The sequence below is a fragment of the Streptomyces sp. NPDC006733 genome (genome assembly GCF_040636125.1).
Lineage (GTDB): Bacteria > Actinomycetota > Actinomycetes > Streptomycetales > Streptomycetaceae > Actinacidiphila.
Window position 1 is genome coordinate 1 of record NZ_JBEYJD010000055.1, and the last position, 53,337, is coordinate 53,337.

The following is a 53,337-nucleotide window of genomic DNA, read 5'->3' on the forward strand; positions in this document are numbered from 1 at the left end:
TTCCAGCGCCGCTCCGAGGCCCGCATCCGCGAGCTGCGCAAGGAGGCCGGGACGGTCTTCCTGGTCAGCCACAACAACAAGTCGATCCGCGACACCTGCGACCGGGTGCTGTGGCTGGAGAAGGGCGAGCTCCTCATGGACGGCCCGACGGAGGAAGTGGTCAGCGCGTACGAGAAGGCCCACGCGTAGCCACAGGGAGAACGAACGAACCGGCCCGCCGTCGCGACGGCGGGCCGGCTCTCGCGTCTCCGCGTCCGTGCCGATCGGCACAGCTCAGGACGGCTCAGTACTGGTAGAAGCCGGCGTTGGTCTTCCGGCCCAGGCGGCCCGCGTCGACCATGCGCTGCAGCAGCGGGGGAGCGGCGTACAGCGGCTCCTTGAACTCGTGGTACATCGAGTCCGCGATGGCCGCGATGGTGTCGAGGCCGATCAGGTCGGAGAGCTTGAGCGGACCCATCGGGTGCGCGCAGCCCATCTCCATGCCGTTGTCGATGTCCTCACGGCTGGCGATGCCGGACTCGAACATCCGGATCGCCGACAGGAGGTACGGGACCAGCAGCGCGTTCACCACGAAGCCGGAGCGGTCCTGGGCCCGGATCGCGTGCTTGCCGAGGATGTCCGTGACGAGGCTCTCGGTGCGCTTGAGGGTCTCGTCGGCGGTGGTGAGGGCCGGGATCAGCTCGACGAGCTTCTGCACCGGGGCCGGGTTGAAGAAGTGGATCCCGATCACGTACTCGGGACGCGAGGTGGCCACCGCGAGCTTCACCAGCGGGATGGACGAGGTGTTGGAGGCGAGGATCGCGTCCGGCCGGGTCACCACCTGGTCGAGGACCTGGAAGATCTCGGTCTTGACCTGCTCGTTCTCCACCACGGCCTCGATCACGAGGTCGCGGTCGGCGAACTCGCCGAGGTCGGTGGTGAAGCTCAGGCGGGCGAGTGTCGCGTCGCGCTCCTCCTCGGTGATCTTGCCGCGCTCGGCGGCCTTCCCGAGGGAGTTCGTCAGCCGGGTGCGGCCGAGCTCCAGAGCCTCGCCGGTGGTCTCCGCGACGCGGACGTCCAGTCCGGCGCGGGCGCAGACCTCCGCGATACCGGAGCCCATCTGCCCGGCCCCCACCACTCCGACGCGCTGGATGTCGCTCACTCGTAAGCCTTTCGCTGTGATAACAGGAATCGAGCGGGCGCACCGCGCGGTAGCGGGCACACCCGCTCCGACGGTACTCCGCCGGTGTGGAGGATTGCTCCGGCCCCCCGGCCCCATCATCATCAGCGGGACAGCACCCGACGATCAGGGGGCACGGATGGGGCACATCACGCGCAGGACCTTCGCCGTCGGCGCCATCGGCGCCGCGGGAGCGGTGGCGGCGGCCGCCGCCGGGACGCCCGCCGCCGCGGCCGGCACGGCGCCGGACGCGGCACGGCACCGGCCGGCGCGGCAGTTCCGCGGCATGTGGATCGCGACCGTCGCCAACATCGACTGGCCCTCCGCACCCGGCCTGCCGGCCACCGAGCAGCGGCGGGAGCTGCTCGCCCTGCTGGACACCGCCGTCGAACGCCGGCTCAACGCGGTGATCCTCCAGGTCCGGCCGACCGCGGACGCCATGTGGCCGTCGCCGTACGAGCCGTGGTCGCAGTACCTGACCGGGACCCAGGGCCAGGACCCCGGCTGGGACCCGCTCGGCACGGCCGTGCGCGAGGCGCACCGGCGCGGACTGGAGCTGCACGCCTGGTTCAACCCGTACCGCGTCGCCAACCACACCGACCCGACCCGCCTCGTCCCGACGCACCCGGCGCGGGTGCACCCCGACTGGGTCGTCCCGTACGGCGGGAAGCTGTACTACAACCCGGGGCTGCCCGAGGTGCGGCGGTTCGTCCAGGACGCGATGCTCGACGCCGTGCGGCGCTACCCGATCGACGCGGTGCACTGGGACGACTACTTCTACCCGTACCCGGTGGCGGGCCAGGTCTTCGACGACGACGCCGCGTACGCCGCCCACGGTGCCGGGTTCCCGGACCGGGCGGCCTGGCGGCGCGACAACACCGACCGGCTGGTGCGCGAGACGGCCCTGCGCATCAAGCGGATCCGGCCCCGCACCCGCTTCGGCATCAGCCCCTTCGGGGTGTGGCGCAACCGGGCGACCGACCCGCTCGGCTCCGACACTGCGGCGGGCGTGCAGACCTACGACGACCTGAACGCCGACACCCGCGGCTGGGTGAAGAAGGGGTGGATCGACTACATCGTCCCGCAGGTGTACTGGAACATCGGGTTCCCACCCGCCGACTACGCCAAGCTCGTCCCCTGGTGGGCGGACGTGGTCGCCGGCACGGGCGTCGACCTGTACATCGGGGAGGCGCTGTACAAGGTGGGCGTCGCGGGCCAGCCCGCCGCCTGGCAGGACCCCGCCGAACTCTCCCGCCACCTCACCTTCGACCGCGACCACCCGCAGGTGCGCGGCAACGTCTTCTTCTCGGCGGCCCAGGTCGTGAGCGACCCCCTCGGCGCGATGACCCGCGTCGTCGCCGACCACTACGGGAGCCGCGTGCCGCCGCGCTGAGCCGGCGGGACCGTGCGGGGGCCGGGATCGTGGCAGCCGCCGCGGTCCCGCCGCGGTCCCGGCCGTCCGCGGTCCCGGCCGCTGCGCGGGCCCGGGTAGCCTGAGGGCACAATGAACCGTTTGACGACGTCATCGGGTGCGTACGACCTCACCCGCTTCCCCGAGGACCCCCGCGACCAGCTCCGTGCCTGGGACGCCGCCGACGAGTACCTGCTGCGGTACCTGGACGGCATCGACGCGGAGCCCGTGGACCTCTCCGGCACCGTCGTCGTGCTGGGCGACCGGTGGGGCGCGCTGGTCACCGCGCTCGCCGCGCACCGGCCCACGCAGATCACCGATTCCTTCCTCGCCCAGCAGGCGACCCGGGCGAACCTGGCGCGCGGCGGGGCCGGGGAGGGCGCGGTGCGGCTGCTCTCGGCGCTGGACCCGGTCCCGGACCGCATCGACGTCCTGCTGGTCCGGGTGCCCAAGAGCCTGGCGCTGCTGGAGGACCAGCTGCACCGGCTCGCCCCGCGGCTGCACGCCGGCACCGTCGTCGTCGGCACCGGGATGGTCACCGAGATCCACACCTCGACGCTCACCCTCTTCGAGCGGCTCGTCGGCCCGACCCGGACGTCACTGGCGGTGAGGAAGGCCCGGCTCATCCTCAGCACGCCGGCCCCCGGCGCCGCCCGCGGCGCCAGCCCGTGGCCGCTGACGTATGAGCTGCCCGCCGACGTGGGCGCCGCCTCCGGGCTGGCCGTCACCAACCACGCGGGCATCTTCTGCGCCGACCGGCTCGACATCGGCACCCGCTTCTTCCTGCGCCACCTCCCGCAGCGCCGGGGCCCCGAGCGCGTCGTGGACCTGGGCTGCGGCAACGGGGTGGTCGGAACGGCCGCCGCGCTGGCCAACCCCGGCGCCGACGTGCTGTTCGTCGACGAGTCGTACTCCGCGGTCGCCTCGGCCGAGGCCACCTTCCGGGCCAACGCGGGGCCGGACGCGCGGGCGGAGTTCCTGGTCGGTGACGGCCTGTCGTCCGTGCCCGCCGGCTCGGTGGACCTGGTGCTGAACAACCCGCCGTTCCACAGCCACCAGGCGACGACCGACACGACGGCCCGGCAGATGTTCACCGGCTCGCGCGACGCGCTGCGCGCCGGGGGCGAGCTGTGGGTCATCGGCAACCGGCACCTCGGCTACCACGTGAAGCTGCGCCGGGTCTTCGGCAACTGCGAGGTCGTCGCGAGCGATCCGAAGTTCGTCGTCCTGCGAGCGGTCAAGCGCTGACCGCTCGCGGCGGGCTCACCCGGCCGCCGCCTCCTGGAGGGCGTCGAGCAGGCCGAGCAGCGCGGGCGGGCCCGACGGGGCCGCCGACGTGTCGCGTACGGCGGCGTGGACCGACCGGACCGGCTCCGGACCGCGCACCCTGCGCACGACGACGCCGGGATGGCGGTGCCCCAGTCCGAGCGTCGGCATCAGCCCGACCCCGAGACCGGCGGCGATGAACCCCTGCGCGGTGGTGTGGTCCTTGCTCTCGACCACGAAGTCCGGGCTGAAGCCGGCCGCCGCGCAGGCGTCGACCACGGACGCGAGGCAGGGGCCCGCCGGCCACTCGTTGCCGACCCACGGCTCGTCGGCCAGCTCGCCGAGGTCCAACGTCTTCTTCGCCGCGAGCCGGTGGCCCCTGGGCAGGACGGCGCGGTAGGGGTCGTCGAGCAGGTGCACGAGGCGGACGCCCGGGCTGGGCTCGCCGCGCGGATGGACCACGATCGCCACGTCGGCCCTGCCCTGCCGCACCTCGGCCAGGGGGCCGCTCTCGGGAGAGGCCGGCGCCTCCTCGCCGTCGTCGAGCCGCAGGTCGATCCGCACGCCCGGGTGCTCCGCGCGCAGCCGCGCCACGGCGGGCGCCACCAGCGTCGCGCCCGCCGTGGCGAAGTAGCGGATCGACAGCTGCCCGGTGCGCCCGGCGCGGAGGTCGGCCAGCGCCGTCTCCGCCTCGGCGACGTTCCTGCTGATCAGGGCCGCGTGCTCGGTGAGCAGCAGCCCGGCCGCCGTCGGCCGCACACCGCGGCCGAAGCGTTCGAGCAGCGCGGTCCCGGCCTGCTTCTCCAGCGCCGCCACCTGCTGGCTGACGGCGGAGGGGGTGTACCCCAGGTTCACCGCCGCCGCGGTGACCGAACCACTGGTGACGACCGCCCGCAGCACCTGCATACGTCTCACATCGAGCATGTAGGAGAGCTTAATGGTGCGTGCAACTCTTTTCTCTTGTCCTGTCGGGTTGATCGACGGCACGGTGATTCCAGAAGACCGGAAGACCGGAAGACCGATGAGGGAGACAGCGAGTGAGCGGCAGCGGCGGCAACGGCAGTGGCGGATCCGGCCCGGTGGCGTTGGCGCGCATGGGCGCCCTCGCCCTGCTCTGGGGATCGACGTTCCTGTGGATCAAAATGGCACTGGAGGGCCTGACGCCCGCTCAGGTCACCTTCATCCGCTGCGCGCTGGGCTCCGCGGTTCTCCTCGTCCTGGCCCTCGCGGGGCGCCGCGGACTGCCGCGCGACCGTGCCACCTGGGGTCACATCGTGGTGGCCGCCTTCTTCTGCAACGCCCTGCCCTTCGCCCTATTCAGCGTCGGCGAGCAGACGGTCGACTCGGGTGTGGCCGGGGTCCTCAACGCGACCACCCCGCTGTGGTCCCTGCTGATCGGCCTCGCCATCGGCGCGGAGCGCCGGCCGCACCCCGCCCGGCTGGGCGGGCTGCTGCTCGGCTTCGCCGGCGTGCTGCTGATCTTCGCCCCGTGGGGCCGGGCCGGACTGGTCAGCTGGGGCGCCGCCGCGATGCTCGGCGCGGCGGCGAGCTACGCCGTCGCGTTCGCCTACATGGGACGCCATCTCGTCGGCAAGGGCACCGCCACCATCGTGCTCTCCGCGTCCCAGCTCCTCGCCGCGACCGGGCTCAGCGCGCTGGCGCTGCCGCTGGGCGGACTGGAGCCGGTGCACCCCGGACCGGCGGCCCTGTCGGCCGCCGTCGTCCTGGGGGTCTTCGCCACCGGCGTCACCTTCCACCTCACCTACCGGCTCATCGCGGACGAGGGCGCCACCAACGCCGCCACGGTCGGCTACCTGCTGCCGGTGGTCTCGGTGGCGCTGGGCGCGATCGTGCTGCACGAGAACGTCGGGCTCAGGACCGTCGCGGGCATGGCCGTGGTGCTGGTCGGCGTCGGCCTGACCCGCCGCCCCGCGCGGGCGGCCGGCCGTACGAGCCCGACCGCGGCGCCCGTGCCGGCGCCCGCCTGCCGTCCGTAGCGGGCCCCCGGCGGGTCAGCCGCCGTCCGCCAGCGACCGCAGCGCCTTCTCCAGCCGGGCCTGGCGGCTCTCCGGCGTCAGCGCCTGGAGCAGCGGGAGGATCGCCAGGTAGCGGCCGGTCCTGTCGAGGGCCTCGAACGCCTTCGCCGCCGCGGGGTCCGCGGCGAGCGCGGCCGCCAGGTCGGGCGGCACGGTCGCCGTCCGCTGCGAGTCGTAGGCCGCGTCCCACCGCCCGTCCTCGCGCGCCCTGCGCACCTCGGCCAGCCCGGGCTCGCGCATCCGCCCGGCGGCCGTCAGCGCCGCGACCTTCTCCACGTTCACCCGCGACCACAGGCTCCGGGGCCGGCGCGGCACGTACTTCTGCAGGTAGTGCAGCTCGTCGAGCGAACGCCGCTGCCCGGAGATCCATCCGTAGCAGAGCCCGATGTCGACCAACTCGTCCGACGTGACCGACGGGATCCCGGAGCCCTTCTTAGCCATCCGGACCCAGACACCCTCGCGGCGGTCGAAGTGCCCGCCCAGCCACTCCTCGAACGCCGGGCCGTCCGCGAACCCGATGATCTCCACCCCGCCGAGCTCGTCCATGCGCCCAGGCTAGCGCCGGGCCGGTCCGTCGTACGGGTGTACGCACCATCCGGCGGCGCCCTGCGGGCCGGGAATCCGGAACTCTTTGCATAAAGCTTCGGTGGAACGTATAGTCATGCCTTCGACGAGGAGGTTCGATGGCTTTGCGGGCAGCGGTGGCAGGGGCGAGTGGTTACGCGGGGGGTGAGATCCTGCGGCTGCTCCTGGGGCACCCGGAGATCGAGATCGGCGCACTCACCGGGAACTCCAACGCGGGGCAGCGGCTGGGCGCGCTGCAGCCGCATCTGCCGGCGCTGGCCGAGCGCGTGCTGGCGGCGACGACGGCCGAGGTGCTGGCCGGGCACGACGTGGTCTTCCTCGCGCTGCCGCACGGGCAGTCCGCGGCGGTCGCCGAGCAGCTCGGCGACGGCGTGCTCGTCGTCGACTGCGGCGCCGACTTCCGGCTGCGCGACGCCGCCGACTGGGAGAGGTTCTACGGCTCCCCGCACGCCGGGACCTGGCCGTACGGGCTGCCCGAGCTGCCCGGGGCGCGGGACGCGCTGCGGGGCTCGAAGCGGGTCGCGGTGCCCGGCTGCTTCCCGACCGGGGTCTCGCTGGCGCTCTTCCCGGCGTTCGCGGCCGGGCTCGCGGAGCCCGAGGCCGTGATCGTCGCCGCCTCCGGCACGTCGGGCGCGGGCAAGGCGGCCAAGCCGCACCTGCTCGGCAGCGAGGTCATGGGGTCCGTGACCCCGTACGGCGTCGGGGGCGGGCACCGCCACACCCCCGAGATGATCCAGAACCTGTCGGCGGTGGCCGGCGAGCCGGTCGCCGTCTCGTTCACCCCGACCCTCGTCCCGATGCCGCGCGGCATCCTCGCCACCTGCAGCGTGCGGGCCCGCGCCGGGGTCACCGCCGACGCCGTCCGCGCCGTGTACGAGAAGGCGTTCGCGGACGAGCCGTTCGTCTTCCTGCTGCCCGAGGGGCGGTGGCCGTCGACCGGCGCGGTGCTCGGCTCCAACGCCGTGCAGCTGCAGGTCGCCTACGACGAGGCGGCCGGCCGCATCGTCGCCGTCAGCGCGATCGACAACCTGACGAAGGGCACCGCCGGCGGCGCGGTGCAGAGCATGAACGTCGCCCTCGGACTTCCCGAGGAGACCGGACTTTCCACGACAGGAGTGGCACCGTGAGCGTCACGGCAGCACAGGGATTCACGGCCGCGGGCATCGCCGCCGGGATCAAGGACAGCGGCAACCCCGACCTGGCCCTCGTGGTCAACAACGGGCCGCGCCTGGCCGCCGCGGGCGTCTTCACCTCCAACCGCGTGAAGGCCGCGCCCGTCGTCTGGTCGGAGCAGGTCGTCAAGGGCGGGGTGGTGTCCGCCGTCGTCCTCAACTCCGGTGGTGCCAACGCCTGCACCGGGCCGCTGGGCTTCCAGGACACCCACGCGACCGCCGAGCGCGTCGCGGAGGTCCTCGGGCAGAACGCCGCGGAGGTCGCCGTCGCGTCCACCGGCCTGATCGGGCTGCGGCTGCCGATGGACAAGCTGCTGCCCGGCATCACCAAGGCCGCGACCGAGCTCTCCGCGCACGGCGGCGAGAAGGCCGCCATCGCGATCAAGACCACCGACTCGGTGCACAAGACGGCCGTCGTCGAACAGGACGGCTGGACCGTCGGCGGGATGGCCAAGGGCGCGGGCATGCTCGCGCCGGGCCTGGCCACCATGCTCGTCGTGCTCACCACCGACGCCGACCTGGACGCGCCGACGCTCGACCGCGCGCTGCGCGCCGCCACCCGCACCACCTTCGACCGGGCCGACTCCGACGGCTGCATGTCCACCAACGACACCGTGCTGCTGCTCGCCTCCGGCGCCTCCGGCACCGCCCCCGCGTACGACGACTTCGCCGCCGCCGTCGAGCGGGTCTGCGCCGACCTGGCCCGGCAGCTGATCGGCGACGCCGAGGGCGCGTCCAAGGACATCAAGGTCGAGGTGGTCAACGCCGCGACCGAGGACGACGCCGTCGAGGTGGGCCGCTCCATCGCCCGCAACAACCTCCTCAAGTGCGCCATCCACGGCGAGGACCCCAACTGGGGCCGGGTGCTCTCCGCGATCGGCACCACCGCCGCCGCCTTCGAGCCGGACCGGCTCAACGTGGCCATCAACGGCGTCTGGGTCTGCAAGGACGGCTCGGTCGGCGAGGACCGCGACCTGGTCGACATGCGCTTCCGCGAGGTCGTCATCACCGCCGACCTGAACGCGGGCAGCGCCGCCGCCACCATCTGGACCAACGACTTGACTGCGGACTACGTCCACGAGAACAGCGCGTACAGCTCATGACCAACCCCACCGCGCGGAACCACACCGCGCTCCCCAAGGCCCGCATCCTCATCGAGGCGCTGCCGTGGCTGACCCGCTTCAGCGGCAAGACCGTCGTCATCAAGTTCGGCGGCAACGCCATGGTCGACGAGGAGCTGAAGGCGGCCTTCGCCCAGGACGTCGTCTTCCTGCGGCACGCCGGCCTCAAGCCCGTCGTCGTGCACGGCGGCGGCCCGCAGATCAGCGCGCAGCTCGACCGGCTCGGCATCGCCTCGTCCTTCACCGCCGGACTGCGGGTGACCACCCCCGAGACGATGGACGTCGTCCGGATGGTGCTCGCCGGGCAGGTCCAGCGGCAGCTGGTCGGGCTGCTCAACGAGCACGGGCCGTTCGCGGTCGGGATGACCGGCGAGGACGCGCACACCATGACCGCCGTCAAGCGGCACGCCGTCGTCGACGGCGAGAAGGTGGACATCGGCTTCGTCGGCGAGATCACCGATGTCGACCCGGGCGCCATCCAGGCGCTGCTGGACGACGGCCGGATCCCGGTCGTGTCGTCCATCGCCCGCGGCGACGACGGGCATGTCTACAACATCAACGCGGACACCGCCGCCGCCGCGCTCGCCTCCGCGCTGGGCGCCGAGGTGCTCGTGGTCCTCACCGACGTCGAGGGGCTGTACGCCGACTGGCCGTCGAGCGAGGACGTGATCAGCCGGCTCACCGCGAGCGAGCTGGAGAAGCTGCTGCCCGACCTGTCCAGCGGGATGGTGCCCAAGATGGAGGGGTGCCTGCACGCCGTGCGGGGCGGCGTCGGCAGCGCGCGGATCATCGACGGCCGGGTGCCGCACTCGATGCTCCTCGAGGTGTTCACGGACGACGGCATCGGCACGATGATCGTGCCGGACGGGCAGGGGGACGGGTCATGAGCAACGAGGAACTGACGCGGCGCTGGCAGGGCTCGCTGATGGACAACTACGGGACGCCGCGCGTCCCGCTGGTCCGCGGCGAGGGCGCGAAGTTCTGGGACGCCGACGGCAAGGTCTACCTCGACTTCGTCGGCGGCATCGCGGTCAACTCGCTGGGCACCGCCCATCCGGCCGTGGTGCGGGCGGTCTCCGAGCAGATCGGCACGCTCGGCCACGTCTCGAACCTGTTCATCGCCGAGCCCCCGGTGGCCGTCGCGGAGCGGCTGCTGCAGCTGTTCGGCCGGCCCGGCCGGGTCTTCTTCGCCAACTCCGGCGCGGAGGCGGTGGAGGCCGCCTTCAAGATCGGCCGGCTGACCGGCCGCCGGCACATGGTGGCCACCTCCGGCGCCTTCCACGGCCGGACGATGGGCGCCCTCGCGCTCACCGGCCAGCCGAAGAAGCAGGAAGCCTTCCTCCCGCTGCCCGGTGACGTCACCCACGTGCCGTTCGGCGACGTGGACGCGCTGCGCGCCGCCGTCACCACCGACACCGCGCTGGTGATCATCGAGCCGATCCAGGGCGAGAACGGCGTCGTCGTTCCGCCCGCCGGCTACCTGAAGGCGGCCCGGGAGATCACCGCCGCCACCGGCACCCTGCTGGTCCTGGACGAGGTGCAGACCGGCATCGGGCGGACCGGCCAGTGGTTCGAGCACCAGGCGCACGGTGTCGAGCCCGATGTCGTCACCCTCGCCAAGGGGCTGGGCGCCGGTCTGCCGATCGGCGCGACGATCGCCTTCGGCGCCGCGGCCGACCTGCTGACGCCGGGGCAGCACGGCACCACCTTCGGCGGCAACCCGGTGGCCTGCGCCGCCGCGCTGGCCGTCCTGGACACCATCGCGGCCGACGGGCTCCTGGACAACGTCAAGCGGCAGGGCGACCGGCTGCGGCACGGGATCGAGGCGCTCGGGCACCCGCTGGTCGATCATGTGCGCGGTGCGGGGCTCCTGCTGGGTATCGTTCTCACGGAGCCGCTCGCGCCGCAGGTGCAACAGGCGGCTCAGGACGCCGGACTCCTGGTGAACGCGGCCGTGCCCGACACGGTGCGGCTCGCTCCTCCGCTGATCCTCGGCGACGACGAGGTGGAGGTGTTCCTCCAGGCTCTGCCCGCCGTCCTCGACGCGGTACACAAGGACCAACGAGCCGGAGAAACGCGACGATGACCGAGGCGCAGCAGGGCGGCCAGGCCGTACCGCAGACCCGCACCGCACGCCACCGGCGGATCGTGGACATCCTCAACCGGCAGCCGGTGCGGTCGCAGAGCCAGCTGGCGAAGATGCTCTCCGACGACGGGCTGAGCGTCACGCAGGCGACGCTCTCGCGCGACCTGGACGAGCTGGGCGCGGTCAAGATCCGCAACGCCGGCGGCGAGCTGATCTACGCGGTGCCCTCCGAGGGCGGCTTCCGCACCCCGCAGGCGCCGCTGGGGGAGTCGGTCAAGGAGGAGCGGATGGCCCGGCTCGCGGGCGAGCTGCTCATCTCGGCGGAGGCGTCCGCCAACCTGGTCGTCCTGCGCACCCCGCCGGGCGCCGCCCAGTTCCTCGCCTCCGCGATCGACCAGGCCGAGGTGCACGACATCCTGGGCACCATCGCGGGCGACGACACCCTGATGCTGATCAGCCGGGACGCGGCCGGCGGCCAGGCGCTCGCCGACCACCTGCTCCGGCTCGCGGCCGGCGACCACCGCCAGCACTGAGCCGACGCGTGGAAAGGGCCCCCGTTCGCGGGGGCCCTTTCGGCGTTCCGGGGGCCGGGAGAACCACCGGATCCGATTTTGACGAATCATGCAGTGCAATGCATACTTATGCCAGTCAGTGCGCCCGTCACCAGGCGACGGCGCACGCGACACACCTTCGAGGAGCAGCGGTGAGCAGCAACGGCGATGTCAGGCTCTGGGGCGGCCGGTTCGCGGACGGTCCGGCGGAGGCGCTGGCCAAGCTCTCCGCGTCGGTCCACTTCGACTGGCGGCTGGCCCCCTACGACATCGCCGGCTCCCGCGCCCACGCCCGCGCGCTGCACCGCGCCGGTCTGCTGACCGACGACGAGCTGGGACGGATGCTGGCCGGGCTCGACCAGCTGGCCGCCGACGTCGAGTCGGGCGCCATCACCGGCACCATCGCCGACGAGGACGTGCACACCGCGCTCGAGCGCGGCCTGCTGGAGCGGGTCGGCGCCGACCTGGGCGGCAAGCTGCGGGCCGGCCGGTCCCGCAACGACCAGATCGCCACGCTCTTCCGCATGTACCTCCGCGACCACGCCCGGATCGTCGGCGGGCTGCTCGCCGAGCTGCAGGACGCGCTGGTCGGCCTCGCCGAGGCGCACGCGGACGTCGCCATGCCGGGGCGCACGCACCTGCAGCACGCCCAGCCGGTGCTCTTCGCCCACCACGTCCTGGCGCACGTGCAGGCGCTGGGCCGGGACGCCGAGCGGCTGCGGCAGTGGGACGAGCGGACGGCCGTCTCCCCGTACGGCTCCGGCGCGCTCGCGGGCTCGTCGCTCGGGCTGGACCCGGTGGCGGTCGCCGCCGAACTCGGCTTCGAGCGCGGCTCGGTGGCCAACTCCATCGACGGCACGGCCTCGCGCGACTTCGTCGCGGAGTTCGCGTTCATCACCGCGATGATCGGCATCGACCTGTCGCGGATCGCCGAGGAGGTCATCATCTGGAACACGAAGGAGTTCTCCTTCGTCACCCTCCACGACGCCTTCTCCACCGGCTCCTCGATCATGCCGCAGAAGAAGAACCCGGACATCGCCGAGCTGGCGCGCGGCAAGTCCGGCCGGCTCATCGGCAACCTGACCGGCCTGCTGGCGACGCTCAAGGCGCTGCCGCTGGCGTACAACCGCGACCTGCAGGAGGACAAGGAGCCGGTCTTCGACTCCTGCGACACCCTCGAGGTCCTGCTGCCCGCCTTCACCGGCATGATGGCCACCCTCACGGTCAACACCGCGCGGATGGAGGAACTGGCGCCGGCCGGTTTCTCCCTCGCCACCGACATCGCCGAGTGGCTGGTCAAGCAGAACGTCCCGTTCCGGGTCGCGCACGAGGTCGCGGGGGAGTGCGTCAAGGTCTGCGAGGCCGAGGGCATCGAGCTGGACGGGCTGACGGACGAGCAGTTCGCCAAGATCTCCCCCCACCTGACCCCGCAGGTCCGCACCGTCCTGAACGTCAAGGGCGCGCTGGCCTCCCGTGACGGGCGGGGCGGCACGGCCCCGGTCCGGGTGGCCGAGCAGCTCGCCGAGGTCAAGCAGGACGTGGCCGCGCAGCTCGCCTGGGCGCTGGCCGAACGCTGACCCCGGGCGGAGGCCGGGCCGCGACGGCCCGGCCATCGCCGCGTGGACGTTTCGTATGAGACATCATTGTCTCAATCGCGCTATCTTTGTCTCATGAGCTTCGATCGTGACCAGGTGCTGCGCGACGCCGCGGCCCTGCTGAGCCGCCGGGCCACCGCGTCCATGGACGAGATCGCCAAGGCGGCCGGCATCAGCCGCGCCACCCTCCACCGGCACTTCCCCGGCCGCGACGCCCTCGTCCGGGCCCTGGGCCTGCTCGGGATCGCGCAGATGGACGAGCGCCTCGACGCCGCCCGCATAGAGGAGGGCGACCCGGTCGAAGCGGTCCGCAGGCTGATCGACGAGGCCATCCCCGTCGCCGGATTCCTGGCCTTCCTCTACGGCGAGAACCAGCTCTACGACCTGCCGGAGGTCAACGAGGGCTGGGAGCAGGTGGGCGAACGGGTGAGCGCGCTGTTCCGGCGCGGCCAGGAGCAGGGGCTGTTCCGGTACGACCTGACCCCGGACTGGCTGGGCGAGGCGCTGTACGCCCTGATCGCGGCCTCGGCCTGGTGCGTCCAGGATGGACGTATGGCACGGAACGATTCGGCCCGCATGGTCCGCGAGCTGCTGCTCGGCGGCATGCTGCGGAGCGCCTCATGAGCCGCGACGCCCTGCACGAGCCCGCCGCCTCCGCGCCCCCGGCGCCCCCGCACCCCTCCCGCTGGCTCGCGCTCGCCATCCTGACGCTGGCGCTGCTGCTCGTCGCGGTCGACGCGACCGTGCTCGGGCTGGCGATGCCGTTCCTGACCGAGGACCTGCAGCCGTCCTCGACGCAGCTGCTGTGGATCGGCGACATCTACTCCTTCGTCATCGCCGGCCTGCTGGTCTCGATGGGCAGCCTCGGCGACCGCGTCGGCCGCAAGAAGCTGCTGCTCATCGGCTCCGCCGCGTTCGGCGGGCTGTCGGTGCTGGCCGCGTACGCGCACACCCCGGGCACCCTCATCCTCGCCCGCGCCCTGATGGGCGTGGCCGGCGCCACCCTCATGCCGTCCACCCTCGCGCTGATCCGCAACCTGTTCACCGACCCGCGCGAGCGCAGCTTCGCGATCGGCGTGTGGGGCGCGGCCTCGACGGCCGGCGCCGCCGTGGGCCCGGTCGTCGGCGGCATCCTGCTGGAGCACTTCTGGTGGGGCTCGGTCTTCCTGATCAACCTGCCGGTCATGGCGGTGCTGCTGGTCGTCGGCTACAAGCTGCTGCCGGAGTCCCGCAACCCCGACCCGGGCCCCTGGGACCTGTTCAGCGTCGCGCTGTCGCTCGTCGGCATGTTCGGCGTCGTATACGCCATCAAGGAGATGGCGGCGCACGGTCCCGGGCTCCCCGCCATCGCCGCCGGCGTGGTGGGGCTGGCCTGCCTCTACGCCTTCGTCCGGCGCCAGTACACGCTGCCCGCGCCGCTGCTGGACATGCGGCTCTTCCGCAACCGGGGCTTCTCCGCCTCGGTGCTGGCCGACCTGCTCACCGTGCTGGGCCTGTCCGGGCTGATCTTCTTCCTGTCGCAGTTCCTGCAGATGGTGCAGGGGCGCTCGCCGCTGGAGGCGGGCCTGTCGGAACTGCCGGCCATGGTCGGAGCCGTCGGGGCCGGGCTGTGCGCTGGCGTGGCCGCCCGCCGGTTCTCCGTGCGGACGGTCGTCGCGGGCGGCCTGGGCGCCAGCGGACTCGCGCTGGCCGCCCTGTTCGGCCTCACCCCGGACACCGGCTATCCGCTGCTCTTCGCCGTGCTGCTGATCGTCGGTGTGGGCGCCGGCTTCTCGTTCACCGTCACCGCCGACGTGATCCTCTCGTCCGTCCCCGAGGAGGAGGCCGGCGCCTCGGCCGCGGTCTCCGAGACGGCCTACGAACTCGGCGCCGCCCTCGGCATCGCGCTGCTCGGCTCGATCGTCACCGGCGTCTACTCCAACCTGACGCTGCCCGCGGGACTGTCGGCGGACAGTACGACGCAGGCCAAGGACTCCCTGGCGGGGGCCGTCGAAGTGGCGGACACCCTGCCCGGCGGGAGCGGGGACGCGCTGCTCCTGGCGGCGCAGGAGTCGTTCACCGACGGGTTGCGCATCGCGGCCATGGTCGGCGCGGTGGTGCTGCTCGGGGCGGCCGTGTGGGCCTGGCGGATGCTGCGCCACACCAAGCTGGAGACGGCCCGCTCCCCGCACTGAGAGCGGGCCGGGTGGCCCATGGGGTCGGTCAGGCGGCCTTCGCCTTGGTCGCGTACATGTCGACGTACTCCTGGCCCGACAGCCGCATGACGTCGCTCATCACCTCGTCGGTGATGGCCCGCAGCACGTAGCGGTCGCGGTCCATGCCCTCGTAGCGGGAGAAGTCGAGCGGCGCGCCGAAGCGGACGGTCACCCGGTGGATGCGGGGCAGCTTCTTGCCGGCCGGCTGGACGCGCTCGGTGCCGATCAGCGCGCAGGGCACGACGACGGCGCCGGTCATCAGGGCGAGCCGCGCGACACCCGTGCGACCTCGGTACAGCCGCCCGTCGGGGGAGCGGGTGCCCTCCGGGTGGATGCCGAAGATCTGGCCCTCCTCCAGCACCCGGCGCCCGGTCATCAGCGCGGCGGCGCCGCCGCGGGCGCCGTCCCGGTCCACCGGGATCATGCCGACGGTGGTGAAGAACGCGGCCTTCGCGCGGCCCTTGATGCCGCTCCCGGTCACGTACTCGTCCTTGCCGAGGAAGTAGACCGGGCGCGGAGCCACCAGGGTCATGAACGGCGAGTCCGAGAAGGCGAGGTGGTTGCCCGCCAGGATCACCGGTCCGGTGGCGGGGATGTTCTCGATTCCCTCGACACGCGGGCGGTACAGCACGCGGAGGAGCGGTACGAGCAGCGTATTGATCAGGAAACGGAACAACGGGCCCTCCGGGCAGGGGATCGACGGATCGCAGACCAGGGGCGCGCGCCTACTGGCGCACACCCCTCTGCATGAGGACGATACTTCCGTCCGCCGGGTGAGCGCACGCCGGGTTCACACACCCGCTACGCAGTGTTGACGTACGTTCCGCGCGTGTTTCGCCCCCCGTGGGTCGTACGAAAGGTGTACGCGCCACGATGCGCGGGTCGACCGGCAGGTGCCGCACGGGCGTTCGGCCGAAGTCACCGGAGACAGGGGAGAGCTCATGACGCACGACCAGCAGGGTTCGGGACCGGCCCGCCGGGCCGTCCTCGGCGCGGCGGCGCTGGGCGCCGGCGGTGCGGTGCTCGCCCTGCCGGGCGCCGCGCAGGCGGCGGAGGCGTCCGCCCGCGGCGGACACGGCTCGCACCGGCTGCCGGTGCCGACCGTCGTCGGGCACCGCGGCGCCAGCGGCTACCGCCCCGAGCACACCCTCGGCTCCTACCAGTACGCCCTGGACATCGGCGCGGACGTCATCGAGCAGGACGTCGTGCCCACCAAGGACGGCCACCTGGTCTGCCGGCACGAGCCCGAGATCGGCGGCACCACCGACGTCGCGAAGCACCCCGAGTTCGCCGGCCGCAGGACCACCAAGACCCTCGACGGCACCGCCGTCACCGGCTGGTTCACCGAGGACTTCACCCTCGCCGAGCTGAAGACGCTGCGCGCCGTGGAGCGGCTGCCGGCCAACCGGCAGCGCAACACCCTCTACGACGGCCGCTGGGAGATCCCCACCTTCGAGGAGGTGCTCCGCTGGGCCGAGGAGCAGGGCCGCAAGCGGGGCCGCCCGGTGTGGCTGCACACCGAGACCAAGCACCCCACCTACTTCCGCAAGCAGGGCCTCGCCCTGGAGGAGCGGCTGGCCCGGCTGCTGCGCCGCCACGGCCGCGACCGCCGGGACTCCGCGCAGTTCCTGCAGTCGTTCGAGCCGAGCAGCCTGCAGAAGCTGGGCGCGCTGGGGGTCGGCGCCCCCAAGGTCCTGCTGCTGTCCGGCGCGGACACCCGCCCGTACGACTTCGTCGAGGCGGGCGACCCGCGCACCGTCGCCGACCTCATCACCCCGGCCGGCCTGCGGTGGGTCGCGCGCTTCGCCCAGGGCATCGGCCCGACGCTGGTGCTGATCATTCCCCTCGACGCCACCGGAAGGCTCGGCACCCCGACCACGCTGGTGCGCGACGCGCACGCCGCCGGGCTGATCCTGCACCCCTACACGATGCGCAACGAGAACACCTTCCTGCCCGTCGACTTCCGCAAGGGCACCGACCCCAACGCCTACGGCGACGTCTTCGGCGCGTTCAAGGTCTACTTCGAGCAGGGCATCGACGGGATCTTCTCCGACAACGCCGACACCGCGGTCCTCGCCCGCGAGGACTTCCTGAAGAACCGGTGACCCCCGCGGTGACCCCCTGCCGTGCCCCCGCACCCCGGTGATCCACCCTGACGGGTGAAGACGGCCGCGCCCGGCAACCGCCGGGCGCGGCCGTGTCGTCCCGGCGACCATGAACGTGTCGCTGAGAGAAGACGAACTGACCCGGCTGCGCCCCCTGGTCGCCGCGGAGGCGGCCGCGGAAGCGGTCCCCGGCGGCATCGAGGCCGCCGACGTCGAGCAGGCGGTGTGGCTGCGGCTGCTGGAGCTGGCCGTGCCGCCGTCCGATCCGGCCCGCTGGCTGCGCGCGGCGGTGCGCCGCGAGGTGCGCGAGGCCGCCCGCCGGGTCCGCCGGGAGCTGCGGTACACCCCGGGGCGCGACCCGGCCGCCGACCGCGGGCCGTCCGTCGAGGAGCAGGTGCTCGGCGCCGAGCAGCGGGCGGCGGTGCACGCCGCCGTGGAGCGGCTGCCGGGACGCTGCCCGCAGGTGGTTACCGCACTGATGTCCCGTTCCGACCCCACATACCAGGAAATCTCCCACGAGTTGGGAATCTCACAGGGCAGTATCGGCCCGCTGCGCTCACGCTGCCTCGGCTGCCTGCGTTCGATCCTGAAATCCGGGGTTGCATCCCCGGTAAGACGGGGTAAGGCACGGTAAACAGTCGGCGACAAGGCGTTCCTGGCGCGTTCGAGCGCGGCCGGATGCGGGTATTGCGAGGCATCTACCGCGCCGGGGCGTTTGTGCGATCATCAGCGCCACGGAGACGGCGCACACCCGTACCAACTCCGGTCAGGCACACGTCCCGGGCGCGCATTCCACCCTCACCGGCCCGGGCGGACTCGAAGGGGAGGCCTGCGGCCCATGGGCATGAGCGTGACCATCTCTACGGCGGATCAGGACGACGCCGAGAAGATCCTCAAACTCCAGTACCTCTGCTACCAGAGCGAGGCGGAGCTCTATGGCGACTACTCCATAGAGCCGCTCACCCAGACCTTCGAGGCGCTGCGCGCCGAGCTGGCTGAAGGGTGCGTCCTCGTCGCGCGGCTCGGCGACGAGGTCGTCGGCTCGGTCCGCGGGGTCGTCGACGACGACGGCACCGCGCGGATCGCCAAGTTGATCGTCCACCCCCGTATGCAGCGGCACGGCCTCGGCGGCCGGCTGCTGCACGCCGTCGAGGAGCGGCTGACCGCCGAGCGCGAGGCGAAGCGGTACCGGCTGTTCACCGGCCACCGCAGCGACCTGAACCTGCGGCTGTACCGCAAGCTGGGGTACGAGCAGGTGGGCGACGCCGAGCCGGTGACCCGGCGGCTGAGCCTGGTCACCATGGAGAAGGACGCCCCGCGGCAGTCCTTCGCCGCCAGCGCCTGATCCGCCGGCCCCCCGGGGCCTGCCGGAGCTACGGCTGCTGTGGCCGCGCCGACCTGCGCAGCCACAGCAGCCCGGCGACGGGCAGCAGCAGCGGCAGGAAGAGATAGCCGATCCCGAAGTCCGACCAGACGGTCGCGTCGGGGAACGCGGACGGGTCGACGAGGGTGAAGGTGCCCACCGCGATCACCCCGGCCAGCTCCGCCGAGCAGCACACCAGCGCCACCCTGCGGGCCGCCTCGCCGCCGCGCCACAGCGCGACGGTGATCACCGCGTACACGAGCCCGGCCACCGCCGACAGCACGTACGCGAGCGGCGCGTCGTGGAATTTCGTGAGCATCTGGACGATCGAGCGCGACACGGCCGCGACCGTGAAGACCCCGTAGAGGGAGAGCAGCAGCCGCCCGGGTCCCCGGCCGATCCGCCCGGACCCGGCCCCGTCGGCCCGCTCGTCGTGTCCGGCCGGACCGGATGCCTCGCGTGCGGGCTCAGCCACCGCCGCCTCCCCAGATGTCGAAAAGCCGTACTTCGAGCACGGCGAGGATCACTCCGCCCGCGGCGACGATCGCCGATCCCCAGCGGGTGCGTTCGGTCAGCGACATGAAGCCCGCCGCCGGAATCGTGCAGGCGGCGCCGACCAGGTACGAGACGAAGATCAGCGTGCCCTGCTCCGGCTTGTCGCCGTGCGCGAGCTTCACCAGCGCGATCACCAGCTGGACCAGCGCGAGCACCGTGACCACGGCCATGCCGATGAAGTGCCAGTCCTTGGTCGGCTGGTCCCGGAGTGCGGCGAAACCGCACCACGCCGCGAGCAGCAGCGCCGCGACCGAGACCGTGAGGGTGACTGCGTCGAGCATGCCGCGACTCTATTACGGGCCGAAACGTCCGGGACGCGCCCCCCGGCTGTCCGCATAGTGAACACTCCGACCGAAATATGGGACGCGGTGGTCAGGTCTGCTTTACTGGATCTCATGACCACGACGAACAGCCGCTGCCGCGCGACCGAGGCGACCACGCCCGGTGTTCGTTGTATGTGTCGAATGTGTGACTAGCGAAGGGCTCAGCCCCGCGTCACCTGTGGTTCCAGCGACTCCTTCTTCCTGCCGCTGATCTCCGCTTGGCCCCCGACGGGCCGATCCGTGCCGCGATCCGAGAAGAATGCCCCTTGCGTGGTGGTATGCCCGCCGCGCACTCGACAGTGACGGATACCCCTGTGATCACCACCACGGACCTGAAGAAGGTCTACCACTCGCGCGACCGCGAGATCACCGCCCTGGACGGCGTCGATCTGCACGTCCGCGAAGGCGAGGTCTACGGCGTCGTCGGACAGAGCGGCGCCGGCAAGTCCACCCTCATCCGCTGCGTCAACCTCCTCGAGCGCCCCACCTCGGGCACCGTCAAGGTCGCCGGGCAGGACCTGACCGCGCTCGGCGGCCGTACCGACCGGGCCGGAGCGGCGCTGCGCGCCGCCCGCAGCGGCATCGGCATGGTCTTCCAGCACTTCAACCTGCTGGCCTCGCGCACCGTGCAGGGCAACGTCGAGCTGCCGCTGGAGATCCTCGGCGTCTCCGGCAAGGAGCGCTCCCGCAAGGCCCTGGAACTGCTGGACCTCGTCGGCCTCGCCGACAAGGCCCGCGCCTACCCCGCGCAGCTGTCCGGCGGCCAGAAGCAGCGCGTCGGCATCGCCCGCGCGCTCGCCGGCGACCCCAAGGTGCTGCTCTCCGACGAGGCCACCTCGGCGCTCGACCCCGAGACCACCCGCTCCATCCTGCAACTGCTGCGCGACCTCAACCAGCAGCTGGGGCTGACCGTGCTGCTCATCACGCACGAGATGGACGTCGTCAAGGCGATCTGCGACTCGGCCGCGCTGATGAAGAACGGCCGCGTCGTGGAGTCCGGCACCGTCGCCGAGCTGCTCGCCACCCCCGGCTCCGAACTCGCCCACGAGCTGTTCCCGGTCGGCGGCGAGCCGTCGGGGCCCGACCGCACCGTCGTCGACCTCACCTTCCACGGCGAGAACGCGACCGAGCCGGTCGTCTCCCAGCTGGCGCGCACCTACAACGTGGACGTGTCGATCCTGGGTGCCGCCATCGAGACCATCGCCGGCCGGCAGATCGGCCGGATGCGGATCGAACTGCCGGGCCCGTTCGAGGACAACGTCGTACCGATCGGCTTCCTGCGCGAGCAGGGCATCCAGGTCGAGGTGGCGCGGACCGCCGCTGCGCGTGTGAAGGAGACCGTGAAATGACCTGGGACGAGATACAGCCGCTGCTCACGACGGCCTGTTGGGAAACGCTCTACATGGTGGGCTGGTCCACCGTGATCACCGCCGCGGTCGGGCTGCCGCTGGGCGTGCTCCTGGTGCTCACCGGCCGGGGCGGCCTGCTGCAGAACGTCGTGGTGAACAAGGTGACCGGCGTCGTCGTGAACATCACGCGCTCGCTGCCGTTCATCATCCTGATGGTCGCGCTGATCCCGTTCACCCGCTGGCTCGTCGGGGCCGCGTTCGGCCTCAACGCCGCCGTGGTGATGCTCTCCGTCGGCGCGATCCCGTTCTTCGCGCGGCTCGTGGAGACCTCGATCCGCGAGGTGGACCCCGGCCTCGTCGAAGCGGTCCACGCGATGGGCGGCAACACCCGCACCGTGGTCGTCAAGGCGCTGCTGCCCGAGTCGCTGCCGTCGCTGGTCTCCGGCCTCACCACCACCGTCATCGCCCTCGTCGGCTACTCGGCGATGGCCGGCACGATCTCCGCCGGCGGCCTGGGCAACCTGGCGTGGACCTACGGCTACCAGCGCTTCGAGAACAAGGTCATGGTCGCCACGATCGTGCTGCTGATCGCGCTGGTCACCCTCGTGCAGCTGGCCGGCGACCTGACCGCCCGCGCCCTCGCCCGCCGCGGCGGGCGGACCTCCGGCGCCACCGGCCCGCGCCTGCTGCGCGGCGCCCGCGTCGCGCGGACCACCGAGACCTCCTGACCCGCCGGACCCCTCCGGCCCGTACCAACCACTGAGAAAGAGGCACTTTTCGTGCGTAACACCACCAAGATCACCACCGCTGTGCTGGCCGCCGGAGCCCTCTCCCTGGGCCTGAGCGCGTGCGCCTCCAACCCGACCCAGAAGGACGGCGAGAACGACGCGCTGGTCGTCGCCGCGAGCCCCGTGCCGCACGCCGACATCCTGAAGTTCGTCAAGGACAACCTGGCGGAGAAGGCCGGACTGAAGCTGGAGGTGAAGGAGTTCGACGACTACGTCATACCGAACACCGCCACCGAGAACGGCGAGGTCGGCGCCAACTTCTTCCAGCACAAGCCGTACCTGGACGACTTCAACGCCAAGAACAAGACGCACATCGTGCCGGTCGTGAACGTCGAGCTCGAACCGCTCGGCCTCTACCCGGGCAAGGCCAGGACGCTCGCCGACATCAAGTCCGGCGACACCATCGCCGTGCCCAGCGACACGACCAACCAGGGCCGCGCGCTGCAGCTGATCGCCTCCAAGGGCCTGATCACCCTCAAGGCCGGGGTCGGCGCCAACGCCAGCCTCCAGGACATCGCCGACGCCAAGGGCCTGAAGTTCAAGGACGCCAAGGCGGAGCTGCTGCCCAGCCAGCTGCCGGACGTGGCCGCCGCCGTCATCAACGGCAACGTGGCGCTCGGTGCCAAGCTCGACCCGGCCAAGGGCACCCTCGCCCTGGAGCAGGCCGCGAACAACCCTTACGCCAACTTCCTGGCGGTCAAGGAGGGCAAGCAGAACGACCCGCGCGTCGTGAAGCTCGCCAAGCTCCTCAACTCCGACGAGGTCAAGAAGTTCATCGAGACCAAGTACCACGGCTCGGTCGTCCCGGCCTTCGGCAAGCCCGCCTGACACCCGGCCCCCCCGCACCCCGGCCGCCGACCCGGCGACCGGGGTGCGGTGCGTCCTACCGGCGCCGCACCCAGTACACGTCCGTCATGTAGGGCATCTCGATGTCGCCGCCGCGCCGGGTCGCCTCGTGCGCGCCGAGCAGCGACTCCAGGTCGGCCCGCACCCGCTCCTGCTCGGCCGCGTCCAGCACCGCGATGTGGCTGGACGACATCATCCGCTCGACGACGTCCTCGACGCTCGTGGAGTGCGGGTTGGGCCAGTGCCGCTCGTGCACCCGGCCCCAGCCCGGCCGCTCTTCGAAGGACCGGCGCCACCGGTGGTCCGGATCCCCGATGTTGGACGCCAGCGGCGGGCTCGGCAGGTCGTGCGGCGCCAGCCGGAAGAAGATGTCCTGGAAGTCGCGCACCCACGGCACCGAGGTGTCGTACGTGTTCCACACCAGGGCCAGCGCCCCGCCCGGCCGCAGCAGCCGCTCCACCTCGTCCAGCGCGTCCGTCTCCTGGAACCAGTGCCAGGACTGCGCCGCCACGACCGCGTCCGCGCACCCGTCCGGCAGCCCCGTCGCCTCCGCGGTACCCGCCGTCACGACCACGCCGGGCAGCAGCGCGGCCAGCCGTTCGCGCATCTCCGGCACCGGCTCCACGGCCAGCACCTCGGCCCCGGTCAGCGCCAGCAGGCGGGTGAACTTGCCCGTGCCCGCCCCGAGATCGACGGCCGTCCGGCCCGCCTGCAACGGCAGGGCGTCCGCCAGCGCGGCGAGCGCGGCCATGGGGTACGAGGGGCGGGAGCGCTCGTACAAACCCGCGGCCCGCTGCGATCCGACTCCTGCTGCGTGGTGCAATGTCACGCGGCCAGACGCTAGCAGGGTCGGATGACGCCGGCCGCTCCCCGCCCCGATCGTCATACGGCCTACTCTGGAAGGGCGTTCACGGATCAGGGCTCCCATGAACGGTTCCGCGAGCCCGCTCTGCGAATGTCGCGGCCGATGCTGCATGCTGTGCTCTCCACACATGCCCTGGTTACGGAGCAGCGAATGACCTCCACCTTTCCGGACATCTCCATCAGTACGGAGCGGCTGGTGCTGCGCCCCTACGAGGAGGCCGACATCCCCGCCCTCGCGGAGATGATGAACGATGAGCTGGTCATCGCCTGGACCTCCGTCGCCCAGCCGTACTCCGAGGACGACGCGCGCGCCTTCGCCACCCGGATCGCACCGGCGGAGCGCACCGAGGGCCGCGGCATCGTCTTCGCCGTCACCGAGTTCCTCACCCAGCGGCTGGTGGGCACCGTCCACCTGCAGAACACCGACTGGCGCATCCGCAGCAGCGAGATCGGCTACATGACCGCCCCCTGGGCACGCGGTGAGGGCTACGCCTCGGAGTCGGTGCTCGCCGTGACCCAGTGGCTCTTCGACGACCAGAAGTTCGAACGCCTCGAACTGCGCATCGCCGCCGACAACACCGCCTCCCAGCAGGTCGCCCAGAAGATCGGCTGCATCAGCGAAGGCGTGCTGCGCAACGCCGGCATAGTGCGCAGCCGGCCCGAGGAGGACCCGGGCGGCCGGTGGGCGGAGATCCGCACCGACCTGATCGTGTGGAGCCTGCTCCCCGAGGACCTGGACGTGCTGCCCGGCCGGGCCTCCGGCGACGAGGGGTACACGGCCTTCGCCGACTGGGAGTAAACGACCCTGCAGGCACCACCGCGACCGTGTCGGCGCCGTCGTCGGCCAAGATCCGGTCCCGGGGTACTGTGCTTTCCCGGGAGCGCGACCACGCCCGGACACCGACCGCGACCACGCCCAGGAGACTGACGACATGGCCGACCGGGTCACCGTGATCGGGTGGGACGGCTCGCCGCCGTCCGAAGCCGCGCTGTCGGCGCTCACCGCAGCCACGCTGGTGGCCGGCACCCGCCGCCATCTGGACCTCCCGTACGTACCGGAGGCCGCCGAGCGGATCGTGCTCGGTAGCATCGACCTCGCCGCCCGCCGGATCGCCAAGCACCGCGGCACCGCCGTCGTCCTGGCCGACGGCGACCCCGGCTTCTTCGGCGTCGTGCGCGCCCTGCGCGACCCGGAGCACGGCCTGGAGATCGAGGTCGTGCCCGGCGTCTCCTCCGTCGCGCGGGCCTTCGCACTGGCCGGCATGCCGTGGGAGGACGCCCGCGTCGTCGTCGCGCACAGCCGCTCGCTGCGGCGCGCGGTGAACGTCTGCCGCGCCTACCCCAAGGTCGCCGTGCTGACCGCGCCCGGCGCCGGCCCCGCGGAACTCGCCCTGCTGCTCGACGGCGTGCACCGCACCTTCGTCATCTGCGAGGCGCTGGGCACCGAGCAGGAACAGGTCAGCGTCCTGACCTCGGACAAGGTCGCCGACCACGTCTGGCGCGACCCCAACGTCGTGCTGGTCGTCGGCGGGATCACCTCGCGCGACCCGGCGGTCGCCGGCCGCAGCGGCTGGATCGCCGGCCGCGACCCGGCGTTCCCCGGCGACGTGCGCGGCTGGGGCCTGCCGTCCTCGGAGTACGGCGGCGACGGCTCGCACCAGCTGCGGGCCCTGCAACTCGCCCGCCTCGGCCCGCGCACCGGCGACCTGGTCTGGGACATCGGCTCCGCCGACGGGGCCTTCGCCGTGGAGGCCGCCCGCTTCGGCGCGGCCGTCATCGCGGTGGACAGCGACGCGGACGCCTGCGACTGGATCACCGCCGCCGGCCGCCGCTTCGGCGTCCAGCTGCAGGTCGTTCACGGCACCGCGCCGCAGGCGCTGGAGGACCTCCCCGAGCCCGACGTGATCCGGATCGGCGGGGGAGACGCGGAGGTCGTGACGGCGTGCGCCGCCCGGCGCCCGGAGCGCATCGTCGCGAGCGCGGGCAACCGGGACGAGGCGGAGGCGGTCAGCCGGGCCCTGGAGGACGGCGGCTACGACGTCGAACGCGCCCTGCTGCAGACCGTCGAACTTGATTCCGGCTGGGCGGAACGCGAACGCCTCGTCACCTTCGCTCTGTGCGGCCACCGCAGGTGACGGCGGGCCCCGCTGTCCGCCCGCACTGTGGACCCTTGGCCGGTCCTCCGGCAGGCGCGCGGTAGGCTGGCGGATCGTTGTGCCGTCGTCGTGCGTTGACGGATCGAACAGTTTTCGATCCGCTGGTCATCCGTCGCCGCCGGACAGCACACGCGGTGCCGACGCGCCGCATTTCCTGCTTTCCGGAGCTTTCGGCCGGGGTGCGGACAGTGTGCGCGGCGCGGCGTTGGAAGGAGCGATACCGATGGGCGAGGGGCACGCATGACTGACACCGGCCAGGTCCCGGGCGAGGGACTGCCGGAGAACGCAGTCGGGGAAGCGGCTCCGCAGCCGCCCGCCGATCTGCACGGCAGCGCCGCTCACCAACCGACCGCTCCCAGTTGGGGAACGGACGCACTGAGCGGCGACGGCGCTCCCGCGTACACCTACCTCGACCCGTCGGGCGCCCCCGAGGCACCCGTCGACGACGACGAGGACCTGCTCCTGATGCCCAGTCTGCAGGGCTCCTGGAGCGACCCCCAGCCCGTCCCGCCGCAGCCCGAGGTCGTCGTGCCTCCCCTCAACGGCGAGGGGCACGAGACCCACGAGTCCGCGGGACGCGACTCCGGATCCTTCGAGTACGGGACGGTCCGGCTGGCGCCGCCCGAGCAGCCCGCCGCCGCCCCGGAGCCCGAGCCGGCCGCCGAACCGGCGCCCGCGCCGCCCCGGCGGCCGCTGCACATGGGCCCGCCGATGCCGGACCCGGCCTCCAGCGGTGTCTCCGTCCGCTCGCTGGCCGACCGCGGCCCGGCGACGGCCCAGGCCCCGGCGCCCGCCCCGCTCCGCGCGACCGGCGGCCCGGCCACCGCGGGACCCGAGTACCTGGACGTGCCGCACAGCGACTCCGCCGCGATCCCCGCCCAGCAGAACGGCGAGGCCCCCGAGCCGCCAGCCGGCGTCCAGCCGGGCACGCCCGTCCAGGGCAGCGCGTGGCCGTCGGCGGCGCAGCAGCACGACCTCCCGCCGGTCATCGTCGCGGCGGCGCCCGCGCCCGAACCGGTCCAGCCGCAGCCCGTCGAGCAGCCGGCCCCCGTCCAGGACTCCGAGCACCAGGAGCCGGTGCGGCCGCCGGCCGTCCCGGCCCAGGAGGTGGCGGAGGCGCCGCCCGTGGCCGCTCCCGTCCCGGACGCCGAGCCGCCCGCGCAGCCCGCACCGGCCGCCGTGGCGCCGCCGGTCGAGGCCGAACCCGCCCCGGCCGCCGAAGTCGCCGCCCCCGTCGAGCCGGAGCCCGTCGCCGAGCCGGTCGCCGAGCCGGTCGTGGTCGCGGAGCAGCCCGCCGAGGCCCCCGCCGAAACGGTCACCCCGCCGGCTCCCGCGCCGCTCCCGGCGGAGCCGTACGTCCTGCCGGACGCGCTGCCCGAGCCGATCGCCGCCCTGGAGGTGCCGGCCCCGGAGCCGTCCGCACCGCAGGTCCCGGCGCCGCCGGCCCCCGTCCAGGAGCAGGCCGTCGTGCTGCCCGCGCCGATCGCGGCCGAGCAGCCGCCCGCACCCGCCCCGCCGGTCGCGGCCGAACTCCCCGCCGAGCCGGCCGAGGTGATCCCGGCCGAGGTCCCCGCCGAGGCCCCCGAGCCGCCCGTGCGGCAGCCCGCCGCCGACGGGTACGAACCCGCCGTCCGGGACGCCGTCCACCGGGTGATCCGCGAACGCCGGGACATCCGCAACGGCTTCCGCGACGACCCCATCCCGCACGAGGTGCTGCTCCGCGTCCTGGAGGCGGCCCACACCGCCCCCAGCGTCGGCCACTCGCAGCCCTGGGACTTCGTCGTCATCCGCTCCGCCAAGACGCGCGAGCGCATGCACGAACTGGCCAACGAGCAGCGCGACGCGTACGCCAAGTCGCTGCCGAAGGCCCGCGCCAAGCAGTTCCGCGAGCTGAAGATCGAGGCGATCCTCGACACCCCGGTCAACATCGTCGTCACCGCCGACCCGACGCGCGGCGGCCGGCACACCCTCGGCCGGCACACCCAGCCGCAGATGGCCCCGTACTCCTCCGCCCTCGCGGTCGAGAACCTGTGGCTCGCCGCCCGTGCCGAAGGGCTCGGCGTCGGCTGGGTCAGCTTCTTCGACGAGCGCCAGATGGTCCGCGAGCTGGGGCTGCCCGAGCACCTCGAGGTCGTCGCGTACCTGTGCATCGGCTACGTCGACGAGTTCCCCGAAGAGCCCGAGCTGATGCAGGCCGGCTGGTCGCAGCGGCGCCCGCTGTCCTGGGTGGTCCACGAGGAGGAGTACGGCAACCGGGCGCTGCCCGGCGAGGAGCCGCACGACCTGCTGGAGGAGACCCTGCGGGGCATCCGCCCGCTGGACGCCAAGGCGCTCGGCGAGGCCTGGGAGCGGCAGAAGCGGATGACGAAGCCGGCCGGCGCGCTCGGCATGCTGGAGATCATCTCCGCGCAGCTCAGCGGCCTGTCCCGGCAGTGCCCGCCGCCGATCCCGGAGCCCGCGGCCGTCGCGATCTTCGCCGGCGACCACGGGGTGCACGCCCAGGGCGTCACGTCCTGGCCGCAGGAGGTCACCGGCCAGATGGTCGCCAACTTCCTCGGCGGCGGCGCGGTCTGCAACGCGTTCGCCAACCAGGTCGGCGCCGAGGTCTGCGTCATCGACGTCGGCGTGGCGTCGGAGCTCCCCAGCACCCCGGGGCTGCTGCCCCGCAAGGTCCGGCACGGCACCGCGGACTTCACCGCCGGGCCCGCCATGACCCGCGACGAGGTGCTGCGCGCCATCGAGGTCGGCATCGAGACCGCCCGCGACCTGGTCGCGGCCGGCAACAAGGCGCTGCTCACCGGCGAGATGGGCATCGCCAACACCACCACCTCCGCCGCGCTCATCTCGGTCTACACCGGCCAGGACCCGGCCGAGGTGACCGGACGCGGCACCGGCATCAACGACGAGATGCACGCCCGCAAGATCGACGTCGTCCGCCGCGCGCTGGACCTGCACCGCCCGGACCCGGCCGACCCGATCGGCGTCCTGGAGGCCATCGGCGGCCTGGAGCACGCCGCCATGGTCGGCCTGCTGCTCGGCGCCGCGGCGCTGCGCACCCCGGTGATCCTCGACGGCGTCAGCGCCGGCGCGGCCGCGCTCGTCGCCCGCGCCATCGCCCCCGAGGTGCTGGCCGCGTGCATCGCGGGCCACCGCAGCGCCGAGCCGGGCCACGTCGCGGCCCTCACCAAGCTGGGCCTGCGCCCGCTGATCGACCTGGACCTGCGGCTGGGCGAGGGCACGGGCGCGCTGCTGGCGCTGCCGCTGGTACAGAGCGCCGCGCGCGTCATGCACGAGGTCGCGACGTTCGACTCCGCGGGAGTCACCGAGAAGGGCTGACGCCCTTCGCGCCCGCTGAGGGGCCGGCCCGGCCGCGAGCCGGCCGGCCCCTCAGCGGGCGCTGCCCGCCCGGCCGGAAAGCGCAGGGTGTGATCTTGGGCGCTGCGGTCGGGGGGTGTCGGACCGTAAGGTTTGCCCCAGGGGCCCGGCGGCCCCACCACAGCCGCTCCAAGGGAGCAGCGGCAGCAACTTTCGCCCTCAAGGGAGCCGTACAGCCATGGCCGACGACCGCAACGACGCTCCCGCCTACCCCGTCGGACTGCGGCTGACCGGGCGGCGCGTCGTCGTCCTCGGCGGCGGTACCGTCGCCCAGCGCAGGCTGCCGGCGCTGGTGTCGGCGGGGGCCGACATCGTGCTCGTGTCACCGTCGGCGACCCCTTCCGTCGAGGCCATGGCCGACGCGGGCGAGCTGCGCTGGGAGCGCCGCGCCTACCAGGAGGGCGACCTCGCGGACGCCTGGTACGCGCTGATCGCCACCACCGACACGGCGGCCAACACCGCCGCGTCCGCGGAGGCCGAGGCCCGCCGCGTCTGGTGCGTGCGCAGCGACGACGCCGAGGCCGCGACCGCCTGGACCCCGGCCACCGGACGCAGCGAGGGCGTGACCGTCGCCGTCCTCACCGGCCGCGACCCGCGCCGCTCCGCCGCCGTGCGCGACGCGGTCGTCGAGGGCCTGCGCGACGGCACGCTGGTCGCCCCCCGGCACCGCGAGCGGACCCCCGGCGTGGCACTCGTCGGCGGCGGCCCCGGCGACCCGGACCTGATCACGGTGCGCGGCCGGCGCCTGCTCGCCGAGGCCGACGTGGTCATCGCCGACCGGCTCGGCCCGCGCGACCTGCTCGACGAACTCCCGCCGCACGTCGAGGTGATCGACGCGGCCAAGATCCCCTACGGCCGCTTCATGGCCCAGGAGGCGATCAACAACGCGCTGATCGAGCACGCCAGGGCCGGCAAGGCCGTGGTCCGGCTCAAGGGCGGCGACCCGTTCGTCTTCGGGCGCGGCATGGAGGAGGCCGAGGCGCTCGCCGAGGCGGGCATCGCCTGCACGATCGTCCCCGGCATCTCCAGCTCCATCAGCGTGCCGGGCGCCGCCGGCATCCCGGTGACCCACCGGGGCGTCGCCCACGAGTTCACCGTCGTCAGCGGCCACGTCGCCCCCGAGGACCCGCGCTCCCTCGTCGACTGGGAGGCGCTCGCCAAGCTGCGCGGCACGCTCGTGCTGCTCATGGCCGTCGAGCGGATCGGCGCCATCGCCACCGCCCTCGTACGGCACGGCCGCTCCGCCGACACCCCGGTCGCCGTCGTCCAGGAGGGCACCATGGCCACCCAGCGACGCGTGGACGCCACCCTGGCCACCGTCGCCCAGGTGGTCACCGAGACCGAGATCAGGCCTCCGGCCGTCATCGTCATCGGCGACGTCGTCACCGTGGGCCGGGCCCTGCGCGGCTGAGACCCCGACGGGTACCGGCCAACGTGGCCACCCCGGCGTTGGCATGTGTCTCGGGACAGGGCAGTATCAGCCTGTGGCTGAGCTCATCACGATCGACGACCCGGACGACCCGCGCCTCCATGACTACGTGTCACTGACCGACGTCGAGCTGCGGCGCCGCCGCGAGCCCGCCGAAGGGCTGTTCATCGCGGAGGGCGAGAAGGTGATCCGGCGAGCCCGGCTCGCCGGATACCGCATGCGGTCCATGCTCCTGTCGGCCAAGTGGGTCGACGTCATGCGCGACGTCATCGACGAGGTGCCGGCGCCGGTGTACGCGGTGAGCCCGGAACTCGCCGAGCAGGTCACCGGCTACCACGTGCACCGCGGCGCGCTCGCGTCCATGGGCCGCAAGCCGCTGCCGGAGGCGGACGACCTGCTGGGCACGGCCCGCCGCATCGTCGTCATGGAGTCGGTGAACGACCACACCAACATCGGCGCGATCTTCCGCAGCGCCGCGGCGCTCGGCATGGACGCCGTGCTGCTCTCCCCGGACTGCGCCGACCCGCTCTACCGACGCTCCGTCAAGGTCTCCATGGGCGCGGTCTTCTCCGTGCCGTACGCCCGCCTCGACAGCTGGCCCCGCGACCTGGAGACGGTGCGCGAGGCCGGCTTCAAGCTGCTCGCCCTCACCCCGGCAGACAAGGCCACCGACATCGACGAGGCCGCCCCGCACCGCCTGGAGCGCGTCGCCCTGCTCCTCGGCGCGGAGGGCGACGGCCTCTCCACCCAGGCCCTGGTCGCCGCCGACGAGTGGGTCCGCATCCCGATGGCCCACGGCGTCGACTCCCTGAACGTCGGCGCGGCGGCAGCGGTGGCGTTCTACGCGGTGGCCTCCGGCCGCCCCACGGCCTGAGGCCGTCCGCCGGGGGAGCGGCGCCGGGGCGCCCCACGCACGGGCCTGCGGCCGCCTTACGCCTGACATGGGCCCGTCCAACCAGAGGTCCGCAGCGGAGTGCTCCAGGCTCCCACGGCATGCATTACCGCTGGAGTCGGCACGGTATCCGGCAGGCAGGCGCCCATCGGACCGGAGGGGGCGTGGCGGGGTGCCCCCGCAGGCGACGAGAATCCACGACCGTCACTGTGCGGACGGTCTGCGGGTTTTCGAGCGCCGAGGAGGTGCCCCGCCGCGTCCCCGCCCCAGCCACGGCGGTGCGCCCCAGCCACGGCGGTGCGCCCCAGCCACGGCGGTGCGCCCCACCCACGGCGGTGCGCCCCACCACCGGCTAACCAGCGGCGCCCGGCAGATCCACCAGCTCCGCCAGCGCCGCCCGATGCCGCCCCGGCGTCCCCAGCGCGATCTCGTCCGCCTTGGCGCGCTTCAGATAGAGATGCGCGGGATGCTCCCACGTCATGCCGATCCCGCCGTGCAACTGCACGCACTCCTCCGCCGCGTGCACAGCCGTCGTGGCGCAGTGCGCCTGGGCGACGGCCACCGCCACCGCCACATCGGAACTCCCCGACGCCAGCGCGTCAGCGGCATTGCGTGCGGCGGCGCGGGCCGAGACGACCTCCAGCCAGAGATCCGCGAGCCGGTGCTTCAGCGACTGGAAGGACCCGACGGGACGGCCGAACTGATGCCGCTCCTTCAGGTAGCGCACGGTCTCGTCGAGGCACCACTGGGCGATGCCCAGCTGCTCCGAGGCGAGCAGGCCCGCCCCGGTGAGCAGTGCGGCGTGCAGCGCCGCCTCGGCCGCGTCGGGGCCGACGAGGAGCCGGGCGGCGACCGCGTCGAAGCTGAGGTCCGCGATCGGCCGCGTCAGGTCCAGCGACACCGGCACCTTGACACCGACCCCGGCCGCGTCGGCCGCGACCTCGTACAGGCCGGGCCCGTCGGGGCCGACCGCCGGCACGACGAGCACGTCCGCGGCCGAGGCGTCGCCGACGCTGGTGATCCGGCCGCTCAGCGTGCCGTCCGCGGCTACCCGCACACCTGCCGGGAACGCCGCGCCGGGCGCGGTCGGCAGCGGCACGGCCAGCGCCGCGGTCGCCTCGCCGGAGGCGAGCCGCTTCAACAGCGGCCCCGCTGCCCCCGCTGCCCCCGCCGCCCCGGGCGCGGCCAGCAGCGCCGAGGTGGCGAGCACCGCGCTGCCGAGGAACGGCACCGGGGCGGCCGCGCCGCCGAGTTCCTCCAGGACCACCGCGGCCTCGCGGGCGGACGCGCCCTGGCCGCCGAACTCCTCCGGTACGAGCAGCCCCGCGACGCCGATGTCCGCGGCCAGCACGCGCCACAGTTCCAGGTCGTACGGGGTGCCGCTCTCGATCCGGGCGAGGATCGCGGTCGGCGGGCAGCGGTCCGCCAGCAGGCCGCGCACGGCGGACCGCAGGTCGTCCTCGACGTCGGAGTAGAGCAGGTCAGGGGCGGCGGGCTGCGACGACAGCTGCGACGACGGCTGGTTCATCGGGGAAGGTCCTTCCAGGCGGCGTCCTTGTCGGTGCGGGGCTCGGACGGCAGTCCGAGCACCCGCTCGGAGACGATGTTGCGCAGGATCTCGGACGTGCCGCCCTCGATCGAGTTGCCCTTGGCGCGCAGGTAGCGGTAGCCGGCGTCCCGTCCGAAGAAGTCGACGGTCTCGGGCCGGGTCATCGTCCAGTCGCCGTAGCGCAGCCCCTCCTCGCCGAGGAGTTCCACCTCCAGGCCGCTGATCTGCTGGTTCAGCCGGGCGAAGGCGAGTTTCAGGCCGGAGCCCTCCGGGCCGGGCGCGCCGACGGCCAACTGCTGGCGGACCCGTTCCGCGGTGAGCCGGGAGACCTCGGAGTCCACCCACAGGCGCAGCAGCCGGTCGTGCAGGTCGGGAGTGCGCAGCTCAGGCCGCTCGCGCCAGGTGGCGGCGGTGGTGCCGATCATGCCGCCCTCGCGGGGGATGGCGGCGCCGCCGATCGCGACCCGCTCGTTCATGAGCGTGGTCTGCGCCACGCGCCAGCCGTCGCCGACGGCGCCGAGCCGGTGGGCGTCCGGGATGCGGACGCCGGTCAGGAAGACCTCGTTGAACTCGGCCTCGCCGGTGATCTGGCGCAGCGGGCGGACCTCGACGCCGGGGTCGGTCATGTCGCAGACGAAGTAGGTGATGCCGCGGTGCTTGGGCAGGTCGGGGTCGGTGCGGGCGATGAGGATGGCCCAGCGCGCGTTGTGCGCGTTGGACGTCCAGACCTTCTGGCCCGTCACCACCCAGTCGTCGCCGTCCCGCACCGCGCGGGTGCCGAGCGAGGCCAGGTCGGAGCCCGCGCCCGGCTCGCTGAAGAGCTGGCACCAGACCTCCTCGCCGGTCCACAGCGGGCGCAGGAAGCGCGCCTTCTGCTCGTCGGTGCCGTAGGTCAGGACGGTCGGGGCGGCCATGCCCAGGCCGATGCCGATCCGGCGCGGCTCGTTGTCGGGCGCGCCGGCGGCCGCGAACGCGGCCTCCACGACCCCCTGCAGGGAGCGGCGGGCGCCGAGCCCGCCCAGTCCCTCGGGGTAGTGCACCCACGCCAGTCCGGCGTCGAACCGCGCCCGCAGGAACGTGAGGCGGTCGGTGGAGGCGGGGTCGTGCGCGTCGAGCAGTGCCCGCACGCGCTGCCGCAGGCCCTCCTCGTCGGGGGTGCCCGCCGGTTGGCTCGTCATACGCCGCGTCCTTCCCGCTCATCCATCGCATCGTGACTAAGCAAGCGCTTGGTAACGTAGTCGATACGAGGCCGCCTACGCCAGACCCCCTCCGGGGTGGTCCCGCAGAAAACCGGCCGGCGCGGCCACCCGGGGCCGAGCCCCGCGAAACGCGGTGCCGCATCCCAGAGAGCAGGCCTGCGGCCGGCGGTCCGCCACGGCCGAGCGCCCAGCGGCCGCGCACCCCGCCCAGGCCGAGCCCCAGCAGGCTCGCGGCCAAGCGTCGGCAGCCTCGCCAGGGCCGAGCGCCCAGCGGGTCAGTGGGGCCAGGCGCCCTGGGCCACTGCGATGCAGGCCGCGGCCAGCAGCGTCACGATGACGAAGACGATCAGGCGCTGGCGCAGCAGTCGCTGGTCCGGGCGGCCGGGGCGGCGGCCGGTGGGGGTGCGCGGGGCCGGGGTGCGGGGTGCGGGGGTGCGCTGGCCCGGGGGCCGCGGCACCGGCGTGCGGCCGGTGTGCCGGGCGGTGGACGCCGTGCCGCCCGCCGTGCGCCGCTCGGTGTGCTGCTGCGCGTACTCCTCGGCCCGCCGCCCGGTGGGACGCTCCGGGCGCGGGCCGGCCGCCTTCGGCACCGCCTCGCGGCGGGGCGCGCCGAGCCCGCGCGCCTCGCGCGCCGCGATCTCGGCCAGCCGCTCGGAGAGCTGGACGGTGCTGGGCCGGTCCGCGGGGTCCTTCGCGAGGCACGCGTAGACGAGCGGCGCGAGCGCGTCCGGCACCCCGCTCAGGTCCGGCTCCTCGTGCACCACCCGGTACAGCATCACCTCGGAGCTGCCCTGCCCGAACGGTGAGTCCGCGGTGGCCGCGTACGCGAGGGTCGCGCCGAACGCGAAGACGTCGGTCGCCGGCGTGACGGCCGCGCCGCGCACCTGCTCGGGGGCGAGGAAGCCGGGGGAGCCGACGGCCGTCCCCACGTGCGTCAGGGTGCTCGCACCCGTCGACCACGCGATGCCGAAGTCGATGATCCGCGGGCCCTTCGGCGACAGCAGGATGTTCGAGGGCTTGAGGTCCCGGTGGACCACCCCCGCCTCGTGCACCGCCACCAGGCCGTCGGCGAGCGCCGCGCCGATCGAGGCGACCTCGGACGCCTGCAGCGTCCCGCCCTCGGCGACCTTGTCGTGCAGCGAGGGGCCGGGCACGTACTGGGTCGCGAACCACGGGCGGTCCGCGTCCAGGTCGGCGGCCACCAGGCGCGCCGTGCAGCCGCCGCGGATCCGGCGCGCGGCCGAGACCTCGCGGGCGAACCGCGAACGGAACTCCTGATCCTCCGCCAGTTCCGGCCGGATCACCTTCAATGCCACCCGCTGGCCGCGCTTGTCCGCGCCCAGGTACACCACACCCATGCCGCCGGCGCCCAGCCGCCGATGCAGCCTGAACGAGCCGACGACACGCGGATCCTCGCGCCGGAGCCGCATCATCGCCATGTTCTTCCCCGCTGCCTGGCCAGTTGGACGTCCACAGCTTACGGACTGAACTCCCGGTTGCACCGATAGGCCGCGCATGCGCCGGAAGAGGATTTGTCAGTGCCGGGTGAGATCCTTGAAAGGTGGGAACGGGCCGCTCCGAAGGGGTGGAACGGCCGTGCCCGCACCGCCAACGGTCCGTCTGCCAAGGGGGAATGACGCCGTGAAAGGTGATCGCGTGGAGATAGTCGTGGATGCCGGGGACACCACCCGTACCTATGAGGTGGTGGCCACCCGGGCCGGCCGCCGGGTCGAGACCGCAGTGCGCCGGGGCGTGGTGGAAGTGAGTGAAGTCACCCGCAACGGCACCGTCGTACGTACCGCCCGCTTCATGTCCACCCGGGTGCTCGCCCTGGTGGAGCAACCCGTTCCGAGGGACGACACCGAAGCCCAGGCATGAGAAGCCCAGGCATGACCGGAGGCCGCCGGGCGGCTCGGCCATGGGGGTAGCCCCCTCAGGGATCACCCTGGGACCGGGAGGCCGGTGTCCACCCAGGGGAGTACGGCGAGCGGGTCCGCGTCATCCTCCCGGAGGCCCGCGAAGCGGTACGACGGCATGACGACCTGACCGCGCCCCGCGCCTAATGTTGAAGTCAAGCGGCGGGCGTAGCACTCGTCCCCCGAGGTCAGACGCCCGCCGCTTGCCTGACCGACCGACCGGACCCACCGCCGGCGTGCACGACCGACACCTCAGGAGAGGGCCATGGCGAACACAGTGAGTCGCACGGTGCGCCCCGCGCGCGGCAGCAGGATCGCCGCCTTCGGTACCCGCCCGTCCGGCACGCGCCATCCGCTGGTCGCAGCGGCCATGGTGCTGCCGCTCGCGGTGCTCCTCGCCCTGCTGTTCGGTGGTTTCGACGCGGTGGCCACCCAAGCGTCGTCCGTAGCCGGGTTGATGGGGCGCTGACACAGCGTCCCGTCGATCGGCCCCATGCCCGGAAGAGCGGTCCGGGCGGGGGAACCGGTTCGAAACCCCGTGGGGACGGGGGTGCGACGGACGGCCGCGTTGCCCGGGTACCCGTGGTGGGTACCCGGGCAACGCGCACGTCAGGACCCGTGAGGGTGTTTGACTGCAGGTATGACAGTGGTGGGGGAGGAGCTGACGGCGGAGCTCGCCGCGCTCGCGGCGGGGGTCTCCGGCGTGCCCGAGGCCGAGGCCGAGGTGCTCGCCGACCGGCCGGACGGCACCGTCGTCCGCAGCGGTGCGCTCGTCGCCAAGGCCCACGCGCCCGACACCGACCGCGAGGCCCTGGCGGTCCGCCTCGCCGTCGCCGCGCACCCGCTGCTGCGCGGCATCCTGCTCGCGCCCCTGCCGGCGCCCGCAGCACCGGCCCCCCTGACGCCATCCCCCGCCCCCTTCACCGCTTCACTGCTGCGCGGCCGTCCGGTCACCACCTGGCCGCTGGGCGAACCGGTCGACCGGCAGGAGCCCGACGGTGCGCCCTGGGAGGACGCGGCCGTCCTCCTCGCCCGGCTGCACGCCGTCCCCCCGCACGCGCTGCCGTCGCCGCTGCCGCCGATGCGCGGCCCCGCCAAGGCGGCCCGCGCGGTGGCGCGGATGGCGGCCGGCGCCCCGTCGCCCGCCGCCGGCACCGTGCTGCGGGCCTGGGCGCGGCTGCCTGACTGGGCCCGCGACGAGGCGCCGCAACCGCGCGCCGACACCCTCTGCCACGGCGACCTCCACCTCGGCCAGCTCGTCCGGCACCCCGTCCCCGGCGGTCCGTGGCGGCTGATCGACGTCGACGACCTCGGGATCGGCGATCCCGCCTGGGACCTGGCCCGCCCGGCCATGTGGTTCGCGACCGGCCTGCTCGACCCGGACGCCTGGACGCGCTTCCTGGGCGCCTACCGGGCGGCCGGCGGCCGGGCGGTCCCCGCCGACGGCGACCCCTGGCCGTCGCTGGACGTGCCCGCCCGCGCGCTGACCGTCCAGTCGGCCGCGCTGGCGGTGGTGCGCGCCGCCCGGGAGGACCGGCCGCTGGACGAGGTCGAGCAGGACCTCACCGCTGCCTGTGCCCGGATCGCCGACGTATCGTGAACCCAGCTCCGCCGGACGGGCGTTCCGGCGGTGATTCACCGCAATCGAGGAGTTGAGCCGGAGATGCACTGTCCCAAGTGCCAGGGCCTGATGCAGACGTTCAATCGCAACGGTGTCCAGATCGAGCAATGCGGCAACTGCCGGGGGATCTTCCTGGACTACGGCGAGCTGGAGGCGCTCACCCGCGTCGAAGGCCAGTGGAACCAGCCGGTCGCGCCGCCCCAGCAGGGCTACCCGGCCCAGCAGGCCTACCCGGCGCCGCAGCAGGCGTACCCGGCGGGTCCCGCCTGGGGCGCCCCGCACGGCGGCCACCACGGCCACCACCAGAAGCACCGCAGCTTCGGGCACATGCTCTTCTCGTCCTGAGCCAGGACCGACCCCCGGACGCGGGAACGACCGAGGGCCGGAGCGATGATCGCTCCGGCCCTCGGTCATGACGTGTGCGCGATACTGGGATTGAACCAGTGACCTCTTCCGTGTCAGGGAAGCGCTCTCCCGCTGAGCTAATCGCGCGGGACCACGACAACTGCTGCCGTGCAAGTGCTGGTGTACTGCGTGCGCGATACTGGGATTGAACCAGTGACCTCTTCCGTGTCAGGGAAGCGCTCTCCCGCTGAGCTAATCGCGCGGGACCACTACGACTACTGCCGTGCAAGTGCTGCTGTGCTGCGTGCGCGATACTGGGATTGAACCAGTGACCTCTTCCGTGTCAGGGAAGCGCTCTCCCGCTGAGCTAATCGCGCGTGAGGTGGAGACGGGATTTGAACCCGTGTAGACGGCTTTGCAGGCCGTTGCCTCGCCTCTCGGCCACTCCACCAACATCGCGAGGGACGGGAATCCCCCACGCCGAGCGGACGACGAGATTCGAACTCGCGACCCTCACCTTGGCAAGGTGATGCTCTACCACTGAGCCACGTCCGCAGGTGTCGTAGCTCCGGGGCGCTTCCGCGTCCCGGCGACGTGTTGAACTCTAGCGGATTCCACGGCCAGCTCAAAAACCGGTTTCCGCAGCGTGCCGGGCTGCTGACCGGCAAATGACCAGTGGGGCGCCGCGGCAGGAGCCGCCCTAGACTCGGCCACACCCCTTCGGACCGACCCTGGAAGCACTGTGCGAGACCTCGTCCCGATGGCCCGCTTCGGCGGCCTCGTCGCCTCCGACCTGCGAGATGTCACCAGCGATCTTGCCGCGCTGGACTCCGCGGGCTTCTGGGCGGTGTCCGCGGACTTCGAGGGACGAGTGCTCTGCGCGCGCTTCGGAGACGTCCGCACCGCACCGCCGACGACCCCCGACCGCTGGCGCGGACCGGCCACCGGAACGTGGACCTCCTCGCTGGACCGGGACGCCTACGTCGCCGGCGTCCGCCGCATACGCGAGCACATCGCCGCCGGGGACGTCTACCAGGCCAACCTCTGCCGGGTGCTGTCCGCGCCGCTGCCCGACCCCGGCCGGTGCGACGTCGACGCGCTCACCACGGTGCTCGCCCGCGGCAACCCGGCCCCGTACGCGGGCACCATCCGGCTCCCGGCCCACGGGGTGGAGATCGCCACCGCGTCCCCCGAGCTCTACCTGCGCCGTGACCGCTCCCTCGTCGAGTCCGGCCCGATCAAGGGCACCGGGCGCACCGAGGCGGACCTGCTGCCCAAGGACCACGCCGAGAACGTGATGATCGTCGACCTGGTCCGCAACGACCTGGGACGGGTCTGCGCCTCCGGCTCGGTCACCGTCCCCGAGCTGTGCGCGGTCGAGAAGCACCCCGGCCTGGTCCACCTCGTGTCGACCGTGCGGGGCGAGCTGCGCGAGGACACCGGCTGGGCCGGGCTGTTCGCCGCCACCTTCCCGCCCGGATCGGTCACCGGCGCCCCCAAGTCCAGCGCGCTGCGGATCATCGCGGAGCTGGAGACGGCGCCGCGCGGCCCGTACTGCGGGGGCGTCGGCTGGGTGGACGCCGACCGCGGGACCGGTGAACTGGCCGTGGGCATCAGGACGTTCTGGATCGACCGGACCGGTCCGGCCGCGACGCTGCGCTTCGGCACGGGCGCCGGCATCACGTGGGGCTCCGACCCCGTGCGGGAGTGGGACGAGACCGAGCTGAAGGCGTCCCGGCTGCTGGCGGTAGCGTCGGGGGAACATCTGGGACACGAAGGGATCACACGTTGAGGATCTGGGTCGATGGCACGCTGCGGAACGCCGACGACGCCACGGTGTCGGTGCTCGACCACGGACTCACCGTGGGCGACGGCGTCTTCGAGACGCTCAAGACCGTCGAGGGCGCGGCCTTCGCGACCACCCGCCACCTGGACCGGCTGACCCGGTCCGCGCGCGGTCTCGGACTCCCCGACCCGGACCTCGACGAGGTGCGCAGGGGCTGCGAGGCGGTCCTGGCGGCCAACCCCGAGCCCCTCGGCCGGCTGAGGATCACCTACACCGGCGGCATCTCCCCGCTCGGCTCCGACCGGGGAGACGCGGGGCCCACCCTGGTCATCGCCCTCAGCGCGGCCTCCGTCCGGCCGGACACCACCGCCGTGGTCACGGTGCCGTGGACGCGCAACGAGCGGGGAGCGCTCAGCGGCCTCAAGACGACCTCCTACGGCGAGAACGTCGTCGCCCTCGCCCGCGCCCACCGGCACGGCGCCTCCGAGGCCCTCTTCGGCAACACCGTCGGACGGCTCTGCGAGGGCACCGGCTCCAACGTCTTCGTCGTGCTCGGCGGGCAACTGCTCACCCCGCCGCTCTCCTCCGGCTGCCTGGCGGGCATCACCCGCGAACTGGTCGCCGAGTGGAGTGGCGCCCAGGAGGCGGACCTGCCGCTGGAGGCGCTCGAGGAGGCCGAGGAGGTCTTCCTGACGTCCACCCTCCGCGACGTCCAGGCCGTACGGCTGGTCGACGGGCGGGAGGTGCCGGGCGCACCGGGCCCGGTCACCGCCAAGGCGATGCGGGTCTTCGCCGAACGGGCCGCAGCCGACCGGAATCCGTGACGCGGCACCGAGGATTGGGTAGAACTGGCTCAGTCCGAACGGGGGAGTGACGCGATGACAACCACCCTGCGACCCGATCAGCCGGAGCGGCGCGGAGCGGCCGGCGCGCGCTCGCGCCGCTACACGGTATGTGTCAACAGCAGGCCGGTCGGCGGGATCGAGCTCTCCGCCGCTCCGCGGTTCGGCGTCATGGCCGGCCGGATCACCGGGCTGGAGATCCACGAGCCGGACCGGCGGCGCGGCCGCGCCACGGTCGCCGCGCTCGCCGCCGAGGAGGTGCTCCGCGGCTGGGGCTGCGACGAGGTCCAGGTGGACCTCCCGGGGGACGCCGTCCCCGCGCAGCGGCTCGCGGAGAGCCTCGGCTACGCCGAGCGCAACCGGACCATGGCCAAGACGCTGTCCGCCCCCGCTCCGGAACTGCCCGCGGACAGCACCGTCCGGCCGATGTCCGGGGCGGAGTACGAGGTCTGGAACGAGCAGCAGACGATCGGCTACGTGGAGAGCCTCGTGGCGCGCGGCGTCCCGTTCGCCCAGGCCTCCGCCCGGGCCGAGACCGAGCACGGCGCGATCCTGCCCGACGGGCACCGCACGGAGGGCACCCGGCTGCTGACCCTGGTCCACCGGGGCCAGGACGTCGGCACCCTGTGGCTCCGGCTGCGGGACGCCGCCGACGCGGCCGTCCCGGCGTGGGTCTACTCCGTCGAGGTGGCCGAGGAGTACCGCGGCCAGGGGCACGGCCGCACCCTGATGCTGCTCGCGGAGCGGGAGTGCCTGGACGCCGGGGTCGCCGACCTGGGCCTGAACGTCTTCGGCGGCAACACCCGCGCGCTGCGGCTGTACCAGTCCCTGAGGTACGCGACCGTGCGCCAGTACCTGTTCAAGCGACTGCTCTGACCCGGGACGGGCCGGGGACGGCCCCGCCCCGCTACGACCCGGACCGGGCCTGGCCGGCCAGCAGCCGGTCCGCGATCTCCTCGATCCGCGCCCGCAGCCCGTCCTGGCTCTTGCCGCCGTCGAGCCGCTGCCCGTCGATCACGTACGTCGGCGTGCCGGTGACCCCGATCGCGCGGCCCTCGGCCTCGTCGGCGTCGACGATCAGCATGTGCCGTCCGTCGATCAGCGCGGTGTCCAGCTCCTCCGCGTCCAGTCCCAGCTCGCGGGCCACCTCGACCAGGACCTCCTCGCCGCGCTTGGTGAGCTCCTCGGTGCGGGCCAGCACCGCCTCGGCGTACGGCCAGCCCTGCCCCTGCGCCCACGCCTCCTCGGCCGCCTGGGCGGCGGCGAGGGAGTGCCGGTGCTTCTCCAGGGGGAAGTGCCGCAGCTGGATGTCGAGCGCGTCGCCGTAGCGGGCGCGCAGCGCCCGTACGTCGTCGAGCGCGGTGGTGCAGTCGGGGCACTGCAGCTCGCACCAGACTTCCAGGACGGCGCGGGCGGTGGCCGGGGGAGTGACGTCGTTCATGCGGCCCAGTCTCGCACCTGGGGAGGAGCCCTCCCCCGAGATCACCCTGAGACGGGCCCGGGCACGTGGCTCCGGCTTCCCGCCGGGTGCACGATGGATGCGGGGAACCTCAGGACACCGAAGACACAGCCGCAGGAGTACTGGATCAGGAGCACTGGATGCTGACCGTGACCGTATGCGTCGCCCTGTCCGCGGCGGGCCTGGCGATCGCGATGCTGACCGCGTACCGCCGGCGCTACCTCGCTGCCCTTCGCACCGCCGCGTTCGCCCTGCTGCCGGTGGGCCTGTACATGACGGGCCTGGTGACGCTGGGCCGCAAGGTTGGCACGGCCGCCGGGAGCTGGGCGGCGGACCTGGTCTTCAAGCCGTCGGTGTGGGCGGGCTTCGGCGTGCTCGCGGTCTCCGCGGTGCTCTGGACCGTGACCCGCTTCGCCGCCGGCCGCGACGGCGGCGGCAGCCGCCGCGAGCGCAGGGCGGCCGCCGCCGCGGGCGCCCCGGCGGTGGCTCCCGGCGCCAACCGGCCCTCGCTGCCCACGGGCCGCAAGAAGACCGCCGGACCCCGGTCCGGCTCGGCCGCCTCGGCCGACGGCGGGCTGTCCGACTTCTCGGACGTCGAGGAGATCCTCAAGCGCCGCGGCATCTGACCCCGCTGATCGAATTACGGAACGGAGAACCACCCCTGAGAGTTCGCGTCTTGGGCGCGGCGACATGGGGTGCTGCGTCATCATCGCGGTGTGCTGCGATCTTCCGGGGGGTCACCCCCGTGCCTGTGTCCACGGCCGACGTGCGAGGCCGAGAGCCCGGCCCTCGGAGGCATCCCGCGACCGAGGCCGGCTGCCGACCGGAACGCCGACCGGAGCGCCGACCGAAGCGTCGACCGGATTGCCGATCAGGGCATCGACCAGAGCGCCGACCGGGGTGCTGATCAGGGCGTCGTGCGGAGCCTGGAGCGGCGCGGTGCACCGGACCCCGGTCGCGTCGTCCCGGACCCCGGACGGGCCGTCCGCGGCTCCGACCGCGGCGTCCGGAGCCCCGATCCGGACGCCGAGGAGCCCAAAGGGTGTCTGTTCGCGCTCTCCCAGCCGCCGCTGATGTTCTTCCTGTGCTTCATCGCGGGGCTCATCGGGTTCGGGGCGCTCTACGACATCGTCATGCTCTGACGCGGACGCGGACGCGGACGCGGACGCGGACGCGGACGGACGGAACGCTCAGCGGCCGGCTTCGGCCTCGGCCTCGCGCCGCCGTGCCCGGTACGCGGCGACGTGCAGCCGGTTTCCGCAGGTCCGGCTGTCGCAGTAGCGGCGCGAACGGTTGCGGGACAGGTCGACGAAGGCCCGCCGGCAGTCCGGGGCGTCGCAGCGGCGCAGCCGCTCGCACTCGCCGGCGACGACCAGGAACGTCAGCGCCATGCCGCCGTCGGCGGCCAGGTGGTCGGAGAGGGACGCGCCGGGGGCGAAGTAGTGCACGTGCCAGTCGTGGCCGTCGTGGTCGGTCAGCCGCGGGGTGGTCCCGGCCTCGGCGACCATCGCGTTGAGCAGGGTGGCCGCCGCCTGGACGCTGGGGGCGCAGAAGACCTGCGCGAACCGCTCCCGCACCCGGCGCACGGCGGCGAGGTCGCTCTCGCCGAGCCGGCCCACCTCGCTCACGCGGTGCTCCTCGACGAACGTCCGCAGCGCGGCGACGTCGTGCAGGCCCTCCCGGCCCTCGCTCTCCGGTGAGGTGTTGATCAGGTCCACCACACAGTCGAGTGCGTACCTGGTGTCATGGTTGATCAACACGGGATCGCTCCTGGCCGGTGAGGGGATCGGGCGGATGCGTTCCGGCGACTCTAGCGCGCGAAAGCCACCGCCGTGGGAGTCGTGCTCCACGGCGGTGGCTCTGCGAAGCGCTTGCCAGGCGATTCGTACGCTGTCGGGTCCGGGCCATGCCCCCGAGTAGGACGGCGCGGACGGCTGATGGGCTGGGGTCAGCTCTCCGCGAGGATGTGGGAGAGCTCGGTGTCCAGATCGAAGTGACGATGCTCGGTGCCCGGGGGCACGGCGGCGTCGGTCCGCTTGAGGAACGACTCCAGTGCCCGCGCCGGGGCTTCGAGCAGCGCCTCCCCCTCTGGGGAGCTGAGGGCGATGCACACGACGCCCTGGCCATGACTGCGGGACGGCCAGACCCGGACGTCTCCGGTGCCGGTAGGCCGGTGCAGGCCCTCGGCGAGCAGATCGCGGGCAAACACCCATTCGACCGTCTCTTCGGCACCAGTGTGGAATGTGGCGTGCACGGCATAGGGATCGGCCGTGTCGTACCGCAGGCCTGCGGGTACAGGCAGTGAGGATTCGCTCGACACAACGAGGCGCAGGTGCAGCTCGCAGCTGACCGTGGTGTTCATAAGCGCCAGGGCCTTTCGCTCAGTGTGCGCTCGGGGATTCGCACGTCGGCGAAATCGACATGCCACCTGCGGGGACGTTGTAAACCCCTCTGACTGGTTTGTGAGGCTTCTGGTACCTCGTCCGGCCCAGTACTTTTACGGTGTCGAAGGCCATTCCGGTGATCTCCGCGGGTCGGGTAAGTTTGGTGTCATGACTGCGGAGAGTGACGAAATTCAGGAGGGTGATGTGGCCGTGGACCGCGGGCTCGGTTCCAAGGCTCCTGAATTCATCAGGAAATCACGGGGGCTGCATCTGAGCTGGCAGGTGGGGGTTTTCATCGTCGGGCTGGCCGTGGTGGCGGCCGGTGTGGTGATGCTGCCGCTGCCGGGGCCCGGCTGGCTGGTGATCTTCGGGGGAATGGCGATCTGGGCCACCGAGTTCGTCTGGGCGCAGCTGGTGCTGCGCTGGACGAAGCGCAAGGTGACCGAGGCGGCACAGCGCGCGCTCGACCCCGCGGTGCGGCGGCGCAACATCATCCTGACGTCCGTCGGACTGGTGATCGTCGCCGCCCTGCTCGGCTACTACCTCTGGCGTTTCGGATTCGAGATGCCGTGGCGGCTCAACTGATCCGCACGGCCCGCACCGGTCCGGACGGATCCGCGCCGATCCGCAGGTGGTCCCGGGCACCGTCTGAGGTGCGGTAACGTTGTCCCCGCACGGGGGCGATTAGCTCAGTGGGAGAGCACTTCGTTCACACCGAAGGGGTCACTGGTTCGAACCCAGTATCGCCCACCCCGACCGGAGGCCCGGAAGCCGAGAGGCTTCCGGGCCTCCGGCGTTTCCGGAACCCGCCCGTGCCGCGTGCCCGGGAACCCACACTGGCTCCATGGACTGGAGCCGCTACCGATTCCGCACCAGCTGGCACCTGGACGCCCGGCCCGAGGCTGTCCACGCCGTGCTGGAGCGCCCCGACGAGTACCCGCTGTGGTGGCGGCAGGTGCGCGAGGTGCGGCGCACCGGCGAGACCACCGGGACGCTGCGGTTCCGCTCCGTGCTCCCGTACGACCTGGTGGTCGACGCGCGCGAGTCGCGCCACGACGGCGGGGGCGCGGGGGTGCTGGAGGTGGCCATGACCGGGGACCTGGAGGGCTGGGTCCGCTGGACGGTGACGGCCGACGGCGGCGGCACGCGGCTGCTCTTCGAGGAGGACGTGGTCGTTCGCAAACCCCTGATGCGCCGCCTCGCGGTGCCGTGCCGGCCGCTCTTCCGGGCCAACCACGCGCTCATGATGCGCCAGGGCCGGCGCGGACTGCGGGAGCTGCTCGCGGCCGGGCCGGCCGGCAATGGCGTTTGAACGGACGGCCCCGCGCCCTGTATTGTTCTGCACGTCCCGGGCGATTAGCTCAGCGGGAGAGCACTTCGTTCACACCGAAGGGGTCACTGGTTCGATCCCAGTATCGCCCACAGCAGGGAAGCCGGCCGGTCCTGATGGACCGGCCGGTTTCGTGCGTCCGGGTCGTTTCGTGCGTCCGGGCCCGCTGCGGAACGGGCGACGGGGCGGAACGGGTGCCGGGGAGGGCCGCTCAGGCGGCCGGAGGCCGGGCGCGCTGGGCCGGGATCATCGGCGCGGGCCGCAGCGGCCAGGACGGGTCGCAGCGCTCCGGGGAGCCGTTCCTGGCGAAGTAGGCCTGCAGGCCGCGGGCTTGGCCCGCGTGCCAGGCCGTCTGGCGCTCGTGCAGTTCGGCGGGGCCGAGTTCGGCGAGCCGCTCCGCGAAGCGGCGGCCTATGGCCCGCGCCAGGTCCAGGGAGGCTGTCGCGTCCGCCGCGGCGTCGTGCGCGCCGGTCAGTTCGACGCCGTAGTGCGCGCACAGGTCGGTGAGGGTGCGCCGGCCCTTGCGGTAGCGGTCCAGCGCCTTGTCGAGCACCCGGGGGTCCAGCACGCACAGCGGCGCCCCGTCCAGCCGGCCGCTCAGCGTCGTGCCGCGGTGCCGCTTCAACTCCCGGTCCAGCAGCGTGAGATCGAACGGCGCGTTCATCACCACCAGCGGCACCGACAGGGCCGCCCGGCCGGCCAGCGCCCGCGCCATCTCCTCCACGACGGGGCCGGGCCGCCGGCCGTGCCGCCGCAGGAACGCGTCGCTGAGCCCGTGGATGGCCCGCGCGCCGTCCGGCACCGGCACGCCCGGGTCCACCAGCCAGCGCACCACGCGGGGTTCGGCTCCGGGGGCGTCCTGCTCGACGAGGGCCCCGGAGACTATGCGGTCGTGCTCCACGTCCACGCCGGTGGTCTCGGTGTCGAAGGAGGCCAGTGGCCCGTCGTACCAGCGAGGCATGGGGTACTCCCAAGGCTGTCGGGGAGGTTGACGGGCGGTCAGAAGCGCCGCCCCTGAGCGGTATGTACCCGTAACCCGCGGTCACTGAACCGCGACTGTTTGCGACCCTTCGCTGGTGGAGAAGACACAGGTGACGGATGCGCACTGGCGTGCGTACGGACACCCGCACCGACGGCGGACGCAGGACTCGGCGGACGCACCGGCGACGCACGGCCCGGAAGGCACGGAAGAGCGATGGCGCTGACGCAGCCCGCCCCGGGTGAGCCGACGGCCGAGCGGGCGGCACCGCTCCGGGGAGGGCTCGCCACCACCAGCTGCATGGAGACCCTGCAGGTGGGGTACTTGCACGCGGTCGCGGCGGCGGCCGGCTGCTCGCTCGCCCAGCCCTTTCCGGACAACGGCATCGACTGGCACCTGAGCCACAGCTCGCGGGCGCACGCCGTGGACGACGAGGTGACGATCAAGGTGCAGCTCAAGTGCACCTACCAGGTCGCCCCGCGCCCGCCGGGGCCGTCCTTCGGCTTCACGCTGGAGAACGAGCACCTGGTGAAGCTGGCCAGGACCCCGGCGTCGGTGCACAAGATCCTGGTGGTGATGCTCGTGCCGCGCACGCAGGACGAGTGGCTGGCGGCCGGGCACGACCGGCTGGAACTGCGGCACTGCTGCTACTGGACGAACCTGGCCGGGGTGGCCGTGACCGGCAAGCGCAAGACCACAGTGCGGATACCGACCGCGCGGATCTTCGACGACCGGGCGCTGTGCCAGATCATGGCGCGGGTCGGGGCGGGAGGAAGACCGTGATGCACCGGCCCACCGACACCGGCGAGCCCGCCCTGCCCGACCCCGAGCGGGTCGACCCGGCGGTGCTGACCGCGCTGCTCGTGCGGCACGGCTGGCAGCGGCGCGGCGGCGCCCCCGGCCGCTACAGCCGCTGGACCCCGCCCGCCGGCGCCGTGCGCCTCCAGGACGCGGGGGCCGAGGCCGGGCCCGCGCCGGGGAGCGGCACGAGCCTGCTCGTCCCCGAGGGCCGCCCGCGCCGCGGCCGGACCGCGGATCCGGGCTACGCGGACCACACCGACCTGCTCGGCGAGGCGCTGACCGCCCTCGCCCGCTCCGCCGCCCCGTCCGCCCGCGAGGTGCTGCTCGCCCTCACCGTCCCCGGTGACGAGATCCGCTGGCGGCGCGACGTGCCGCGGATCGGCGACGCGGTGCCGTGGACCACGGCGGAGCAATTGCGGGCCGGCGCCCGGGCGATGCTGCTGGCCGCCGCGCGCGGCGCCCGGCAGAGCGCCGGGTACTTCGGCGAGCGGCACGGGCCGCACGCCGCGGGGTTCCTGGAACAGGTCCTGGTCGGGCCGGTGACCGGCGGCCACCTGCTCACCGCGTACGTCCCCGTCCCCGACGGCCGGCCGGCGACGTCGACCCTGCTGCGCGCCCTGCAGGCGGCCCGGGACGCCGTGGACTTCCAGCGCGCCACCGGCGGGATGGAGGCGTTCGACGCCGCGGTCGACCTGGGGGTCTGCCACGAGCTGGCCGAGGCGCTGGTCCGGCTGGTGCGCGGCACCGAGGGCATGGAGGTGGCCTTCGCCTGGTCGCCGGCGGCCGGTGCGCCCGGCGGCTTCGCCGGCCGCCCGGAGCCGGTGGAGTTCTCGCCCGGCGACCTGCCCGCCCTGGAGGCGGCGAGCGCCCGCTACCTGCGCCGGGAGCCGTCGGTTCCGGTCCGGGTGACGGGCACCGTCGTCCGGCTGCGCCGGCCCACGCCGTCCGGCGGCGGCTCGGTCCGGCTCCGCGTCCTGGCCGGGGCCGACGTCCGCCAGGTCCGGGTCCGGCTGGACGAGGCGGCGTACCGCATAGCCGCCCACGCCCACCTGGTGGGACTGCCGATCCGGGTCAGCGGGCTGCTGGAGAGCCGGGGCGGCTTCCGCCGGCTCACCGAGGCCGTCGGCGTCACCCCGGTCCAGGTGGACGAGGCCGAGCGGGACCGGCTGCTGAAGTCGCTGCACGGCGGGGTCGACACCTTCGAGGACGCCTGCGGGGGAGACTCCTGACGCGGGGGCGTCCCGCCGCCCGCCCCCGTCCCGCGCCCCGCACCGGATCGCGCTTCGCGGCGCACCCGCCGGGCTCGGTACGATTCACCCGTGCGGCATCCGCCGCCGTGCGGTATTGAGTCATGGGAGAGAACCGGTGTCTGACGTCCGTGTGATCATCATTCGCGATTCCGTGGAGCGGGAAGAGCGGGTGGTCACGACCGGGACGACCGCCGGCGAGCTCTTCGACGGCGACCGCAGCATCGTGGCCGCGCGCGTCGCCGGCGAGCTGAAGGACCTGGCGTACCCGGTCGCCGACGGCGACGAGGTCGAGGCCGTCGCCCTGGCCAGCGAGGACGGGCTGAACATCCTGCGGCACTCCGCCGCCCACGTCATGGCCCAGGCCGTGCAGGAGCTGTTCCCGTCCGCGAAGCTGGGCATCGGCCCGCCCATCAAGGACGGCTTCTACTACGACTTCGACGTCGAGACCCCCTTCACCCCGGAGGATCTCAAGAGCATCGAGAAGAAGATGCAGGAGATCCAGAAGCGCGGGCAGCGCTTCTCGCGCCGCGTGGTCACCGACGAGGACGCCCGCGTCGAGCTGGCGGACGAGCCGTACAAGCTGGAGCTGATCGGCCTCAAGGGCTCCGCCTCCTCCGACGACGGCGCGGACGTCGAGGTGGGCGCGGGCGAGCTGACCATCTACGACAACATCGACAGCCGGACCGGCGACCTGTGCTGGAAGGACCTCTGCCGCGGTCCGCACCTGCCCAGCACCCGCCTGATCCCCGCCTTCAAGCTGATGCGCAGCGCCGCCGCGTACTGGCGCGGCAGCGAGAAGAACAAGCAGCTGCAGCGCATCTACGGCACGGCGTGGCCCTCGAAGGGCGAGCTGAAGGCGTACCTGGACTTCCTCGCCGAGGCCGAGAAGCGCGACCACCGCAAGCTCGGCTCCGAGCTGGACCTCTTCTCGATCCCCGAGGAGATCGGCTCCGGCCTGGCGGTCTTCCACCCGCGCGGCGGCGTCATCCGCCGGGTCATGGAGGACTACTCGCGCAAGCGGCACGAGCAGGAGGGGTACGAGTTCGTCTACACCCCGCACGCCACCAAGGGCGCGCTCTTCGAGAAGAGCGGGCACCTGGACTGGTACGCGGACGGCATGTACCCGCCCATGCAGCTGGACGAGGGCACGGACTACTACCTCAAGCCCATGAACTGCCCGATGCACAACCTGATCTTCGACGCCCGCGGCCGGTCGTACCGCGAACTGCCGCTGCGGCTCTTCGAGTTCGGCACCGTGTACCGGTACGAGAAGTCCGGCGTCGTGCACGGCCTGACCCGCGCCCGCGGCTTCACCCAGGACGACGCGCACATCTACTGCACCAAGGAGCAGATGGCGGACGAGCTCGACTCGACCCTCACCTTCGTGCTGAACCTGCTGCGCGACTACGGCCTGGAGGACTTCTACCTGGAGCTCTCGACCAAGGACCCGGAGAAGTTCATCGGGTCGGACGAGAACTGGGAGGAGGCCACCGAGACGCTGCGCAAGGCCGCCGAGAAGCAGGGCCTGGAACTGGTCATGGACCCGGGCGGCGCCGCCTTCTACGGCCCCAAGATCTCCGTGCAGGCGCGCGACGCGATCGGCCGGACCTGGCAGATGTCGACCATCCAGGTCGACTTCAACCTGCCGGAGCGCTTCAACCTGGAGTACACCTCGCCCGACGGCTCGAAGCAGCGCCCGGTGATGATCCACCGTGCGCTCTTCGGCTCCATCGAGCGCTTCTTCGCGGTGCTCCTGGAGCACTACGCGGGCGCTTTCCCGGCCTGGCTGGCGCCGGTGCAGGCGACCTGCATCCCGATCGGCGACGCGCACGTCCCGTACCTGCAGGAGTTCGCCGCCAAGGCGAAGGCGCTGGGGCTGCGGGTCGACGTGGACGCGTCCTCGGACCGGATGCAGAAGAAGATCCGCAACGCCCAGAAGGCCAAGGTGCCCTTCATGATCATCGCGGGTGACGAGGACATGGAGGCCGGCGCGGTCTCCTTCCGCTACCGCGACGGGACGCAGAAGAACGGCGTGCCGGTCGACGAGGCCGTCGCCGAGATCGCCAAGGCCGTCGAGGACCGCGTCCAGGTCTGACGCACGCGATGCACGGCGGGCCCCCGGAGCGCAGGCTCCGGGGGCCTTCGCACGTCCCGCGCCCCGGCACCGGCGGCCGCCGGCGAACCGCCCCGGTAACCGCCCCTGCGACACGCGGCACGGACCGAAGTCCTATGCTGATCGGCATGACGAGTGAGCCGGAGCAGCAGATCGGAGTGGGTACGCAGGACGCGTTCCAGCGCCTGTGGACCCCGCACCGGATGGCGTACATCCAGGGCGAGAACAAGCCGACCGGCCCGGAGGCCGGTGACGGATGCCCGTTCTGCTCGATCCCGTCCAAATCCGACGAGGACGGCCTGATCATCGCGCGGGGCGAGCACGTCTACGCGGTGCTCAACCTCTACCCGTACAACGGCGGCCACCTGATGGTGGTCCCCTACCGGCACGTCGCGGACTACACCGAGCTGGACCTGGCGGAGACCGCGGAGCTGGCGGAGCTGACCAAGCGCGCGATGCGGGCGCTGCGCACCGCGTCCGGGGCGCACGGCTTCAACATCGGCATGAACCAGGGCGGGGCGGCGGGCGCGGGCATCGCCGCCCACCTGCACCAGCACGTGGTGCCGCGCTGGGGCGGCGACACCAACTTCATGCCGATCGTCGGCCACACCCGCGTCCTGCCGCAACTGCTGGCCGACACCCGCAAGATGCTCGCGGACGTCTGGCCGCAGGAGTAGCCGGCCCGCTCCGGCCTGCCCGGCCGCTCCGCGCCGGCCCCGCCGGGCGTCACGCGTCGTACGCGTCCGCCTTGCGGGGCTCCGCGCTCTGGACCATGCCGCTGAGCGTCAGCGAGCGGCTGGTGAAGTGCGAGGTGTCGACGCCGTTCTCCTTCATGACGTGGATGGCCGCCGCGTGCACCGCCCGCAGCACCGGGGTCGCGGCGCGCAGCGCGTCGTCGGCCATGAAGCGGTGCTTCCACGGCTTGTCCGCCCACGTGTGCCGCAGGCCGAACGGCTCGGGCAGCGACAGCGTGCCGCCGAGGTGGTCCAGCACGCTGGGGAAGCGGGTGAGCGGGGCGCGCACCGCGAGGCGGACCACCTCGGCGGGGTGGATCAGCGGCAGCTGCACCGTACGGGTCTCCCAGAACTTGACCGGGCGCGAGACGGTCTTGGAGTTGGGGGAGGGTCCCGCGGTGAAGATGGGGTGCACGGGGCCGAGCGCGTGGCCCGTCACCTCCACCCGCAGGGTGTGCGCCAGCACGGTCACGGTGACCATCAGCGTTATCACCAGCTGCCCGTCCCACAGGACGAACTGGATGCCCAGGTAGTGCCGGTTGCCCTTGCCGAACTGCTGGTTGTTGCAGATCCGCTGGATCTCGAAGTCCTTGACGGTGAACGCCTCGACCTCCGACCCGGTGGGCCGGGAGATCGCCTTGGCGTTCTCCCCGGTCGGGGCGACCACCCAGTGCCTTATCGTCGCCTTCGGGAAGCCGCCGGTGTGCAGCGGGCCGCGCTCCAGCATCCGCAGCTTGTCGTGGATGGCGCGCACGACGTCCCAGCTGCGGAACGGGTGGATCTCCGCGAGCCCCTCGCGCGGCACCAGCTCCTCGGCCATCTGCCAGCTGCCCCAGCGGGTGCCCATGCCCAGTATTCCCTTGGGCCCCGCGTAGAAGACCACGTTGCTGTTCTGCTCCGCGGTGAGCTTGGCCAGGCTCTGCCGCAGCGTCTCCGCGCGGATCTGGTTGGGGTTGCGCGGCACGGCCTCGGGGATCTTGGCGGCGACGCCGGAGCCGGAGACCAGGCCCGCCCAGCGCTCCCGCAGATCCTGCGCGGTCTGCTCGCAGACGCGCTTGGCCAGGAACCAGCCCAGGATCGGGAAGAGCATCATCACGCGCAGGTACTGGCGCCAGAAGCCGGTCAGCGGCGGCCGCAGGAGCAGCAGCGCGGCGAACGCGACGACCACCAGCAGGATGACCCCGCCCAGCGGGCCGGCCTTCGAGTTCTGCACCTTCGCCAGCGACCGGCGCAGCTGGAACGCGCCGAGCCAGACCAGCACCCCGGGCAGGAAGAGCAGCCCGAAGACGGCCGTGATGATCGTCAGCTTGTTGTCGCGCTCCTGGCGGATGCGGTTCGCGGCCAGGCAGTGCTCGACGACGGACTGCGGCTCGGCGCCGAAGGACTGGACGAGCTCCCCGCGGGCCGCGCCCAGCATCCGCACCTGGACGGCACGGGCGAACGCCTCACCGAGGTTGGGCTCGAAGAGCGAGAGCCGCGGCGGGCTGAAGGCCGCGTCCTCGTTGGCCTTCCTGAGGTCCTCGACCGGCGAGTCCCGGTAGGCCGCCGACGCCAGCGCCTGTGTCGCGGCGGTGCCGCCTTCCTGACCGATCAGCGGGACCTGCGCCCCGGGGCTGAAGTCGAACCCCTTGCCGTCTGCCACTACCGCCCCCTCATTCCTGCGCACGACCCCGCGGGCACAACGGCTCCACCGGCCCATTCCCCGTGCGGAGGGCCGTCACACTTTTGGAGCAGTGGCCACAGTATCGGCTGCCGTCCCTGACCGACCGGCTGCTGGCCTGCGGGCTGGAACTGGACTGGCCGGTCC

General features: G+C 73.0%; 52 protein-coding genes, 7 tRNA genes and 1 pseudogene. 40 read left to right on the top strand and 20 right to left on the bottom strand.

Features of this window, described 5'->3' with window-relative positions; translation table 11 throughout:
- Positions 1 to 189, top strand: a pseudogene (locus ABZ721_RS34590) (ABC transporter ATP-binding protein); the annotation flags it as partial.
- Positions 190 to 283: 94 nt separating this feature from the next.
- On the opposite strand, the gene ABZ721_RS34595 reads toward ABZ721_RS34590, so the two are convergent.
- The gene (locus ABZ721_RS34595) at positions 284 to 1,141 is read right to left on the bottom strand and encodes a 3-hydroxybutyryl-CoA dehydrogenase (protein ID WP_358792760.1); all 858 of its coding nucleotides are present in this window, start codon (positions 1,139 to 1,141) and stop codon (positions 284 to 286) included.
- A gap of 157 nt (positions 1,142 to 1,298) precedes the next feature.
- On the opposite strand from ABZ721_RS34595, the gene ABZ721_RS34600 reads away from it, so the two are divergent.
- Complete coding sequence (locus tag ABZ721_RS34600) at positions 1,299 to 2,552, top strand: family 10 glycosylhydrolase (protein WP_358792761.1); 1,254 nt, start codon at positions 1,299 to 1,301, stop codon at positions 2,550 to 2,552.
- 111 nt (positions 2,553 to 2,663) lie between these two features.
- Entirely contained in the window at positions 2,664 to 3,818 is a 1,155-nt protein-coding gene (locus tag ABZ721_RS34605) for a methyltransferase (RefSeq protein WP_358792762.1), read from the top strand.
- A gap of 15 nt (positions 3,819 to 3,833) precedes the next feature.
- Here the strand turns inward: ABZ721_RS34605 and ABZ721_RS34610 are convergent, their stop codons facing one another.
- Positions 3,834 to 4,760: a LysR substrate-binding domain-containing protein gene (locus ABZ721_RS34610; protein WP_358792763.1), complete on the bottom strand. Its 927-nt coding sequence runs from the start codon at positions 4,758 to 4,760 to the stop codon at positions 3,834 to 3,836.
- A 170-nt stretch (positions 4,761 to 4,930) separates the two neighbouring features.
- Between ABZ721_RS34610 and ABZ721_RS34615 the strand changes: the two genes are divergently transcribed.
- Positions 4,931 to 5,833 (top strand): DMT family transporter, encoded by a 903-nt coding sequence (locus tag ABZ721_RS34615; RefSeq protein ID WP_358792807.1) that lies wholly within the window; start codon positions 4,931 to 4,933, stop codon positions 5,831 to 5,833.
- A gap of 15 nt (positions 5,834 to 5,848) precedes the next feature.
- Here ABZ721_RS34615 and ABZ721_RS34620 read toward each other — a convergent pair whose 3' ends face one another.
- Entirely contained in the window at positions 5,849 to 6,418 is a 570-nt protein-coding gene (locus ABZ721_RS34620; protein WP_358792764.1) for a YdeI/OmpD-associated family protein, read from the bottom strand.
- Positions 6,419 to 6,555: 137 nt separating this feature from the next.
- Here ABZ721_RS34620 and argC point away from each other — a divergent pair, with 137 nt between their 5' ends.
- From argC to ABZ721_RS34660, 8 genes are all read left to right on the top strand, one after another.
- Positions 6,556 to 7,584 (top strand): N-acetyl-gamma-glutamyl-phosphate reductase, encoded by a 1,029-nt coding sequence (gene argC / locus ABZ721_RS34625; protein WP_358792765.1) that lies wholly within the window; start codon positions 6,556 to 6,558, stop codon positions 7,582 to 7,584.
- A complete protein-coding gene (gene argJ, locus ABZ721_RS34630) occupies positions 7,581 to 8,732 on the top strand; it encodes a bifunctional glutamate N-acetyltransferase/amino-acid acetyltransferase ArgJ (RefSeq protein WP_358792766.1) in 1,152 nt (383 codons plus the stop codon). Before argC ends, argJ begins: the two co-directional genes overlap by 4 nt.
- Entirely contained in the window at positions 8,729 to 9,637 is a 909-nt protein-coding gene (gene argB / locus ABZ721_RS34635) for an acetylglutamate kinase (protein ID WP_358792767.1), read from the top strand. Before argJ ends, argB begins: the two co-directional genes overlap by 4 nt.
- Positions 9,634 to 10,836: an acetylornithine transaminase gene (locus ABZ721_RS34640; protein ID WP_358792768.1), complete on the top strand. Its 1,203-nt coding sequence runs from the start codon at positions 9,634 to 9,636 to the stop codon at positions 10,834 to 10,836. Before argB ends, ABZ721_RS34640 begins: the two co-directional genes overlap by 4 nt.
- Entirely contained in the window at positions 10,833 to 11,369 is a 537-nt protein-coding gene (locus ABZ721_RS34645; protein WP_277437371.1) for an arginine repressor, read from the top strand. Before ABZ721_RS34640 ends, ABZ721_RS34645 begins: the two co-directional genes overlap by 4 nt.
- Before the next feature lie 170 nt (positions 11,370 to 11,539).
- A complete protein-coding gene (gene argH / locus ABZ721_RS34650; RefSeq protein WP_358792769.1) occupies positions 11,540 to 12,964 on the top strand; it encodes an argininosuccinate lyase in 1,425 nt (474 codons plus the stop codon).
- 93 nt (positions 12,965 to 13,057) lie between these two features.
- A complete protein-coding gene (locus tag ABZ721_RS34655) occupies positions 13,058 to 13,606 on the top strand; it encodes a TetR/AcrR family transcriptional regulator (protein ID WP_358792770.1) in 549 nt (182 codons plus the stop codon).
- Positions 13,603 to 15,156, top strand: coding sequence for an MFS transporter (locus tag ABZ721_RS34660; RefSeq protein WP_358792771.1), 1,554 nt, complete (start codon positions 13,603 to 13,605; stop codon positions 15,154 to 15,156). The genes ABZ721_RS34655 and ABZ721_RS34660 overlap by 4 nt, the downstream gene beginning before the upstream one ends.
- Before the next feature lie 28 nt (positions 15,157 to 15,184).
- Here the strand turns inward: ABZ721_RS34660 and ABZ721_RS34665 are convergent, their stop codons facing one another.
- Positions 15,185 to 15,853 (bottom strand): lysophospholipid acyltransferase family protein, encoded by a 669-nt coding sequence (locus ABZ721_RS34665; RefSeq protein WP_358792772.1) that lies wholly within the window; start codon positions 15,851 to 15,853, stop codon positions 15,185 to 15,187.
- 265 nt (positions 15,854 to 16,118) lie between these two features.
- On the opposite strand from ABZ721_RS34665, the gene ABZ721_RS34670 reads away from it, so the two are divergent.
- From ABZ721_RS34670 to ABZ721_RS34680, 3 genes are all read left to right on the top strand, one after another.
- A complete protein-coding gene (locus ABZ721_RS34670; protein WP_358792773.1) occupies positions 16,119 to 17,282 on the top strand; it encodes a glycerophosphodiester phosphodiesterase in 1,164 nt (387 codons plus the stop codon).
- A 109-nt stretch (positions 17,283 to 17,391) separates the two neighbouring features.
- A complete protein-coding gene (locus tag ABZ721_RS34675) occupies positions 17,392 to 17,916 on the top strand; it encodes a sigma-70 family RNA polymerase sigma factor (protein ID WP_358792774.1) in 525 nt (174 codons plus the stop codon).
- A gap of 204 nt (positions 17,917 to 18,120) precedes the next feature.
- Positions 18,121 to 18,627, top strand: coding sequence for a GNAT family N-acetyltransferase (locus tag ABZ721_RS34680; RefSeq protein WP_358792775.1), 507 nt, complete (start codon positions 18,121 to 18,123; stop codon positions 18,625 to 18,627).
- A 28-nt stretch (positions 18,628 to 18,655) separates the two neighbouring features.
- Here ABZ721_RS34680 and ABZ721_RS34685 read toward each other — a convergent pair whose 3' ends face one another.
- Entirely contained in the window at positions 18,656 to 19,045 is a 390-nt protein-coding gene (locus ABZ721_RS34685) for a hypothetical protein (RefSeq protein ID WP_358792808.1), read from the bottom strand.
- Between the two features lie 67 nt (positions 19,046 to 19,112).
- Complete coding sequence (locus tag ABZ721_RS34690; protein ID WP_358792776.1) at positions 19,113 to 19,481, bottom strand: hypothetical protein; 369 nt, start codon at positions 19,479 to 19,481, stop codon at positions 19,113 to 19,115.
- Between the two features lie 320 nt (positions 19,482 to 19,801).
- On the opposite strand from ABZ721_RS34690, the gene ABZ721_RS34695 reads away from it, so the two are divergent.
- Genes ABZ721_RS34695 through ABZ721_RS34705 form a run of 3 tightly spaced genes read left to right on the top strand, consistent with a single transcriptional unit; the run spans position 19,802 to position 22,488 of the window.
- Positions 19,802 to 20,872, top strand: coding sequence for an ATP-binding cassette domain-containing protein (locus ABZ721_RS34695; protein ID WP_358792777.1), 1,071 nt, complete (start codon positions 19,802 to 19,804; stop codon positions 20,870 to 20,872).
- A complete protein-coding gene (locus ABZ721_RS34700; RefSeq protein WP_358792778.1) occupies positions 20,869 to 21,600 on the top strand; it encodes a methionine ABC transporter permease in 732 nt (243 codons plus the stop codon). Before ABZ721_RS34695 ends, ABZ721_RS34700 begins: the two co-directional genes overlap by 4 nt.
- A gap of 51 nt (positions 21,601 to 21,651) precedes the next feature.
- On the top strand, positions 21,652 to 22,488 hold the full coding sequence (locus ABZ721_RS34705; protein ID WP_358792779.1) for a MetQ/NlpA family ABC transporter substrate-binding protein: 837 nt from the start codon (positions 21,652 to 21,654) through the stop codon (positions 22,486 to 22,488).
- A gap of 55 nt (positions 22,489 to 22,543) precedes the next feature.
- Here the strand turns inward: ABZ721_RS34705 and ABZ721_RS34710 are convergent, their stop codons facing one another.
- Positions 22,544 to 23,335: a class I SAM-dependent methyltransferase gene (locus ABZ721_RS34710; protein WP_358792780.1), complete on the bottom strand. Its 792-nt coding sequence runs from the start codon at positions 23,333 to 23,335 to the stop codon at positions 22,544 to 22,546.
- 186 nt (positions 23,336 to 23,521) lie between these two features.
- On the opposite strand from ABZ721_RS34710, the gene ABZ721_RS34715 reads away from it, so the two are divergent.
- From ABZ721_RS34715 to ABZ721_RS34735, 5 genes are all read left to right on the top strand, one after another.
- Entirely contained in the window at positions 23,522 to 24,169 is a 648-nt protein-coding gene (locus ABZ721_RS34715) for a GNAT family N-acetyltransferase (protein ID WP_358792781.1), read from the top strand.
- A 133-nt stretch (positions 24,170 to 24,302) separates the two neighbouring features.
- A complete protein-coding gene (gene cbiE / locus ABZ721_RS34720) occupies positions 24,303 to 25,505 on the top strand; it encodes a precorrin-6y C5,15-methyltransferase (decarboxylating) subunit CbiE (RefSeq protein ID WP_358792782.1) in 1,203 nt (400 codons plus the stop codon).
- A gap of 261 nt (positions 25,506 to 25,766) precedes the next feature.
- Complete coding sequence (cobT, locus tag ABZ721_RS34725) at positions 25,767 to 28,862, top strand: nicotinate-nucleotide--dimethylbenzimidazole phosphoribosyltransferase (RefSeq protein ID WP_358792783.1); 3,096 nt, start codon at positions 25,767 to 25,769, stop codon at positions 28,860 to 28,862.
- Between the two features lie 217 nt (positions 28,863 to 29,079).
- A complete protein-coding gene (gene cobA / locus ABZ721_RS34730) occupies positions 29,080 to 30,312 on the top strand; it encodes a uroporphyrinogen-III C-methyltransferase (protein ID WP_358792784.1) in 1,233 nt (410 codons plus the stop codon).
- 73 nt (positions 30,313 to 30,385) lie between these two features.
- Positions 30,386 to 31,204 carry an RNA methyltransferase gene (locus ABZ721_RS34735; RefSeq protein ID WP_358792785.1) on the top strand — a complete coding sequence of 273 codons (819 nt, stop codon included), beginning with the start codon at positions 30,386 to 30,388 and terminating at the stop codon, positions 31,202 to 31,204.
- Positions 31,205 to 31,574: 370 nt separating this feature from the next.
- On the opposite strand, the gene ABZ721_RS34740 is transcribed toward ABZ721_RS34735, so the two are convergent.
- The 3 genes from ABZ721_RS34740 to ABZ721_RS34750 all read right to left on the bottom strand — a co-directional run bounded on the left by ABZ721_RS34740 (position 31,575) and on the right by ABZ721_RS34750 (position 35,409).
- On the bottom strand, positions 31,575 to 32,750 hold the full coding sequence (locus tag ABZ721_RS34740; RefSeq protein ID WP_358792786.1) for an acyl-CoA dehydrogenase family protein: 1,176 nt from the start codon (positions 32,748 to 32,750) through the stop codon (positions 31,575 to 31,577).
- Positions 32,747 to 33,949, bottom strand: a complete 1,203-nt coding sequence (locus tag ABZ721_RS34745) for an acyl-CoA dehydrogenase family protein (RefSeq protein ID WP_358792787.1) — start codon at positions 33,947 to 33,949, stop codon at positions 32,747 to 32,749. The genes ABZ721_RS34740 and ABZ721_RS34745 overlap by 4 nt, the downstream gene beginning before the upstream one ends.
- Positions 33,950 to 34,245: 296 nt before the next feature.
- Positions 34,246 to 35,409 (bottom strand): protein kinase, encoded by a 1,164-nt coding sequence (locus ABZ721_RS34750; protein ID WP_358792788.1) that lies wholly within the window; start codon positions 35,407 to 35,409, stop codon positions 34,246 to 34,248.
- Between the two features lie 202 nt (positions 35,410 to 35,611).
- Between ABZ721_RS34750 and ABZ721_RS34755 the strand changes: the two genes are divergently transcribed.
- The 4 genes from ABZ721_RS34755 (at position 35,612) to ABZ721_RS34770 (ending at position 37,852) form a co-directional block, all read left to right on the top strand.
- Entirely contained in the window at positions 35,612 to 35,848 is a 237-nt protein-coding gene (locus ABZ721_RS34755) for a hypothetical protein (protein WP_358792789.1), read from the top strand.
- A 303-nt stretch (positions 35,849 to 36,151) separates the two neighbouring features.
- Positions 36,152 to 36,355 carry a hypothetical protein gene (locus tag ABZ721_RS34760; RefSeq protein WP_358792790.1) on the top strand — a complete coding sequence of 68 codons (204 nt, stop codon included), beginning with the start codon at positions 36,152 to 36,154 and terminating at the stop codon, positions 36,353 to 36,355.
- Positions 36,356 to 36,526: 171 nt separating this feature from the next.
- On the top strand, positions 36,527 to 37,486 hold the full coding sequence (locus ABZ721_RS34765; RefSeq protein ID WP_358792791.1) for an aminoglycoside phosphotransferase family protein: 960 nt from the start codon (positions 36,527 to 36,529) through the stop codon (positions 37,484 to 37,486).
- Between the two features lie 63 nt (positions 37,487 to 37,549).
- The gene (locus ABZ721_RS34770) at positions 37,550 to 37,852 is read left to right on the top strand and encodes a zf-TFIIB domain-containing protein (protein WP_358792792.1); all 303 of its coding nucleotides are present in this window, start codon (positions 37,550 to 37,552) and stop codon (positions 37,850 to 37,852) included.
- Between the two features lie 75 nt (positions 37,853 to 37,927).
- Here the strand turns inward: ABZ721_RS34770 and ABZ721_RS34775 are convergent.
- The 5 genes from ABZ721_RS34775 to ABZ721_RS34795 all read right to left on the bottom strand — a co-directional run bounded on the left by ABZ721_RS34775 (position 37,928) and on the right by ABZ721_RS34795 (position 38,407).
- A tRNA-Val gene (locus tag ABZ721_RS34775) sits at positions 37,928 to 37,999 on the bottom strand.
- 43 nt (positions 38,000 to 38,042) lie between these two features.
- Positions 38,043 to 38,114 (bottom strand) — tRNA-Val (locus ABZ721_RS34780).
- Positions 38,115 to 38,157: 43 nt separating this feature from the next.
- A tRNA-Val gene (locus tag ABZ721_RS34785) sits at positions 38,158 to 38,229 on the bottom strand.
- A 3-nt stretch (positions 38,230 to 38,232) separates the two neighbouring features.
- A tRNA-Cys gene (locus ABZ721_RS34790) sits at positions 38,233 to 38,303 on the bottom strand.
- A gap of 32 nt (positions 38,304 to 38,335) precedes the next feature.
- Positions 38,336 to 38,407 (bottom strand) — tRNA-Gly (locus ABZ721_RS34795).
- A gap of 187 nt (positions 38,408 to 38,594) precedes the next feature.
- Here ABZ721_RS34795 and ABZ721_RS34800 point away from each other — a divergent pair.
- The 3 genes from ABZ721_RS34800 to ABZ721_RS34810 are packed head-to-tail and all read left to right on the top strand — an operon-like array spanning position 38,595 to position 41,356.
- Positions 38,595 to 39,644, top strand: coding sequence for a chorismate-binding protein (locus ABZ721_RS34800; protein WP_358792793.1), 1,050 nt, complete (start codon positions 38,595 to 38,597; stop codon positions 39,642 to 39,644).
- On the top strand, positions 39,641 to 40,462 hold the full coding sequence (locus ABZ721_RS34805) for an aminodeoxychorismate lyase (protein WP_358792794.1): 822 nt from the start codon (positions 39,641 to 39,643) through the stop codon (positions 40,460 to 40,462). Before ABZ721_RS34800 ends, ABZ721_RS34805 begins: the two co-directional genes overlap by 4 nt.
- 54 nt (positions 40,463 to 40,516) lie before the next feature.
- Positions 40,517 to 41,356 (top strand): GNAT family N-acetyltransferase, encoded by an 840-nt coding sequence (locus ABZ721_RS34810; protein ID WP_358792795.1) that lies wholly within the window; start codon positions 40,517 to 40,519, stop codon positions 41,354 to 41,356.
- A 31-nt stretch (positions 41,357 to 41,387) separates the two neighbouring features.
- Here the strand turns inward: ABZ721_RS34810 and ABZ721_RS34815 are convergent, their stop codons facing one another.
- Entirely contained in the window at positions 41,388 to 41,921 is a 534-nt protein-coding gene (locus ABZ721_RS34815) for a DsbA family protein (RefSeq protein ID WP_358792796.1), read from the bottom strand.
- A gap of 158 nt (positions 41,922 to 42,079) precedes the next feature.
- Here ABZ721_RS34815 and ABZ721_RS34820 point away from each other — a divergent pair, with 158 nt between their 5' ends.
- On the top strand, positions 42,080 to 42,565 hold the full coding sequence (locus tag ABZ721_RS34820) for a hypothetical protein (RefSeq protein WP_358792797.1): 486 nt from the start codon (positions 42,080 to 42,082) through the stop codon (positions 42,563 to 42,565).
- 291 nt (positions 42,566 to 42,856) lie between these two features.
- On the top strand, positions 42,857 to 43,081 hold the full coding sequence (locus ABZ721_RS34825) for a hypothetical protein (protein WP_358792809.1): 225 nt from the start codon (positions 42,857 to 42,859) through the stop codon (positions 43,079 to 43,081).
- 48 nt (positions 43,082 to 43,129) lie between these two features.
- Here ABZ721_RS34825 and ABZ721_RS34830 read toward each other — a convergent pair whose 3' ends face one another.
- A complete protein-coding gene (locus ABZ721_RS34830; RefSeq protein WP_358792798.1) occupies positions 43,130 to 43,699 on the bottom strand; it encodes a CGNR zinc finger domain-containing protein in 570 nt (189 codons plus the stop codon).
- A gap of 188 nt (positions 43,700 to 43,887) precedes the next feature.
- Positions 43,888 to 44,301, bottom strand: coding sequence for an SsgA family sporulation/cell division regulator (locus ABZ721_RS34835; RefSeq protein WP_003959770.1), 414 nt, complete (start codon positions 44,299 to 44,301; stop codon positions 43,888 to 43,890).
- Between the two features lie 190 nt (positions 44,302 to 44,491).
- Here ABZ721_RS34835 and ABZ721_RS34840 point away from each other — a divergent pair, with 190 nt between their 5' ends.
- The 4 genes from ABZ721_RS34840 (at position 44,492) to ABZ721_RS34855 (ending at position 45,745) form a co-directional block, all read left to right on the top strand.
- Complete coding sequence (locus ABZ721_RS34840) at positions 44,492 to 44,908, top strand: TIGR02611 family protein (protein ID WP_358792799.1); 417 nt, start codon at positions 44,492 to 44,494, stop codon at positions 44,906 to 44,908.
- Positions 44,909 to 45,001: 93 nt separating this feature from the next.
- Positions 45,002 to 45,073: transfer RNA gene (locus ABZ721_RS34845), tRNA-Val, on the top strand.
- Between the two features lie 94 nt (positions 45,074 to 45,167).
- On the top strand, positions 45,168 to 45,635 hold the full coding sequence (locus ABZ721_RS34850; RefSeq protein WP_358792800.1) for an SRPBCC family protein: 468 nt from the start codon (positions 45,168 to 45,170) through the stop codon (positions 45,633 to 45,635).
- Positions 45,636 to 45,673: 38 nt separating this feature from the next.
- A tRNA-Val gene (locus ABZ721_RS34855) sits at positions 45,674 to 45,745 on the top strand.
- A gap of 119 nt (positions 45,746 to 45,864) precedes the next feature.
- Here ABZ721_RS34855 and ABZ721_RS34860 read toward each other — a convergent pair.
- Positions 45,865 to 46,614 (bottom strand): exonuclease domain-containing protein, encoded by a 750-nt coding sequence (locus tag ABZ721_RS34860; RefSeq protein ID WP_358792801.1) that lies wholly within the window; start codon positions 46,612 to 46,614, stop codon positions 45,865 to 45,867.
- 234 nt (positions 46,615 to 46,848) lie between these two features.
- Between ABZ721_RS34860 and ABZ721_RS34865 the strand changes: the two genes are divergently transcribed.
- From ABZ721_RS34865 to ABZ721_RS34880, 4 genes are all read left to right on the top strand, one after another.
- The gene (locus ABZ721_RS34865; RefSeq protein ID WP_358792802.1) at positions 46,849 to 47,415 is read left to right on the top strand and encodes a DUF4365 domain-containing protein; all 567 of its coding nucleotides are present in this window, start codon (positions 46,849 to 46,851) and stop codon (positions 47,413 to 47,415) included.
- Entirely contained in the window at positions 47,415 to 48,662 is a 1,248-nt protein-coding gene (locus ABZ721_RS34870) for a hypothetical protein (protein WP_358792803.1), read from the top strand. The genes ABZ721_RS34865 and ABZ721_RS34870 overlap by 1 nt, the downstream gene beginning before the upstream one ends.
- 136 nt (positions 48,663 to 48,798) lie before the next feature.
- On the top strand, positions 48,799 to 50,778 hold the full coding sequence (gene thrS / locus ABZ721_RS34875) for a threonine--tRNA ligase (protein WP_358792804.1): 1,980 nt from the start codon (positions 48,799 to 48,801) through the stop codon (positions 50,776 to 50,778).
- A gap of 134 nt (positions 50,779 to 50,912) precedes the next feature.
- Positions 50,913 to 51,473: an HIT domain-containing protein gene (locus ABZ721_RS34880; protein ID WP_358792805.1), complete on the top strand. Its 561-nt coding sequence runs from the start codon at positions 50,913 to 50,915 to the stop codon at positions 51,471 to 51,473.
- Positions 51,474 to 51,522: 49 nt separating this feature from the next.
- On the opposite strand, the gene ABZ721_RS34885 is transcribed toward ABZ721_RS34880, so the two are convergent.
- Positions 51,523 to 53,172, bottom strand: a complete 1,650-nt coding sequence (locus ABZ721_RS34885) for a hypothetical protein (protein ID WP_358792806.1) — start codon at positions 53,170 to 53,172, stop codon at positions 51,523 to 51,525.
- Between the last annotated feature and the right edge of the window lie 165 nt (positions 53,173 to 53,337).

Coding starts and splice junctions, on each gene's coding strand:
- ABZ721_RS34600 (WP_358792761.1), top strand. CDS start 1,299: ATGGGGCACATCACGCGCAGGACCTTCGCCGTCGGCGCCATCGGCGCC.
- ABZ721_RS34605 (WP_358792762.1), top strand. CDS start 2,664: ATGAACCGTTTGACGACGTCATCGGGTGCGTACGACCTCACCCGCTTC.
- ABZ721_RS34610 (WP_358792763.1), bottom strand. CDS start 4,760: ATGCTCGATGTGAGACGTATGCAGGTGCTGCGGGCGGTCGTCACCAGT.
- ABZ721_RS34615 (WP_358792807.1), top strand. CDS start 4,931: ATGGGCGCCCTCGCCCTGCTCTGGGGATCGACGTTCCTGTGGATCAAA.
- ABZ721_RS34620 (WP_358792764.1), bottom strand. CDS start 6,418: ATGGACGAGCTCGGCGGGGTGGAGATCATCGGGTTCGCGGACGGCCCG.
- argC (WP_358792765.1), top strand. CDS start 6,556: ATGGCTTTGCGGGCAGCGGTGGCAGGGGCGAGTGGTTACGCGGGGGGT.
- argB (WP_358792767.1), top strand. CDS start 8,729: ATGACCAACCCCACCGCGCGGAACCACACCGCGCTCCCCAAGGCCCGC.
- ABZ721_RS34640 (WP_358792768.1), top strand. CDS start 9,634: ATGAGCAACGAGGAACTGACGCGGCGCTGGCAGGGCTCGCTGATGGAC.
- ABZ721_RS34645 (WP_277437371.1), top strand. CDS start 10,833: ATGACCGAGGCGCAGCAGGGCGGCCAGGCCGTACCGCAGACCCGCACC.
- ABZ721_RS34655 (WP_358792770.1), top strand. CDS start 13,058: ATGAGCTTCGATCGTGACCAGGTGCTGCGCGACGCCGCGGCCCTGCTG.
- ABZ721_RS34660 (WP_358792771.1), top strand. CDS start 13,603: ATGAGCCGCGACGCCCTGCACGAGCCCGCCGCCTCCGCGCCCCCGGCG.
- ABZ721_RS34670 (WP_358792773.1), top strand. CDS start 16,119: ATGACGCACGACCAGCAGGGTTCGGGACCGGCCCGCCGGGCCGTCCTC.
- ABZ721_RS34675 (WP_358792774.1), top strand. CDS start 17,392: ATGAACGTGTCGCTGAGAGAAGACGAACTGACCCGGCTGCGCCCCCTG.
- ABZ721_RS34680 (WP_358792775.1), top strand. CDS start 18,121: ATGGGCATGAGCGTGACCATCTCTACGGCGGATCAGGACGACGCCGAG.
- ABZ721_RS34690 (WP_358792776.1), bottom strand. CDS start 19,481: ATGCTCGACGCAGTCACCCTCACGGTCTCGGTCGCGGCGCTGCTGCTC.
- ABZ721_RS34695 (WP_358792777.1), top strand. CDS start 19,802: ATGCCCGCCGCGCACTCGACAGTGACGGATACCCCTGTGATCACCACC.
- ABZ721_RS34700 (WP_358792778.1), top strand. CDS start 20,869: ATGACCTGGGACGAGATACAGCCGCTGCTCACGACGGCCTGTTGGGAA.
- ABZ721_RS34715 (WP_358792781.1), top strand. CDS start 23,522: ATGACCTCCACCTTTCCGGACATCTCCATCAGTACGGAGCGGCTGGTG.
- cbiE (WP_358792782.1), top strand. CDS start 24,303: ATGGCCGACCGGGTCACCGTGATCGGGTGGGACGGCTCGCCGCCGTCC.
- cobT (WP_358792783.1), top strand. CDS start 25,767: ATGACTGACACCGGCCAGGTCCCGGGCGAGGGACTGCCGGAGAACGCA.
- cobA (WP_358792784.1), top strand. CDS start 29,080: ATGGCCGACGACCGCAACGACGCTCCCGCCTACCCCGTCGGACTGCGG.
- ABZ721_RS34740 (WP_358792786.1), bottom strand. CDS start 32,750: ATGAACCAGCCGTCGTCGCAGCTGTCGTCGCAGCCCGCCGCCCCTGAC.
- ABZ721_RS34745 (WP_358792787.1), bottom strand. CDS start 33,949: ATGACGAGCCAACCGGCGGGCACCCCCGACGAGGAGGGCCTGCGGCAG.
- ABZ721_RS34750 (WP_358792788.1), bottom strand. CDS start 35,409: ATGGCGATGATGCGGCTCCGGCGCGAGGATCCGCGTGTCGTCGGCTCG.
- ABZ721_RS34760 (WP_358792790.1), top strand. CDS start 36,152: ATGGCGAACACAGTGAGTCGCACGGTGCGCCCCGCGCGCGGCAGCAGG.
- ABZ721_RS34765 (WP_358792791.1), top strand. CDS start 36,527: ATGACAGTGGTGGGGGAGGAGCTGACGGCGGAGCTCGCCGCGCTCGCG.
- ABZ721_RS34770 (WP_358792792.1), top strand. CDS start 37,550: ATGCACTGTCCCAAGTGCCAGGGCCTGATGCAGACGTTCAATCGCAAC.
- ABZ721_RS34810 (WP_358792795.1), top strand. CDS start 40,517: ATGACAACCACCCTGCGACCCGATCAGCCGGAGCGGCGCGGAGCGGCC.
- ABZ721_RS34815 (WP_358792796.1), bottom strand. CDS start 41,921: ATGAACGACGTCACTCCCCCGGCCACCGCCCGCGCCGTCCTGGAAGTC.
- ABZ721_RS34820 (WP_358792797.1), top strand. CDS start 42,080: ATGCTGACCGTGACCGTATGCGTCGCCCTGTCCGCGGCGGGCCTGGCG.
- ABZ721_RS34835 (WP_003959770.1), bottom strand. CDS start 44,301: ATGAACACCACGGTCAGCTGCGAGCTGCACCTGCGCCTCGTTGTGTCG.
- ABZ721_RS34840 (WP_358792799.1), top strand. CDS start 44,492: ATGACTGCGGAGAGTGACGAAATTCAGGAGGGTGATGTGGCCGTGGAC.
- ABZ721_RS34850 (WP_358792800.1), top strand. CDS start 45,168: ATGGACTGGAGCCGCTACCGATTCCGCACCAGCTGGCACCTGGACGCC.
- ABZ721_RS34860 (WP_358792801.1), bottom strand. CDS start 46,614: ATGCCTCGCTGGTACGACGGGCCACTGGCCTCCTTCGACACCGAGACC.
- ABZ721_RS34865 (WP_358792802.1), top strand. CDS start 46,849: ATGGCGCTGACGCAGCCCGCCCCGGGTGAGCCGACGGCCGAGCGGGCG.
- ABZ721_RS34870 (WP_358792803.1), top strand. CDS start 47,415: ATGCACCGGCCCACCGACACCGGCGAGCCCGCCCTGCCCGACCCCGAG.
- ABZ721_RS34880 (WP_358792805.1), top strand. CDS start 50,913: ATGCTGATCGGCATGACGAGTGAGCCGGAGCAGCAGATCGGAGTGGGT.